48 protein-coding genes and 1 riboswitch (1 of these 49 cut by a window edge) are annotated in these 57,671 nt (G+C 59.9%); of the genes, 29 read left to right on the top strand and 19 right to left on the bottom strand.

Features of this window, described 5'->3' with window-relative positions; all coding sequences use genetic code 11:
- Positions 1-24 precede the first annotated feature (24 nt).
- Positions 25-100: riboswitch (Fluoride riboswitch) on the bottom strand.
- Positions 101-280: 180 nt separating this feature from the next.
- Both ACSBQS_RS08150 and ACSBQS_RS08155 read left to right on the top strand, forming a co-directional pair.
- A complete protein-coding gene (locus tag ACSBQS_RS08150; protein WP_342164682.1) occupies positions 281-2,161 on the top strand; it encodes a diguanylate cyclase domain-containing protein in 1,881 nt (626 codons plus the stop codon).
- A 4-nt stretch (positions 2,162-2,165) separates the two neighbouring features.
- Positions 2,166-3,944 (top strand): bifunctional diguanylate cyclase/phosphodiesterase, encoded by a 1,779-nt coding sequence (locus ACSBQS_RS08155; RefSeq protein WP_047026111.1) that lies wholly within the window; start codon positions 2,166-2,168, stop codon positions 3,942-3,944.
- Positions 3,945-4,034: 90 nt separating this feature from the next.
- Here the strand turns inward: ACSBQS_RS08155 and ACSBQS_RS08160 are convergent, their stop codons facing one another.
- Positions 4,035-4,904 (bottom strand): LysR substrate-binding domain-containing protein, encoded by an 870-nt coding sequence (locus ACSBQS_RS08160; RefSeq protein WP_434990209.1) that lies wholly within the window; start codon positions 4,902-4,904, stop codon positions 4,035-4,037.
- Between the two features lie 181 nt (positions 4,905-5,085).
- Between ACSBQS_RS08160 and ACSBQS_RS08165 the strand changes: the two genes are divergently transcribed.
- The 5 genes from ACSBQS_RS08165 to ACSBQS_RS08185 all read left to right on the top strand — a co-directional run bounded on the left by ACSBQS_RS08165 (position 5,086) and on the right by ACSBQS_RS08185 (position 11,568).
- The gene (locus ACSBQS_RS08165) at positions 5,086-6,258 is read left to right on the top strand and encodes an MFS transporter (RefSeq protein WP_232093913.1); all 1,173 of its coding nucleotides are present in this window, start codon (positions 5,086-5,088) and stop codon (positions 6,256-6,258) included.
- A gap of 17 nt (positions 6,259-6,275) precedes the next feature.
- Positions 6,276-8,246: an FAD-dependent oxidoreductase gene (locus tag ACSBQS_RS08170; RefSeq protein ID WP_197749829.1), complete on the top strand. Its 1,971-nt coding sequence runs from the start codon at positions 6,276-6,278 to the stop codon at positions 8,244-8,246.
- 233 nt (positions 8,247-8,479) lie between these two features.
- Positions 8,480-8,797: a cupin domain-containing protein gene (locus ACSBQS_RS08175; RefSeq protein ID WP_033643078.1), complete on the top strand. Its 318-nt coding sequence runs from the start codon at positions 8,480-8,482 to the stop codon at positions 8,795-8,797.
- Positions 8,798-9,154: 357 nt separating this feature from the next.
- A complete protein-coding gene (locus tag ACSBQS_RS08180; protein ID WP_033650400.1) occupies positions 9,155-9,946 on the top strand; it encodes an AraC family transcriptional regulator in 792 nt (263 codons plus the stop codon).
- A gap of 86 nt (positions 9,947-10,032) precedes the next feature.
- The gene (locus ACSBQS_RS08185) at positions 10,033-11,568 is read left to right on the top strand and encodes a phospholipase D family protein (protein ID WP_197749830.1); all 1,536 of its coding nucleotides are present in this window, start codon (positions 10,033-10,035) and stop codon (positions 11,566-11,568) included.
- Here ACSBQS_RS08185 and ACSBQS_RS08190 read toward each other — a convergent pair.
- Positions 11,549-11,905 (bottom strand): thioredoxin family protein, encoded by a 357-nt coding sequence (locus ACSBQS_RS08190; RefSeq protein WP_049866680.1) that lies wholly within the window; start codon positions 11,903-11,905, stop codon positions 11,549-11,551. The genes ACSBQS_RS08185 and ACSBQS_RS08190 overlap by 20 nt on opposite strands.
- Positions 11,902-12,324, bottom strand: a complete 423-nt coding sequence (locus ACSBQS_RS08195) for an MAPEG family protein (RefSeq protein ID WP_089191758.1) — start codon at positions 12,322-12,324, stop codon at positions 11,902-11,904. The genes ACSBQS_RS08190 and ACSBQS_RS08195 overlap by 4 nt, the downstream gene beginning before the upstream one ends.
- Positions 12,325-12,510: 186 nt before the next feature.
- Between ACSBQS_RS08195 and ACSBQS_RS08200 the strand changes: the two genes are divergently transcribed.
- Positions 12,511-12,825, top strand: coding sequence for an ArsR/SmtB family transcription factor (locus tag ACSBQS_RS08200; protein WP_033643082.1), 315 nt, complete (start codon positions 12,511-12,513; stop codon positions 12,823-12,825).
- Between the two features lie 45 nt (positions 12,826-12,870).
- Here the strand turns inward: ACSBQS_RS08200 and ACSBQS_RS08205 are convergent, their stop codons facing one another.
- Both ACSBQS_RS08205 and ACSBQS_RS08210 read right to left on the bottom strand, forming a co-directional pair.
- A complete protein-coding gene (locus ACSBQS_RS08205; RefSeq protein ID WP_047026107.1) occupies positions 12,871-14,256 on the bottom strand; it encodes an MmgE/PrpD family protein in 1,386 nt (461 codons plus the stop codon).
- Between the two features lie 2 nt (positions 14,257-14,258).
- Complete coding sequence (locus ACSBQS_RS08210) at positions 14,259-15,857, bottom strand: MFS transporter (RefSeq protein WP_332107997.1); 1,599 nt, start codon at positions 15,855-15,857, stop codon at positions 14,259-14,261.
- Positions 15,858-15,978: 121 nt separating this feature from the next.
- On the opposite strand from ACSBQS_RS08210, the gene ACSBQS_RS08215 reads away from it, so the two are divergent.
- Complete coding sequence (locus ACSBQS_RS08215; protein WP_033643085.1) at positions 15,979-16,587, top strand: TetR/AcrR family transcriptional regulator; 609 nt, start codon at positions 15,979-15,981, stop codon at positions 16,585-16,587.
- A 4-nt stretch (positions 16,588-16,591) separates the two neighbouring features.
- Here ACSBQS_RS08215 and ACSBQS_RS08220 read toward each other — a convergent pair whose 3' ends face one another.
- Positions 16,592-17,731, bottom strand: a complete 1,140-nt coding sequence (locus ACSBQS_RS08220; RefSeq protein ID WP_033643086.1) for an ABC transporter substrate-binding protein — start codon at positions 17,729-17,731, stop codon at positions 16,592-16,594.
- Positions 17,731-19,872, bottom strand: coding sequence for a TonB-dependent siderophore receptor (locus ACSBQS_RS08225; protein ID WP_434990219.1), 2,142 nt, complete (start codon positions 19,870-19,872; stop codon positions 17,731-17,733). Before ACSBQS_RS08225 ends, ACSBQS_RS08220 begins: the two co-directional genes overlap by 1 nt.
- A 137-nt stretch (positions 19,873-20,009) precedes the next feature.
- Here ACSBQS_RS08225 and ACSBQS_RS08230 point away from each other — a divergent pair, with 137 nt between their 5' ends.
- The 9 genes from ACSBQS_RS08230 (at position 20,010) to ACSBQS_RS08270 (ending at position 30,837) form a co-directional block, all read left to right on the top strand.
- The gene (locus ACSBQS_RS08230; protein WP_033643087.1) at positions 20,010-20,234 is read left to right on the top strand and encodes a hypothetical protein; all 225 of its coding nucleotides are present in this window, start codon (positions 20,010-20,012) and stop codon (positions 20,232-20,234) included.
- 300 nt (positions 20,235-20,534) lie between these two features.
- On the top strand, positions 20,535-22,139 hold the full coding sequence (locus ACSBQS_RS08235; protein ID WP_197776313.1) for an AMP-binding protein: 1,605 nt from the start codon (positions 20,535-20,537) through the stop codon (positions 22,137-22,139).
- Positions 22,136-22,864, top strand: a complete 729-nt coding sequence (locus tag ACSBQS_RS08240; RefSeq protein ID WP_033643089.1) for a thioesterase II family protein — start codon at positions 22,136-22,138, stop codon at positions 22,862-22,864. Before ACSBQS_RS08235 ends, ACSBQS_RS08240 begins: the two co-directional genes overlap by 4 nt.
- A 42-nt stretch (positions 22,865-22,906) precedes the next feature.
- Entirely contained in the window at positions 22,907-23,935 is a 1,029-nt protein-coding gene (locus ACSBQS_RS08245) for a PLP-dependent cysteine synthase family protein (RefSeq protein WP_033643090.1), read from the top strand.
- Between the two features lie 22 nt (positions 23,936-23,957).
- Positions 23,958-24,515, top strand: a complete 558-nt coding sequence (locus ACSBQS_RS08250) for an allene oxide cyclase barrel-like domain-containing protein (RefSeq protein ID WP_050440105.1) — start codon at positions 23,958-23,960, stop codon at positions 24,513-24,515.
- Positions 24,516-24,555: 40 nt separating this feature from the next.
- Complete coding sequence (locus ACSBQS_RS08255; protein WP_033643091.1) at positions 24,556-25,731, top strand: NAD(P)/FAD-dependent oxidoreductase; 1,176 nt, start codon at positions 24,556-24,558, stop codon at positions 25,729-25,731.
- 13 nt (positions 25,732-25,744) lie between these two features.
- Positions 25,745-28,624 carry a type I polyketide synthase gene (locus ACSBQS_RS08260; RefSeq protein WP_342164668.1) on the top strand — a complete coding sequence of 960 codons (2,880 nt, stop codon included), beginning with the start codon at positions 25,745-25,747 and terminating at the stop codon, positions 28,622-28,624.
- 16 nt (positions 28,625-28,640) lie between these two features.
- Positions 28,641-29,678, top strand: coding sequence for a Glu/Leu/Phe/Val dehydrogenase dimerization domain-containing protein (locus tag ACSBQS_RS08265; RefSeq protein ID WP_342164666.1), 1,038 nt, complete (start codon positions 28,641-28,643; stop codon positions 29,676-29,678).
- Positions 29,679-29,739: 61 nt separating this feature from the next.
- Positions 29,740-30,837, top strand: coding sequence for a hypothetical protein (locus ACSBQS_RS08270; protein WP_197666486.1), 1,098 nt, complete (start codon positions 29,740-29,742; stop codon positions 30,835-30,837).
- Positions 30,838-30,890: 53 nt separating this feature from the next.
- On the opposite strand, the gene ACSBQS_RS08275 is transcribed toward ACSBQS_RS08270, so the two are convergent.
- The 3 genes from ACSBQS_RS08275 to ACSBQS_RS08285 form a co-directional block, all read right to left on the bottom strand.
- The gene (locus tag ACSBQS_RS08275) at positions 30,891-31,832 is read right to left on the bottom strand and encodes a sugar phosphate isomerase/epimerase family protein (protein WP_197666485.1); all 942 of its coding nucleotides are present in this window, start codon (positions 31,830-31,832) and stop codon (positions 30,891-30,893) included.
- Between the two features lie 10 nt (positions 31,833-31,842).
- A complete protein-coding gene (locus ACSBQS_RS08280; protein WP_089197060.1) occupies positions 31,843-33,018 on the bottom strand; it encodes a Gfo/Idh/MocA family protein in 1,176 nt (391 codons plus the stop codon).
- Between the two features lie 67 nt (positions 33,019-33,085).
- Positions 33,086-34,009, bottom strand: coding sequence for a substrate-binding domain-containing protein (locus ACSBQS_RS08285; RefSeq protein WP_033650386.1), 924 nt, complete (start codon positions 34,007-34,009; stop codon positions 33,086-33,088).
- 317 nt (positions 34,010-34,326) lie between these two features.
- Here ACSBQS_RS08285 and ACSBQS_RS08290 point away from each other — a divergent pair, with 317 nt between their 5' ends.
- The 3 genes from ACSBQS_RS08290 to ACSBQS_RS08300 all read left to right on the top strand — a co-directional run bounded on the left by ACSBQS_RS08290 (position 34,327) and on the right by ACSBQS_RS08300 (position 36,343).
- Positions 34,327-35,337: a LacI family DNA-binding transcriptional regulator gene (locus ACSBQS_RS08290; protein WP_069100158.1), complete on the top strand. Its 1,011-nt coding sequence runs from the start codon at positions 34,327-34,329 to the stop codon at positions 35,335-35,337.
- A 229-nt stretch (positions 35,338-35,566) separates the two neighbouring features.
- The gene (locus tag ACSBQS_RS08295) at positions 35,567-35,947 is read left to right on the top strand and encodes a DUF4440 domain-containing protein (protein WP_033643099.1); all 381 of its coding nucleotides are present in this window, start codon (positions 35,567-35,569) and stop codon (positions 35,945-35,947) included.
- A gap of 6 nt (positions 35,948-35,953) precedes the next feature.
- Complete coding sequence (locus tag ACSBQS_RS08300; RefSeq protein ID WP_197776309.1) at positions 35,954-36,343, top strand: hypothetical protein; 390 nt, start codon at positions 35,954-35,956, stop codon at positions 36,341-36,343.
- Between the two features lie 240 nt (positions 36,344-36,583).
- On the opposite strand, the gene ACSBQS_RS08305 is transcribed toward ACSBQS_RS08300, so the two are convergent.
- On the bottom strand, positions 36,584-36,799 hold the full coding sequence (locus ACSBQS_RS08305; RefSeq protein WP_197754678.1) for a hypothetical protein: 216 nt from the start codon (positions 36,797-36,799) through the stop codon (positions 36,584-36,586).
- Positions 36,800-36,823: 24 nt separating this feature from the next.
- On the opposite strand from ACSBQS_RS08305, the gene ACSBQS_RS08310 reads away from it, so the two are divergent.
- Positions 36,824-37,201 carry a VOC family protein gene (locus ACSBQS_RS08310; protein ID WP_033643102.1) on the top strand — a complete coding sequence of 126 codons (378 nt, stop codon included), beginning with the start codon at positions 36,824-36,826 and terminating at the stop codon, positions 37,199-37,201.
- 80 nt (positions 37,202-37,281) lie between these two features.
- Here ACSBQS_RS08310 and ACSBQS_RS08315 read toward each other — a convergent pair whose 3' ends face one another.
- Positions 37,282-37,740, bottom strand: coding sequence for a YbaK/EbsC family protein (locus ACSBQS_RS08315; protein WP_047026100.1), 459 nt, complete (start codon positions 37,738-37,740; stop codon positions 37,282-37,284).
- A 168-nt stretch (positions 37,741-37,908) separates the two neighbouring features.
- On the opposite strand from ACSBQS_RS08315, the gene ACSBQS_RS08320 reads away from it, so the two are divergent.
- The 5 genes from ACSBQS_RS08320 to ACSBQS_RS08340 all read left to right on the top strand — a co-directional run bounded on the left by ACSBQS_RS08320 (position 37,909) and on the right by ACSBQS_RS08340 (position 42,984).
- Positions 37,909-38,334 (top strand): DUF2231 domain-containing protein, encoded by a 426-nt coding sequence (locus ACSBQS_RS08320; protein WP_342164655.1) that lies wholly within the window; start codon positions 37,909-37,911, stop codon positions 38,332-38,334.
- Between the two features lie 10 nt (positions 38,335-38,344).
- Complete coding sequence (locus ACSBQS_RS08325) at positions 38,345-39,646, top strand: PQQ-dependent sugar dehydrogenase (RefSeq protein WP_047026099.1); 1,302 nt, start codon at positions 38,345-38,347, stop codon at positions 39,644-39,646.
- 337 nt (positions 39,647-39,983) lie between these two features.
- Positions 39,984-40,391 (top strand): DUF2946 domain-containing protein, encoded by a 408-nt coding sequence (locus ACSBQS_RS08330; protein WP_072055803.1) that lies wholly within the window; start codon positions 39,984-39,986, stop codon positions 40,389-40,391.
- A gap of 223 nt (positions 40,392-40,614) precedes the next feature.
- Positions 40,615-42,681: a TonB-dependent copper receptor gene (locus ACSBQS_RS08335; protein ID WP_108680744.1), complete on the top strand. Its 2,067-nt coding sequence runs from the start codon at positions 40,615-40,617 to the stop codon at positions 42,679-42,681.
- 141 nt (positions 42,682-42,822) lie between these two features.
- Positions 42,823-42,984: a hypothetical protein gene (locus tag ACSBQS_RS08340; protein WP_182074138.1), complete on the top strand. Its 162-nt coding sequence runs from the start codon at positions 42,823-42,825 to the stop codon at positions 42,982-42,984.
- Between the two features lie 22 nt (positions 42,985-43,006).
- Here the strand turns inward: ACSBQS_RS08340 and ACSBQS_RS08345 are convergent, their stop codons facing one another.
- On the bottom strand, positions 43,007-43,900 hold the full coding sequence (locus tag ACSBQS_RS08345) for a LysR family transcriptional regulator (protein WP_049207586.1): 894 nt from the start codon (positions 43,898-43,900) through the stop codon (positions 43,007-43,009).
- 84 nt (positions 43,901-43,984) lie between these two features.
- On the opposite strand from ACSBQS_RS08345, the gene ACSBQS_RS08350 reads away from it, so the two are divergent.
- Positions 43,985-44,761: an NAD(P)H-dependent oxidoreductase gene (locus ACSBQS_RS08350; RefSeq protein WP_197749837.1), complete on the top strand. Its 777-nt coding sequence runs from the start codon at positions 43,985-43,987 to the stop codon at positions 44,759-44,761.
- Positions 44,762-44,776: 15 nt separating this feature from the next.
- On the opposite strand, the gene ACSBQS_RS08355 is transcribed toward ACSBQS_RS08350, so the two are convergent.
- Both ACSBQS_RS08355 and ACSBQS_RS08360 read right to left on the bottom strand, forming a co-directional pair.
- Entirely contained in the window at positions 44,777-45,427 is a 651-nt protein-coding gene (locus ACSBQS_RS08355; RefSeq protein ID WP_197666482.1) for a LysE family translocator, read from the bottom strand.
- 91 nt (positions 45,428-45,518) lie between these two features.
- Complete coding sequence (locus ACSBQS_RS08360) at positions 45,519-46,073, bottom strand: NAD(P)H-dependent oxidoreductase (protein WP_033643110.1); 555 nt, start codon at positions 46,071-46,073, stop codon at positions 45,519-45,521.
- Between the two features lie 101 nt (positions 46,074-46,174).
- Here ACSBQS_RS08360 and ACSBQS_RS08365 point away from each other — a divergent pair, with 101 nt between their 5' ends.
- On the top strand, positions 46,175-46,534 hold the full coding sequence (locus tag ACSBQS_RS08365) for a winged helix-turn-helix transcriptional regulator (RefSeq protein WP_033643111.1): 360 nt from the start codon (positions 46,175-46,177) through the stop codon (positions 46,532-46,534).
- 4 nt (positions 46,535-46,538) lie between these two features.
- Here ACSBQS_RS08365 and entS read toward each other — a convergent pair whose 3' ends face one another.
- The 4 genes in view from entS to fes are tightly spaced (at most 58 nt apart) and all read right to left on the bottom strand, a layout consistent with a single transcriptional unit that may run on beyond the window.
- Entirely contained in the window at positions 46,539-47,822 is a 1,284-nt protein-coding gene (gene entS / locus ACSBQS_RS08370) for an enterobactin transporter EntS (protein ID WP_434990237.1), read from the bottom strand.
- A 58-nt stretch (positions 47,823-47,880) separates the two neighbouring features.
- Positions 47,881-56,391 carry an amino acid adenylation domain-containing protein gene (locus ACSBQS_RS08375; protein WP_434990240.1) on the bottom strand — a complete coding sequence of 2,837 codons (8,511 nt, stop codon included), beginning with the start codon at positions 56,389-56,391 and terminating at the stop codon, positions 47,881-47,883.
- A 51-nt stretch (positions 56,392-56,442) separates the two neighbouring features.
- Positions 56,443-56,667, bottom strand: a complete 225-nt coding sequence (locus ACSBQS_RS08380) for an MbtH family protein (protein WP_033643114.1) — start codon at positions 56,665-56,667, stop codon at positions 56,443-56,445.
- A 29-nt stretch (positions 56,668-56,696) separates the two neighbouring features.
- A protein-coding gene (gene fes / locus ACSBQS_RS08385; protein WP_223524935.1) for an enterochelin esterase crosses the window boundary here: on the bottom strand, positions 56,697-57,671 show its 3' portion. 333 nt of this gene lie beyond the right edge of the window; only the last 975 of its 1,308 coding nucleotides appear in the window; its start codon lies beyond the right edge, outside the window; it ends in the stop codon at positions 56,697-56,699.

Genomic DNA, 57,671 nt, shown 5'->3' on the forward strand with positions numbered 1-57,671 from the left:
CCTGCCTAAAAAATAAAGCGAAGTTGTATATCAGGCGTCATCATCCGGTTCGAGCGAACGCGGCGGTTGGGAAAGGTGGAACACCATCACCTTGTGAACGACTGTAGCGCAGCGCGGTGGCAAACGCAACGCCCGGCAAAGCTGGCGAGAATGCATAATCGGATTGATACTGAGTGAGTCTATGATGGACAAGGATATTTGCCGCTAACCGACGGATAGGCTGAACGGAATCACGCCGGCCGGCTGCACCGGATCCGTGGGTGTCACAATGGGAGTCAACATGCTCGAGCCATGCTTCCCCGAAAACGAAGCCGAACGCCTGTCGGTATTGGATTCGCTGAACGTGCTGGATTCGAACTCAGTAGAAAAGCTGGATCGCATCACGCGGCTGGCTGCGAAATATTTCGGCGTCACCATTGCGCTGGTGTCACTGATCGACCGCGATCGTCAATGGTTTTTATCACGCTATGGCCTGGATGTCCGGGAAACGCCGCGCAACATCTCGTTCTGCGGCCATGCCATCCTGCAACGCGAAGCGCTGGTGGTGCCCGATACCGCGCAGGATCCGCGCTTTTTCGATAACCCACTGGTGGTCGGTGGCCCGCGCATCGGCTTCTACGTCGGGCAACAGCTGCTGTCCCTCGACGGGTTGCCGCTCGGCACGCTATGCATTATCGACAGTCACCCGCAGTCGTTTCCTCAAGATAAACTGGCCGACCTGCGTGACTTCGCCGCGGTGGTGGAAGAGTATCTGCAGAGCATCGAACGCAACGTCTATACCGAAAACCTGAAATCCGATCTGCAGCGCACGGAGGCGTTATTCGAACAGACTTTCTCTCAGGCGGCGGTGGGCATGGCGCTGGTTTCGCTGCAGGGGTATTGGCTGCGGGTCAATCCGCGCATCTGTGAAATGCTGCAATACTCCGAGCGCGAGCTGATGGATCGCACCTTTCAGGACATTACCTATCCGCTCGATCTCAACACCGATCTGGAAAAACTGCAGCAGTTGCTGAGAAACGAGATCGACACCTACTCGCTGGAGAAACGCTATTTCCGCGCCGATGGCACGATCGTATGGGTGGAACTGACGGTGGCGCTCAATCGGCTGCCGAACGGCAAGCCGGATCATTTCATCTCGGTCATCGTCGACATCAGCGAGCGCAAGGCGGCGGAGGCCGACCTGTATGCCTTGCAGCATGAGCTGGAAGAACGCGTCGAAATTCGTACGCATGAGCTTAACGTGGTGGTCAAACAGCTTAACGAAGAGATAGAAACCCGGGTGCTCGCCGAATCTCAGCTCAGTGCGGAAAAAGAACGCCTGCGCGCCATTACCGACAATATGCCGGCGTTAATCAGCCAAATCGACGCCAATGAACGCTACCTGTTCGCCAATAGCGCCTATAAGACCTGGTTTGGTCTGGAAGAGGCCAGCCTGCAGGGCATGACGGTGCGCGAGTTCATGGGGGAAAGCGTGTATCAGATGGCCCGGCCGATGATCGCGCGGGCTTTGGCGGGCGAAATGGTCAGCTTCGAAAACGAATTGCAGACCCAGCAGGGGCTGCTGATGATCCATACCACGCTGGTGCCGTGCGAGGCTCAGGGCTTTTACATTCTCTCCATGGATATCACCGAGTTGAAGCGACTGCAGCAACGATTGGAATATGACGCCACGCACGACATGCTGACCGGGTTGACCAACCGACGCGCATTTCTGCGCCGGTTGTCGGGCACGTTGCAAGCCTGCTGTCATCAGCGGCAGATGGCCCTGTTGTTCATCGATCTCGATGGTTTTAAGGGCATGAACGACAGTTACGGCCATGACTTCGGCGATCTGATCCTGAAGACGTTCGCCAAATTGCTCAGCGCTTGCGCCGACGAACGGCACAGCGTCTCGCGCCTGGCCGGCGACGAGTTCACGGTGATCCTGTGGCCGCTGACAGCGCCGCGGCCTGAGGTCAGCGCGTTTTGCGAAAAGGTGTTGGCGGAGCTGGCCGGTATTTCGCAGATCGGTCAGCAGAAGGTCTGCCTGTCCGCCAGCATTGGCGCCGCTATCTCTGCGAGTGGGGACGTGACGCCGGAAATGCTGCTGGCCAGCGCCGACGGCGCGATGTATCAGGCGAAATCCGCCGGCAAAGGCACTTACGCCATCTGTGAGCTATGAGCCAATGTTACGACATCTCAGTAAGAACGAAGACGAGCGCCTGGCGGCCATCGATGCGCTGGCGGGGTTGGGCGCCGGCCATGACGACGCGATCCATCAGGTGCTGACGATCACCCGCAAGCTGTTACAGGCCGAGGGTTGCCTCATTTACCTGCACGGAACGCGCAAGATTTGGATCCGCGAGCACATTGACGTCGGGTTCGAGGAGATCGATTTCGTCAGCCCCTTGTTCAATTTCGTTCGTCTGAGCGGCGAGGCGTTGATTTGTCCGGACACCCATGCGGATGAACGCTTTGCCTCGGATCCCATGGTCAACGGCGCCGCGGCGATCCGCCACTGCGCCGCCATCCCGCTGTGCACCCGCGAAGGCTATACGATCGGCGCGTTCTGCCTCGTGGGTTCGCAGCCAAAGCATCTGACTCGCCGTCAGGTCGAACTGCTGCGCAGCATGGCCACCATCGTCGGCGAGCTGATTGAAGCGCAGAGTGAGGTCGGCCTGGTCGATGCCATCACTCGCTTGCCCAATCGACAGCGGCTGATGGGTGAACTCGGCAATTTACCGGACACGGGCAAATACGCGTTATTGCTGTTCGATACGATAGATATCCAATACGCCTACGAGATGGCGCGTTCCTTCGGCCTGTCTACGGTAGAGTTACTGCTGGGGGATATCAGCCATTTCCTGAAAGAGACGTTTCTCAGTGAGCGCATGCTGTACAGCATCGCGCCCGGACGTTTCGCCGTCATTATCGAGGCGCAGCACATGCTGCAGGCGAAGCGCGATCTGTTGCGTTGCGCCGACCGTTTGCATCACGAAGTGAGAGGCGCCGTGCCGCTGCGCCTGGAGCTTAATGCCGGTTATGCGTTGTTTTCCGCGCCGCATGCCGATCCTCCCGAGATTTTGCGCCAGGCGACCAGCGCGCTGCATGATTCGATCGACGAGGGGCGAGCCGTCTCCCTCTATAGCGAGCCGAAGGATGCGGCGCGCAAGCATAATTTCAATATTTTTAATGAGTTGGCGCAGAGCCTGAAGGAAGATAATCGCGGGCTATTTTTGGAATACCAACCGCAGATTGATTTGGCGAGCGGCAGGATCGTCGGCGCGGAAGCATTGCTGCGTTGGCGGCATGAACGTTGGGGGGCGATCCCGACGGGGGAGTTCATTCCGCTGGTGGAAAATACCTCGCTGATCAAACCGTTGACCGAGTTTGTCATCGCGCAGTCGATTGAACAGTTGTTGTTGATGCGTGAAGCGGGGATCGCGTTTCCCATCTCGATCAACGTGACGGCCGGCAATCTGGCTGAGCGGCACTTTGCGGCGCGGTTGAATGAAGCCATCACCCGGCGCGGGCTGCAGGCGGGGGACATTGAGATAGAGTGCCTGGAGTCGCAACGCATTCAGGAAAGCAGCGCGGCGTTGGCCTGTCTGCATGCGCTCAAGGCCAACGGGCATCGCATCGCACTGGATGATTTCGGCGCCGGCTACAGCAATTTAAACTATCTGCGCCATATCCCCGCCGACGTCGTCAAACTGGACGCCTCCCTGATAAGACTGCTGAAGAGCGATGCGGACAGCCGCATCATCGTGCAAAGCATCATCGATATGCTGCATAAACTCAACTATGAAGTCTTGGCGGAAGGGGTGGAAGACCTGGAGTCGCTCCACTACCTGACCGAGTATCGGTGCGATGTCGTACAGGGCTTCTATTTTTCACCGGCGGTGACGTTGGAAAAGCTGTGCGCGCTCGTCGACATTCACGGGCAGCAGCGGCGAAATGCCTGAGGCAACGCCGCTCATGGCGCGCCAACCGGAAATCGCCGGCGATTCTCACCCAGGCGCAGGCCATGACTGTCCGTCAATGTCGTCACCCGGTCAGGCCTGGTAAGTGCGCAGCCAGGCGGCGAATGTTCTCACGACGTCATCGTCCCGGTCGCGCAGCAGCAGAGAATAGACGCCGGTTCGGATGGTCAGCGTCGGGAAAGGCGACACCAGTCGGCCGGACGACAGGGGTTTGGCGCAGAACAAATAAGGCACGACGGCCAGCCCCAGGCCGTCTTCGGCCGCCTGAATGGCGGCGAAGGTATGATCGAGCGTGAGCGGCGGCGGCGAAGCGTCCAGCGCCGTCGGATAAGCATTCAGCCAGCTGCGCCACAAATCTTCCCGGGCGCGGATGCGGATGGCGGTATGCTCGCCAAGCGTGTCCGGCGCAATGACCGGTCTGGCGTGCAGATAGCTCTGGCTGCAGACCAGCAGGCTGTCTTCCTGCAGGAAAGGGATCGCTTTCAGCCCGGAGAAGTGCGCGGGATCGCGTCGGATCGCCACGTCAAACGGCGTATTGCGATCGACGGCGCCGATGCCGGTGGTGATATCAATCGCGACGCCCGGATGACGCTCATTGAATGCCGCCAGCTTCGGCATCAGCCAGTGCATGGTGAACGTCGGCAGGCTGTGCACCACCAGCCGCTGCTGGCCGGCGCTCGCTTTCAGCGCGCTCTCTGCAGCAAACAGTTCGCCGATGACCCGGGACGCGGTGCGGGAAAAGTTCTCACCGGCCTGCGTCAGCCGCACGGATTTGTGTCCGCGATAAAACAGCGTGATCCTCAGCTGTGCTTCGAGACTGCGAATATGGCGGCTGACCGCGCCGGTGGTGAGAAACAGCTCATCCGCAGCGGCGCTGAAGCTGCCGAGACGGGCGGCGGCTTCGAAAGCGGACAGGTGCGGCAGGGAGTGGATTTTTTTCATAGGTTGAGTCTAGCTCAACCAAATGGGGGAAGAAAGATCGTTTGTCAGCCTTTGATTTTGCTCACTATGATGAGGCATCTCCTTCTGATTGCTGAGTTTATGATGCGGATCTTTTGGCTATCGGTCATGCGTGTTAATGGCGTTATTCTCCCCCTGCGGTTGGCAGGGAGGCGGCGCTGAAATGCGGGCTTTTTATCTGCTTTGCGTGAGCCGGGCGGGTCTGTGTCTGGGCACCATGATGTTCGCCGGCGCGCTGCCGACCATCAGGAGCGAGTGGCAGCTCGACGCCGCTTCGGCCGGCACGGTGCAGGCGGTGTTCAGCCTGACCAACGCCCTGGCGTTGCTGGTGGCCTCCTGGTGGTGTGATTCGTTGGGCGCCCGCCGGGTTTATCTGCTGTTCTCCTGGCTGGGCGCCGCTGCGTTGATGCTGTTCGCCGTATTTGCCCATTCTTATCTCAGCGCGTTGGTGTTGATGGCCTTCGTCGGTTTGACGCAGGGCGGGGCTTATACGCCGGCGCTGCTGTTGGCGATGGGGATGAACGGTCCGGCGCGGCGCGGTTATGCCATCGGCATGGTGCTGGCGGCCAGTTCGTTGGGGTATTTTCTGTCGGTTTTCATCGCCGGTTGGAGCGCCATGCGCTGGGGCGCCGGCGTGGCGTTTTCTCTGTGCGCCGCCGGTGCGTTACTGGGAGCGTTGGCGGGATCGTTGGCCCTGGTCGGTTATCGGGAACCGCAGCCGCGCACGCTGGGGAGGAAGACGAAGCGTGAGAGCTATGCTATCACCTATGCGACCCTGCTGTTGCTGATCGGGTATATCGCCCACAGCTGGGAACTGCTCGGCAACTGGGCCTGGGCGCCCAGCCTGGTCAGCGAGGCGTTGAGCGGTTTCTCTCTGGATCCGCTCAGCGCCGGATTGATCGTCGCGGCGGTGATCCACCTGGCCGGCATGATCGCCACGCTGATTGTCGGCACCGTTTCCGACTATTTCAATCGCGCGTCGGTGCTGATGTTTATGGGCGCCGCCGGCGCATTGGGTTCGCTGCTGATGGGAGGGTCGGCGAACTGGGGGCCGGGCTGGACGCTGCTGCTCGTCAGCATCGGCAGTTTCTTTATTCTCGGCGACTCCGGCGTGCTGTCGGCCGCGATGGCGGACAACGTACCGCCGCAACAGCTCGGCAGCGTGATGGGCTGGCGATCGTTGCTGGGGTTCGGCATCGGTTCGTTCGCCCCTTTCTCCTTTGGCGTGGTGATGGATACCACCCACAGTTGGGGCGCGTCTTATGCCGTATTGGCCTGCGGCGGCGGGGTAGCCTGTCTGGCGGCCTGCTTGCTTTGGCGACAACATTTGAAATGAGGTACGGACATCATTAAATGAATGGAACATCATCACGCATTGTTATCGTGGGCGCCGGGATTGTCGGGGCATCGATCGCCTATCATCTCGCGCGTCAGGGGCAGCGCGTTATCGTCGTTGAGCAGGCGCATCCCGCGGCGGGGGCCACAGGCAGCTCGTTCGGCTGGATCAGCGAAGGCGTGCCAGAGGGCGCTCCCGACGCGTTTCTGCGGCGCGAGATCGTGGCTGACTGGGTGCGGCTGACGCAGGAGATCCCGGAATTGTGGGTGAATTGGTCCGGCGCGCTCAGCTATGGTCAGGCGCCGGCGACGCAAAACCCCGACAATCGGCGTCTGTCCTCCGCCGAGGTGATGGCGCTGGAGCCGGCGCTCGGGCTGCTCGATAGCCAGGCCTATTTTGCGGCGCGCGATGGCGCGGTCGATCCGCAAGAAGTGACACAGCGGCTGCTCGAACGGGTAGGCGCGTTGGGCGGCGAGTTGCTTCTGGGACGTGCGGTCAGCGGATTTCTGCGCGAGGCCGGTGGTCAGATAACCGGCATCGTTACCGAGGAGGGCGCGATCGCCGCCGAACGGGTAGTGCTCGCCTGCGGTACGGGGATCTCGGCGCTGCTGGACGGCAGCGAATTCTCGTTGCCGATCGAGGCGTCGCCGGCAATTTTGTTGCGCTATCACGCGGCGGCGCAGGCGGTGAACACGCTGATTGCGGGCGACGACATCGAAGTGCGTCATGCGCAAAATGGCGATCTGCTCGCGGCGGAGGATTATCCCGCGGGCGGCGATGTCAAACGCGTGGAAGAGGACGCGCGATCGGCGATTCAAAACCGCCTGCACGGCTCGGCGCCATTGCAACTGCAGGCGTGTTCGGTGAGGCTGCGCCCCAGGCCGCGCGACGGTTATCCCATCCTCGGGCCGCTGGGCGTCACCTGTCTCTATGTGGCGGTGATGCATCCGGCCGTGATGTGCGCTCCGACGTTGGGTCGGCTGGTCAGCGACGAGCTGTTGCACGGCGTTAATCCCGCCATTCCTCACGGTTACCGCCCGGCGCGATTTATTGATGATGGGGGTGAAGGGGGGGATATCATCGCGATTGCCGGTCGGTTCGCGCTGGATACCGCGCAGCCGCCGCTCAGTCTTTATCCCTATGCGCCGGTTTATAAGATAGGGGAGCACGTCCTGAAGCGCACCCGTCCGACGTCGGGCGAAGCCCAGGCGCTGGCGGCGTATCTCACCGCGTTGCGTCGTCAGGGCGTTGACGTCGTGGCGCCGACGGCCTGTCCGCAAGAGATAGCGGGCAGTATGTGGGTGGTTTATCCCTTTGTGGCGGGAGAAAAATATGCGGGCCGCGATGAGCAGATTATCGCGGCGGGCAGGCTGTTGGGAAGGATCCACGCGTTATCTTCGGCAGACAATAACGCCGGGCTGGCGGTTTATGACGAGTATGCACTGACTGAAGACGATATCTCAGCGGATCTGGCCGAGATCGCCAGTCATGCGGCAAGCCAGGGGCTGACGCTCGACATCGAGGCGCTAAAAACGCGTATGCTGCAGATTGCCGGGCGGCAGACGGCGCTTAGCGCACAGGATCTCCCTTGCGTGGAAACGCCCTATGACTTTAAAGCCGATAATCTGATTTATGTCGCGCAGGATAGGCCAGTGCTGATCGACCCCGATAACGCGCTGTTTTTGCCGCGCGTGTTCGATCTGGCGCTGGTCCTGCTGCTGTTCCACAACGCACTGGACTCGGCGCCCGACCGCGTGTTCACCGTACAGGAATGGCGGCTGTTTTTGACGGGGTACGGTGAGTCTGTCGCGTTGACGGCCGGCGAAGTGCAAAGCTGGCATCAGGCGGTAGAGCATCTGTTTCTCGACGAAGTCCTGTGGCTGATGGCGGACTTTGCCGATGGCTGGCGCGATCCTCGGCAAACGGCGCTGTTCTTCTCTCTGATCGGGCTGCTGGATAATCTTTCCGACTACGGATTAACACCGTAATGCGCTCAACGTTGCAGTGGTTTTTTGCGCCGTTGGCGAGGCTCTTATATATTTATTAGCATGCCTGGGGCAGGTTAGGCATGAAGCGGTGGCCGTACAGGCCGCTGCAAGCACGACAGTTAATCCGTTCGCCAAGAGGCTGCGAGACGGTGCTTTCGGTAGGGACAGCCGCCAAACGTTTTTACGGCGACCGAAGGCGGAGCAGCTACTCACAGGTCACGAGGACACTTACCATGCATAAGAGAACACTGGCGTCACTGCATTACGAAAACATGCCTTACGATGGGGTGCGCTTTCATATTTTGAAACGGGAGACGCCGGGCCATACGGCGTTGCTGAAGCTGGATGCGGGCAGCCGACAACCGGCGCGTTTTCATCCGGGATGGGTGAAACTGATGGTGCTGAGCGGTGAACTGAAGGTTGACGATCAGACGCTGCAACCTCATGAGATGTTAATCATTCCTGCCAATACCGCCTATACGGTAGAGGCCATAACGGAAGTGATTTGTCTGGCGATTTCCGAGCTGGACGGCGCCGAACTGGCCCGTTGACGTATTGACAAGAAGGGATAGCGGAGAGCCTAGGCGCTCTCCCTATCCCTTCAGCATTGAGCCGCCCCCCAGGCTAAGCTACCTGCTGACTAGGCATAAACCTCCTGATTCAATCCACCGCGCTTTCCCTTTCCATCACTTTCGGCCTCCGTCGCCCCCGCAACGTTGCCGCCATTGTGCAGCGCATGCACAATGTCATCGCCCCGTTACCACGCAGAACGATGAAATGTGGGTGTCATAGTGAGTTTATTCGCATAAGGCCCCTGGTGTGGCTTGCGAGAACGTCACTATATGGAGGATCATGCGGCCTCTCTATCAAATAAAAGACATTCGCGTTATCAAAAGGGACAAACGACCATGGGATTCGAAGTCGACAACGCCGAAACGAAACGCATCAACCTGAGCAGCCACGAGAATTCCTCGTTCGAGGTGACAGGGCTGGTGAAACACTATCCGGCAGGCTTTGTCGTTCCTTTCCACTCGCATAAACGTTGCCATTTGCTCTATTCGCAACAGGGAGTGATGGCGGTCGAGGCGGGCAGCGGGCGTTGGATCGTGCCGCCAACCACCGCAGTCTGGCTGCGGCCGGGGGTGGAGCATCAGCTGGTCATGCAGAGCAATATCTGCGTTTACGGGATTTTTGTCGATGAATTCACCGCCGCGCGGTTGCCGTTGCGCGACGGCGTTTTGCAGGTGTCACCGCTGCTGCGGGAGCTGATCGCCCAACTGGCGACGCTGGCACCCGAGGGCGAGGAAACCAAACGCCACGCGCTGCTCAGAGCGCTGTTCCTCGAGGAACTGAGCCTGCAGCCGCAGCTGGCGCTGCATCTCCCCTGGCCGATGGAAGCGAGAATGGCCGACATTTGCCGGCAGTTGGTCATCACGCCGGCCGACGATCGCGGCATTGAGATCTGGGCAGATTCACTGTCGATCAGCGCGAAAACCTTCCAGCGTCACTTTACTCAACAAACCGGCATCACCTTTGGCCAGTGGAAACAGCGTCTGCGGCTGCTGTCGTCCATTCCGCTGCTGTTGGCCGGCCACTCAATCATACACGCCGCTTTCGAAAGCGGTTATGAGAGCCACAGCGCCTATTCGGTGGCGTTTAAAAAACTGTTTGGCGTTTCGCCTTCGCGCTTTACGCTATAGCCGTATTGCAGAGCGCGCTTCTCCTATAGATTGAAGCAACCTAATGACGTATAAAGCAAAGCAGTCAACCTCCGAGGCCGCTTCCCGTGATAAAAATTGTCGTGTATCTGATTATCGCCGTGACGATCGCCATTATTGCGGCAAGAGTCATCTTTCGTTTGCCGGATATTTCGCAGCGTTTGCCGCAGGCGGCATTGCCGGCGGATCCTGCCGCGCTATTGCCGGCGCGGGCCGCCGAACAGATGGCGGCACACCCCGGCCTGAGCGGCGTGGTGCCGCTGGTCAGCGGCCACGATGCGTTCGCCAGCCGCCTGGCGTTGGCGCGGATGGCGGAAAGGTCGATCGATGCCCAGTACTATATCTGGCATAACGACACCTCCGGGCAGATCCTGCTGAAAACCCTGTATGACGCGGCCCAACGCGGCGTGCGTGTGCGGCTGCTGCTGGACGATAACGGCGTCGCCATGGATGAGACGCTGGCGGCGCTGAACGCGCAGAAAAACGTCGAGATCCGTCTGTTCAACCCGTCTACCGTGCGTACGCCGAAGCTGGCCGGTTACGCCTTCGACTTTATGCGCATGAACCGGCGCATGCATAACAAGTCCTACATCGTCGACGGCGCCGTGGCGATCATCGGCGGCCGCAACATTGGCGATGAGTATTTCCAGGTCGGCGACGAGAACTATTTCCTCGATCTCGACGTGTTGAGCGTCGGCAGCGTGGTGGCGGAGACCGCCGATGTCTTCGATCGCTACTGGAACAGCGCCTCGGTATTCGGCGTTGAGCAAATTATCCGGGGCCAGGGCAACCTCTCGGCATTCCTGACGCAGGCCGCCGCAACCGAAACCAGCGAGCGCGCCCGTAAATTGGCGGTGCAGCTGGAAACCAGTGCGGTGCGCTTTCGTGATGGCGCCGTGCAGCCGGAATTCACCCAGGTAGAGCTGGTGGCCGACGATCCGGCGAAAGGATTGGGCAAAGCGTCGCGCGATCGCTTGATGGTGACGCAGCTGGGCAAGATCATCGGCGGCGTCAGCCGGCAATTGGATCTGGTCTCCGCCTATTTCGTGCCGGGGCGGGAAGGGGCAACCTTCTTTGAATCGCTTGCCAAACAGGGAAAATCCATCCGCGTGCTGACCAACGCAATGAACACCACCGACGTGCTGGTGGTCCACGCCGGCTACGCCAAATACCGGCGTGATCTGCTGCAGGCGGGCGTCGAGCTGTTCGAGCTGAAGCTGCGCGCCGGGCAACCGACGGGGCGCAAGGAACTCAAGCCGCTGGGGCTGTCCGGTGCGGCGCTGCATGCTAAAACCTTCGCCATCGATGACAAACGGGTGTTTATCGGCTCGTTCAATTTCGATCCGCGCTCGGCGCACCTGAACTGCGAAATGGGATTCTTGATCGATAGCCCGTCGCTGGCGGCCGACACCCGCCAACTGTTTGATGGCCCGCTCGAATACGCCGCCTATCGGCCGGTATTGACGCTCGAAGGCAAAATGGTGTGGAAAGAAGCCTTCGAAGACGGCCACACCGAGGTGCACCTGCAAGAACCCGGTGCCGGCTGGATAAAACGCATCGTTCTTACCGTGGCCGGCTGGCTGCCTATCGAGTGGATGCTGTAACGCCGGCGAAGGCCGTCGCCACCCGGTGTAACAGCCGTTGCAAGGGAATCTCGCCCGCGATGATTGCGATGAGGCGCGCATCCTCAAACAGGGCGAGGGAGGGCGCGGATTTGATGCCGAACGCAGGGGCGACCGTCGGCGCCTGCGCGACGTCAATGCGGCCGAAGGCGATCTCGTTGGCGTGACGGTGCAGCTGTTCGACGATCCCCTGCATATTCTGACAAGGGCGGCACCAGGAGGCGGAAAAGTAGAGGATGGCCCGCTGCCCCTCGGGTTTGTCAGCGTCATAGAGGAAACGGGTCACCTCATGGGGCTCTGCCAGGTTCGTGATCGTCATGGCAGGCTCCTGACGATCTCTATCCCCATCCAAATCATCGTGACGATTTGCGTGAAAAAGAAAGCGAAGCGCCAGGTGGCGACTTTCTCCGTCTGCTCGAAACCGATGTGAACCAGACTCTGCGCCATACGCGCGCCGAGCAGGACCAGAGACAAGACATTCAGCGTCGTGCTTTCCACCTGAAATACGGCTGTCGCCACAACGAGGGCGGTATAAACCGGCAAATTTTCAATGCAGTTGCGATGCGCCGCAATGGCGCGCTGGTAGCCATCGCTGCCCTGCGGTTTGTTCGCTTGCCATTCGCTGACCGTGGCGCGGCCGGTTAAAATTCGGGACCAGCGATAAACGCCGACGGTGCCGAATAGAATCAATAATGTCCAGCCGGCAAACGCCAGCAACACCAGGGTTGGCATATTCATAACGCATTCTCACTTGTCTTGGGAAAGAGCCTGCGGCCTCAGGGAGAGCCGCTCGGCTTGAATATAAGGTTATATTAGAATTATATAAATTAGCAATATCTAATTTAATGGATGCTAATGTAATGCTGTGCCGGCGCCTGAAAGCCGCTATAATGCGGCTGAATGATGACGGGGCCGTGATTGACCATGAATGCAAAAGCTAAGCAGGATCCCTTTTTGAATGAAGGGGCGATTGAGGCCGCCAGGCTGTTGAAAGCGATAGGCAACGAACACCGTTTGCTGGTGCTTTGCCTGCTATTGAAACACGATGAGATCGCCGTGGGGGAGCTACAACAGTTGGTGCCGCTCAGCCAATCGGCGCTGTCGCAGCACCTGGCGAAAATGCGCAATGAAGGTCTGGTAACGTACCGACGCGAAGCGCAAACCCTGTTTTACCGCATCGATGACCCAAACGTGGCGAAAGTGATCGCCACGCTCAGAGAGATTTACGCGCCGAAGTGAGGGGGCCGGCGATCGCCGCTTTGACGCCGGCGAAGTGCGTCGGGACTAGCGCACTTCTCGCGTTGCGGCCAACAAGGCTTGTAACGACGGCGCTTCGACCAGATTCTCGATGCAGGCCATCAGTTTTCGCGCATTGAGGCGTAATCCCTCACTGGGTGATTGCGCACAGCAGTGAAGAAATTTCTCACGAATATCCTGCATGTCGGCCGGATTCTCCGGCCAGCCGCGGCCGAACTCGGCCTCGAGCCGCAGCGTATCACCCTGCTCCGGCGTGATGTGTAGTTCGAAGCGGTCAAACCTATCGAAGGCATGTTGTTCATGAACTTCGATACGCTGCGCCAGAGCAACGACCGTAGGTTCTGTCGCTGAAGCCGCGCTGAATTCACGTGCGCTGGCCTGGCCGCGCAGCAGCGCGTTGGCGATGATGTAACGCGCGCTGAATTGCGCATCGATTTCGGCCGTTTTCTGCGGCTCGTATGGCGCGCCGCAGACCATGCGCATGGTCGGCGAGGCATGCAGAGTGATCTTCGCCCGTGCGGGATCGGACAACTGCCGATGCGGGCCGTCGTTCAACAGCGCTTCGGTCAGCGCCAGCAGAATGCTGCAGTGCGGGTAGAGTTTGAAACAGGTCGCTTCTTCACCCAGAAAGGCGGAGCCCAATTGGTGGGTCAGCAATCCCAGATCGGGTTCGCCCGGGGCATAGAGATTGAAAAATCCGTTCTCGCCGCTCAGGACGCGTTTAGGACCACTTATTCCAGCCTGCGCCATTAAAACCGCTTCCAGCGCATGGCGAGCCACCAATCCCTGGCTGATACGTACAGCCAGCGTCTTGTCCTGATAGTGTTGGAAGGTGCCGATGCCAAAATCGAACGCCAGGCCGATAGCGTCGGTAAAGGCGTGCGGGTCCAGGCGCAACAGGCGGGCGGCGATCGCTGCGCCGGAAAACAGGCCGAGGATGTTCGAGTCGAATCCGCGGTAGAAAAAGCCGTTCGCCTGCGCGGCGAGGTTGATGCGTTGAGCGAAGTCTTGCCCAACGGCCAACGCAGCCAAGGTGTCGAGGCCGGAAGCGCCCGACAGTTCCGCCGCCGCCAAGGCCACAGGAATATCCGAGGAGCTGGGGTGCCAGCCAGGAGAAAGCACGTCGCAATAATCGAGCGCGCGAGCGCGTACGGCGTTGACAAACGCCGCCTGCGGCGCGGCGAGCCGCTCTTCGCTGCCGATAATGCTGGCTTCGGCGTTGCCGCTCCAGCGTCTGGCCAGCGACAGCGCCGCGTCAACGCCGCTTTGATCGTAGCCGGCGGCGAGACAGCCAAGATTATCCATGAGCCGTTTACACTGGAATGCCAGGACGGCGGGGGGAATCATGCACGCATCTACCTGCGAAGCGAAAGCGATCAATTCTTCGATCGGGTCGACCGATAATTTTGTCATGTTCATTCCTCGTTCAGTCGTTCAGGTGACTTGTTCAGCACGGCGTTTCCGGCCTGAGGATGCAGACGGAAACGCGGATGCAGCATGATCAGCAGCCACACGGTCATCACGATGCTGAGTAATCCGGCACACAGCATGGCGATCCCGAAACCATTGGCGAAGGCGCTGTGCGTCAGCGCTTGCATGCGGCTCGTGCTCAATGCATCAACGGCCGTTTGCTGTTGTTCGATGACCGCCGTCCGGGCGATTGCGGCGGCCTGTTCCACGCCTTGCGTTTGCAAAGCCGCAGTCAAGGTGGTCACCGCTTTCATGCTCATCAGCGTGCCCAGCAAGGCGATGCCCAGCGTCATGCCGGTTTGTCGCAGCGCGTTCATCGTTGCCGACGCCATCCCGGAACGTTGCGGCGCGACGGTGCGCATCACCAAGGCGCTTGTCGCCGGCATGGACAGCCCCATGCCGAAACCGAGCAGGGCCAAATAGAGCGCCACCAGAGCGTAAGGCGAATCGGCGTGCAGCTGCGTCAGCAACAGCAGGGCAACGCCCATCAGGCCATAACCGACGATCATCAGCGAGTTCACGCTCAGTTTGGCGGACAGGCGGCCAAAACCGGAAGCGGCCAGCGCCATGGCGAGAAATTCCGGCGCCATGCGCCAACCGGTGTCGGCGGGGCTCCAGCCCTGGGCTTGTTGCAGGAATAGCGAGACGAAGAAGACGCTGCTGTAAGCGGAAAAACCGAGTACAAAAGAGGCGAGGTTATAGCCGCTAAAATCGGCGTTGCGAAACAGGCTCAGCTGCAGCAAGGGGCGTTTGACCCGCGTTTCCACCCAGAGAAACAGCGCAAACAGCGCCAGGGCGGCGTACAACGGAAAACGCGATTGCACACTGTGCCAACCGAATTCTCCGGCGGCAATCAGCCCGTAGGTCAGCGCGCCAAGCCACAAGATGCTCAACCCTTGCCCCAGCGGGTCAAGCGCCGCGTGCTCAGGATGCGAGCTTTCTCGCAGCCCCCAACCGCCCAATATCAACGCGACGATCCCGACCGGAATGTTGATCCAGAATATGCCTGGCCAACCGGTGGTATGCACCAGCAAGCCGCCCAAAACCGGGCCAATCACCAGCGAAAGGGCATTGACCGAAGACCAGATCCCGATCGCGCGGGTGCGCAACTGTTCCTCCGGAAAAGCATGAGTCAATAACGACAATGCCCCAGGGATAACGGCTGCGCCGGCGATACCTTGTATCACCCGGCCCGTCAGCAGCATGCCGAGAGAGGAGGCGAATGCGCAAACGATCGAACCGACGGTAAACAATGCAACGCCGTACAGCCAAATACGCTTGCGGCCAAATCTGTCGCCCAGCGGACCGGAGGAAAGGATTAACGCGGAAAGGCAAAGGGCATAGGCGTCAACGACCCACTGCAGGCCCGACATGTCGGTTTGCAGCGATTCCAGCATCGTGGGCAGCGCCACATTGACAATGCTGATATCAAGCGACGCCATAAATGTACCCAGACAGATGGCGGCAACGAGCGAAATCCTGCGCATACCGGACATAGTGGGGCTCCTTATTGAGATGGGGGTGATAGTGAAAACTATTCTCATCCTATATTATGACTGACCGTCGGTCAATGGAGCGTAAATATTGATTTCACTGAGATAGGCCGGCTGGTCAATGGCAACAACATTGGTTACGATGGCCGCTGGACTCCTAGTGGATGTTGATATGAAGACAAAAGAGAAGATGAAAGAAACACAGCCTCGAACCAAACCGGCGGAAGTGCGCTTGGATGAATTGATGGATGCGGCGCAGAAGCTGTTTATCGAAAAAGGGTTTGAAGCGACCACCATCAGCGATATCGTCCGCGACGCCAACGTCGCCAAAGGGACCTTCTACCACTATTTCCCGTCCAAAAATGAAATGTTGTCCGCTTTACGTATACGTTTCACCAATCACTTTATCGAGAAAATTCAGCTGGCTATCGATGAATGCGCGCCGGATGACTGGTTGGCGCGTCTGAGAGCCTGGTGTGATGCCGGCGTGGCGACCTATTTTGAAGGCATGGAACTGCACGATGCGTTGTATCACGATCATCATTATCATACCCGAGGCAATCAGGATCGTGATGCCGTGCTGGAGCAGATCCTGACGATTTTAAACGATGGCGCAGCGGCGGGCGCCTGGCGTCTGGAGAATCCGCATCTGACCGCCATCTTGATGTATCACGGCATGCATGGTGCCGTGGATGACGTCATGGTCAACCCCGACGCCGACCGCCAAGGGCTGGGGCCTGCGCTGGCGCAGGAATTCATGCGTTTGCTGGGATGTCGCTGATCGTTTACGGCGCCGCCTTGAGCGACACCCAGTAACCGGGCTGATACGGAATGGGAAGAAAGCGGGCGAAGAGTTCAGCAAAAGTCGCTTCGGGATCAACGCCGGCGAACAGCGACGGATGGAACCAAGTGGCCAGACGTTCGATCGCGACGAAATTAAAAGGGTGATCGTAAAACGGGTGCCAGATGGCGTACGCCTGTCCGTTCTTTGCCGCGGCCAGGGTGCGATAAGCCGGGCGTCGCATCAATTTTTCCAGCCGCGTTTTTGCCAGCGTCAAATCTGCGCCTGGCCCAAGGTTGATCCAGTCACCGTGGGGCGAGTAATGACTCCAGTTACTGCCGGTCACGACGATTTTATCGGGCCGGGAAGCGATCACCGTTTCCTGACTCAATGCGCCGTAAACGCCGTGAATATGCGTCTGAGCCAAATTGAATCCTCCTGCGCTATCCACCATCTCGCCGTAGTTGCCATTGCCCCAAGACAGGCAGCAATCCTCGTATAATCCGGCGGCGCGCTCCATCATTATGCGTGGGCGCGGCGGAGCCCGTTTCATCAGCGTGTCGCGGATCGTATCGAGATGACGCTGGCGGAAGCGAATCAGGCTATGTGCACTTTGCGGATTATCAAACAGCTGCCCCATGATGGCGATGCTTCTGGCGCTGTTGTTCATCAGGCCGATGCTCATATCGACAAACACCACGGGGATGTTCGCCGCCGTAAGCTTAGCCATCAGGCCGCTCGTTTCCAGCACAGAACGCGTATTCGCGTTGAGCAACATGGCTTCGGGCCGCAAGGCGATCAACCTTTCCAGATCGAATTGCATTTGCTGCACGCCGGCGAAGGCCGGCAGCTTGGCCAGTTCGGGAAAATAACGCAGATACAGCCGGTAGCTGTCCAGGTCGGCGGTGCGGAAATTGTCTCGCCAACCCACCAGTTTTTCCATCGGCGCGCGTGGGTTGAGCGCCGCAACGGTATAAAACAGGTTGCCTTCCGCCAGGAAAATACGCCGCAGAGGATAGCGTAAAGTCACCGTACGCCCGACGATATCGGTCACGATCTGTGTATCAGCCTGGGCGCGCAGAGAGCGTGAAGGCGAAGAAAGTGCCAGCAAAGCGGCCGCCTGAAGAAAACGTCGTCTGTGCATCAGAAATACCAGCTTATCGAACCGATGATGCGGCGTTCGATGCCGATGCTGCAGTAAGGCGCACTGGTGCAACTGGCGATGTAAGATTTGTTGGTCAGGTTGTTGACCGTCAATCCCAGCTCCAGATTATACAGACGAGGATCCCAGGCACCCGGCGTATAGCGGACGGTCATATCGCCGAGCCAAACGGCGGGCACTTTGAAGGTGTTGGCGCCATCTCCCCAACTGGCCCCCAGGTAGCGGGTACCGCCACCGATCAGCAGCCCCTGCAGCGGCCCTTTAGTAAAGCGATAGTCCAGCCACATCGAGCCGGTCTGCGCCGGAACCCCCACCGGATGTTTCCCCTGCGTGCTATCGTTAGCCTCCGTCACGACGTTGTTGACCCAGGCATAGGACAGCATCAGATTAAGGTTATCGGTCACCGCCGCCCGTGATTCCAGCTCCACGCCGCGAGAACGCACTTCACCCGTTTGGGTGTAATAACTGGGATTAAGGGGATCGATGGTGTTCACATCGCGCTGCGTCAGTTGGTAGACCGCCAGGCTGGTCATCGTTGCGCTGCCGGGTGGCTGCAGTTTCATCCCCATCTCATACTGAGTGGAATGGGTTGGCTTGAACGGCGTGCCTTGAGCGTTTGTGCCGGTCAACGGATCGAAGGCGGTAGAGACGCTGGCCCACGGTGCCAGGCCATTGTCGAACGGGTAGCTCAACCCGGCGCGATAGCTCCAGGCTGCGTCATTGGTTTGCGTTTGAGTATGGGCCAGATTGTCACTGGTACGCATGCGTGACCAGTCATGACGGCCGCCCAACAACAAATGCCATCCGCGCCAGCTGGCTTCGTCCTGTCCGTATAAGCCCGTGCGCTGGAAGCGTTGCGTTGTCGACGTGCGTGAAACCGGGATAGGTTCGAATGAAGGGCGGTACTGTTCGGACCAGGGATCAAACGTCACGGTTTGCGATCCCCACCAGTCTTTATCCAATTTACCGGCCTGAAAGTCGATCCCGGCCAATCCCTGATGGACGATGGCGCCGGTAACGAATGTCGTCTCGGCCTGGTTATCCATCACGATGCTGTCCGCCTGACTCGGTGCGTCCTGATAAACCGCCGTCAAAAGTCCCTCGTCCGGCGTGATGGCGCGCGTAAAATCGCGCCGCACCGTCGAGTCTACGTGGGAATAGCGCAGGTTTTGCTTTAGGCGCCAGCGATCGTTCAATTCGAATTCAAGCAGCGAGGTCATATCGTATTGCGTACGGCTCGAGTGTTCGTGCGCGGGATCGCTGTAATTTCTATCGGTATCTATCTTGCCGTGCGGATTGGGCAACAGCCCCAAAACCTGGGCGGGAAGGGTGTTGTAATAGCCTGATTGGGGCTCGCGAAGATAGTGAGCCAACACGGTCCAGCGCGTGCGGTCATTGGGTTGCCAGGTGATTGCGGGCGCCAGAAAGAGGCGCTTTTGCCTGGTGTCTTCGATCTGCGAACCGCGCGTGGCCGCCAGGCCATCGAAGCGGTACACCCACTGTTCGTCATCGGTCAGCGCGCCGGTGGAATCGAGGCTGAGGGAGTGCGAGCGGTCATTGCCGACCTCCCATTTAAGCTGATTCGACTCGGCGGTGGAAGGGCGTCGGGAAATCATATTAATAACGCCGCCGGCGCCCCCCTGGCCGTATAACGAGGATGAAGGGCCATGCAAGACTTCAACGCTTTGCACTCCCCAGGTTTCAATTTGCGGTCCCCAAATGCCGCTATTGCCGATGACGCGCAATCCATCCAGGTAGTAGTCGGCCTCAAAACCGCGCACTTTGGCGAAGTCCACGCCGCTGGAAAAGGCGCCGAAACGTTCCACGGCAACGCCGGCGCTGTAGCGCAACGCCTGGCTAACCGTGTCGGCCGACTGCACGTCCATTTGCTGGCGATTGACCACCGAGACAAATTGCGGCACGTCGACCAACGGTGACCGGGTTTTGGTCGCCACCGTCGCTTGCTGTGCGGCATAACCTTGTGGGGCATTGTCTGAGGATGAACCCTCTGCGACCACCCAGATCGACTCTTCATCGGCCGCCAGGGTCAGGCAGGGCATCATGCCCAGCAACAACGGGCAAAGATAAGCCTTCCGCAGGCGAAATCCGTTGAATTTATTCAAAAAAAATCCCTCTTTAAGTAAGAGTCTCGCTGCGAGGGCGGGAGTCTGGTCATCTCAGGCAAGCGTTAAAATACTCATTGACCGACTGACGGTCAATATGAATAATTATCAATACCATTTAACGATTGGATAACATTATGAAGACTCTGGATGATTTGTTGGCGCTGTTGGCTGAGGTGGGGGTACCTGAGGATGTGCTGCAAGAGGCGGATGGCAGCTGGCAGTTGCGTCAAGATTTAGCACTCAGTTCGGCGGAAACGGTGGCATTGCAAGCCCTGCTGAAAGCCCGCTGTGTTAACGCGCCATCGCTGTGGGGAGGGCGAGACTATTCATTAGAACAGCTTATTTCTGAAATGTCATAAGCAAGCATAAAAAAAGTATTATTTATAATCTGTTGTTTATAAAAGAGATTAAAACGACATGATAGGGGTGAAACATAAGATCTACAAATAATTAACGCCAAGGTAATTGACTGACGGTCGGTCATGGTGTTTGATGTCGGCCAGAAAATGAAGTGTTTTTGAGTCCGTTTTGCTTTTCATTCTGAGCCAATACAGAAGTGATGGCGCCGCCTGACCGAGGTGCCGAAAGCTGTTTGTTTAACGAATTGTGATTGAGAAAGATAACAGTCAAACAGTGAGTTAACTCATTATGGAGTCGCTATGGTTAGTGTTGAGGATTCGATCAACCAACGTTTATTGCTGGCCCTTCAACAACATGGACAGCGCCCGGCGCTTTTTGAACACGGGGAGGTTTACACTTACGACTGGCTGAACGGTGCGGTGGCTTCAGCCGCTTTGAAGCTGTGTCAATTGGGCGTGGTGAAGGGCGATCGGATCGCCTATCAATTGCGCAACACCCGTGAAGCGGTTGTCATCATGCTCTCTTCGTTGATGCTCGGTGCGATCCCTGTGCCGATATTACCCTCTTATCGTGAAAAAGAGCTGAGGCACATTCTGCATCTGACGGCGCCAAAAGTATTTGCCCTGCAGCGAGGTTCCCGTCGCTATAACCCACTTGCCGCTTTGCAGACGCTGTTGGCCGAAGGTCTCAATATCGATGTGATATTGGTCGAAGACTACGATGACGCCGGGCACGACACTCGTTACCTAAACCTGCAACATTTCTGTTCGCCTTTGACGCCCGCGCCGCCACTTCACGCCGCCACCATGACGCCCTCGGATACCGCCGTCATGTTGCTCTCGAGCGGCACCACCGGTTTACCTAAAGCGATTGCCCGTAAAAATGGCGGCTACAGCTATATGATCGAGTGCGGCTGTGACGTGTTTGCTTTAGACAGCCATTCGGTCTATTTCGCCGCGATGCCGGTTTCGCATGGGTTTGTCATCAATTGCCCCGGTATACTCGGTACGCTTTCTCGCGGCGGCGCCGTTGCGCTCGCCGACGCCCCGTCGGCGGAAACGGCGTTGGACGTGATCGAGCAATGCGGCGTGACGCACACCACGCTGGTGCCTGCGTTGCTGTCTCAATGGAGCGAACTGCAGCGGCAAACGCCGCGCGACCTGACGTCTTTGTGGCATGTTCAGGTGGGTGGCGCCAGGGTGACGCCTGAGCTAGCGGCCTCCGCCTCCCGCAACCTCGGCATTACCCTGCAGCAGTGCTATGGCATGAGCGAAGGGCTGCTGTGTTTTAACTCGATTGACGATGATGACACTCTGCGATTCAGCTCTCAGGGCCGGCCGTTGAGCCCGCATGATGAAGTGCTGATCGTCGACGAGAATGGCCGTCCTTTGCCCGTGGGCAAATCAGGCGAACTGATCACCCGCGGCCCTTATACGCTCACCGAGTATTACCAAAATCCCCAGGCTAACCGTAGCGCGTTTACGGCGGACGGTTTCTACCGTACCGGCGACCTGGCGCACGTCGATAGCGCGGGCAACATTTTCATCGACGGCCGCGTAAACGATTCGATCAACCGCGGGGGAGAGAAATTCAGTCCCAATGAGATAGAGGAGTTGGCTGAACAGCATCCTGCAGTGGTGCGAGCCGCCTGCGTTGGTATGCCGGACGATCTCTACGGTGAGGTGCCTTGTCTGTTTGTCACCAGCACGGATGCCACTCTGACTCTCAGCGCATTGCGCCGCTTCTTTGAGAAAGAAGGGCTGGCGGCGTTCAAGGCGCCGGAGCGGCTGATTGTCATCGATACCATTCCGATGAAAGGGATCGGCAAGATAGATCGCGTGACGTTGCGCGACATGCTGCGCCAGGAACAGACGGTCAAAAATACGGCGGGGTTGAACTCATGACGCCATTGCGCACGTCTCTCGGTTGCGTGGTGAGGCTCAGCCGCCCATGCAGTTCACCGGTCAGCAAACAATTGGTCGTATTTCCACATGCCGGCGGCGGCGTTGCGTTCTACCAGCACTGGCGTGATCTGCTGCCGGACGAGGTGGATCTGTTCATCGTGCAGTACCCCGGCCGAGAAGACGCGCAAGACGCGCCGGCTTGGGAAACGGCGCAGCGAGCCATTACGCGCTGCGTTGATGCGCTGCATTCTTCGCTGGGCATCGCGCCGGTGGTGATTTTCGGTCATAGCATGGGCGCGCTGTTTGCCCTGCAGGTTGCCGCGGCATTACAAGCGTCGCGTTTTAACATCGACGCCGTGTTGTCGGCCCAGCGCGCCCCCTCTGAACTGAAAATACTTCAACAGGAAAGCCTGCGGCAAGAGGTGTTGGGCGACATCCTGACATTCAGTGAAAGCAGCGGCGCACTGTCGCTGGATGAGATCACTCGCCCGCTTGTCACCCGCTTGATACAGCAAGATCTACAGCTGTTGGGCGCGCTCAGCGCAGAACCTTTGCCCGACATGCAGCCACGCATTTTGGGCGGCGATAACGATCCGTTGGTTAGCCGCGCCGCGCTGTCGCTGTGGGAAAAAGAACTCCCCGGCAGCCGGGTGCAATTCCTCGCGGGCGATCACTTTTATTTCGCGCAGGACACCGCTGCGTTTCTCCGCCAGCTGCTCCGGTAACGCTGGCTTATTTGTCAACGTATGGCTTTAAAGGAACCTCTGATGAATTTTGAGCTGTTTAACCCACAGGATTGCGCACCGGATACGGAGAAAGCCTTCGCTCTGTTCCCCCAGTTGAAAAAATTCTATGCGACGTTAGGCAATACCCCGCTGGTTGAAGTGCCGTCGCCAAAGGGAAAGGCGTCGATTTACGCCAAGTTTGAGTTTGAGAATCCGTTTGGCTCGGTGAAAGACCGCACCGCGTTCGGTCTGTTTTGCGATGCCATCAATCAACACGACTTCGCCGCCGGTGAATTGAAGTTGCTCGATTCCTCGGGGGGCAATATGGCGAAAGCCCTGGCCAAACTCGGCAATATGTGCGGGATAGCGGTGCAAGTGGTGATCCCGGATTCGTCTCCGCAACCGCTTATCGACACGTTAAAAGCCGATAAAGCCATCGTTACTCTGGTCGATCGCAATCAGTTCCTGCTCGGCGTCATTGCACGCAGCCAGCAGATTGCGCATGAAGATGGCAGTTGGACGCTGCTTTCTCAGCATCTTAACCTGGTCAACACCGCCGTACATCAGCATGCGACGGGCGCAGAGATTCGCCGGCAGCTGGAGGGTGAGCGCATCGACGGTTGGGTATCGGCGGTAGGGACCGGCGGGACTTTGTCGGGGGTGGCCGCCGCGTTGCGTCAGGATAACCCACAGCTGATCGTATGGGGCAGCACGCCGCGCGAATTGCCTTACGGTACGCTGTCTGCGCCGAACGGTGAACCTAAATTTGCCGGAGCCGGCGGGCTGGGCTTCGGTTTCCGTCAGCCTTTCATCAGTAAGTTGATGCCGCAGGAACCGCCTTTCAATCCGGTTTCCTATCGGGAAGCGCTCAGCGCGATGCACGAATTCCATCAGTTGACCGGCGTTAAAATCGGCGCATCTTCCGCCGCCAACTGGAAAACGGCCTGTAAGCTGGCAGAAACGCTGAGTGCGGATCAACGGGTTGTCACACTCTTTGCCGACGCCGGTTCCGATATCGATCGAGAAAAAGGGCGCGAGTGGTTCAAACAATCTGAAGCCTTGACCGTTTAACAACGTCTAAAAGGAATATTTCATGGAAATTATACAGGGCAATAATAATGTATTGTCTGAGCTGATCGCGCTTGGCGATTATGTTCGCCAGTTAATAAGTTCAGGTAAAGAGGCCAACGATATTGAGCATATTTTGGCGACGAAAGACGGCTATAACAATGCCACCGTGCTTTCCGTTATCGAAATGGCAAATATTACCTTTAAAGCAAAAGCGGATAATGTCCCTAACGTTGGCGATGCCAATTCACATATCGATCGGTTGGTGGATAAGCAGGGGCATGATATCGGCACGATGAAGGGCCAGGGGTGGAAAATCGCCTCACTGCCGGACGACAGCGTGGTTTCCTGGTACCACGAGACGGCCGAGACGCCGCTGGGGCGAATCGAAACCGCCGGCATTTGGAATTCCAGTGCGATTTGGGCGGGGCAATGGCAATCGTTGTTCGCCGCCGGCGTTAGCGGGGATGTGATGGGGAAGATCGGCGTTCGTCAGCTCTATCAGGATATTCCGCGAGAAAAATATCTGACGCTGATCGTCCTGTTGCCGCTGGATCAGATTAAAAGCTTAATTAAAAAATAATTTTATCAAACACACACAATATCCATTACGAGGGATAGGTATGCACACGTCGGTACACTGGGATGTCATTATTATCGGCGCTGGCCCCATCGGGCTGGCCGCCGCATGGAATTATGCGCGAGAGCATCGCGACCATAAGGTTTTGGTCCTGGAACAACATGCGCTATTTACGCAACTGGCCGGCACCAGCGGGGAGGAGCGCCATTGGCGTTTGCAATATTCGGAGCTGGAAATATTCCGCCTTACCCTGGAGGCCGACAAATTGTGGCGGCAGCTGGAACAACAGGCGGACAGAAAACTGATCCACCGCATTGGCAGCCTATGGTTCGGCGATGCGGATGTCTGGACCAATGAGGGGCAAATCCGCCAAACCATGCTTTCAATGGATGAAATGAGGTTGCCTTATGAACGTCTGACGATGCGTGAAATCGAACGGCGCTATGGTTTCACCGGCTTGGACAGCAACTATGAAGGTTTCTTGCAGCAAGACGGCGGCGTGATCGACGTTAAAGGCACCCTGGCGTCGCTTTACTCGCTGGCCAGCGAAGCCGGCGTGGAGTTCCAGTTCCAGCAATGCGTGAAGGCCGTGGAGCCCGATGCTCGGGGCGCAACGGTGCTGACGACGCAAAACCGTTATCGCGCCCGTAAAGTCCTGGTTGCCAGTGGGCCGGGCAGCAAGAAACTGCTGCGCCAGTTGGATATTGAACTTGCGCTTTCTACCTATGAGATGGCCTGCATCAGCATGCTGCGCAGCCAGCGCCTGGGAGCCAACGATCCCTTCTGGTTTGCTTTCCAACCGCCGGTGGAGAGCGACAGCAACCTGTTTTATGGCTTCCCGCCCAACCCTTGGTCCGTCAATGGGTTTGATCGGCTGGGGACCGACTTCGAAGTGGATCCGATCACCGAAGCCAATGCGCCTGGCTATAGGGCAAACCCGCAGCACGTGGAGCGCGCGTTGGAGTTTGCCCGCCGGCATATGCCGTTCCTCGAACCGGATAAACAGCATTCCGCTGCAAGCTGTCTGGCCGTGTTGCCCACCGATCCGGCGCGCCAATTCTATCTCGACAGCGCCAAAGGCCGCTGCCACGGCGGCGAACATCTGGTGGTCTCGGCAGGGGGATGGGCGTTCAAATTTACGCCTCTGATGGGGCAAATTTGCGCCGATCTGCTGGCGGAACGAGAGCCCCGTTGGGACATCAGCGCATTGCGTTTCTGAGCGGAGAACCTTCATGCAGCAGGTGAACAGCAATGAACGGGATATCGCCCTGGTTGGCATGGCCTGCCGTTTCCCGGGTGCCGAGGACATCGAAAGCTGGTGGCATAATTTGATCAACGGTGTCGAATCCCTGGTTCGCATCGATAACGATCGGGATGATGCCGTCGACAAGGGATATATTCCCGTCGCCGCGCCTGTGGCCGGCGACATATCTCGCTTTGATGCAGGATTCTTCGGTATTAGCGCGCGCGATGCGCTGCTGATGGATCCCCAGCAGCGGCTCTTTTTGGAATGCGCCTGGCACGCGCTGGAAAGCGCCGGTGTGACACCGGGGGAACTTGAGGATACCGGGCTGTTCGCCGGCTGTAGCAGCTCTGACTATTTACGTCAGGCGCAAGGATCCGAGCTACTCGATAAACTCAATCCTTCGCCGTTCGAGCGGCAAATAATGAGCGATAAAGATTACCTCACCAGCAGGGTGGCCTGGCATCTGGGCATCGGGGGGCCGGTGTGCAACGTGCAAGCCGCCTGCGCCACTTCGCTGGTGGCGGTATACGAAGCGGTCCACGCCTTGCGCAGCGGCCGTTGCAACCTGGCGTTAGCAGGCGCTTGTACCCTAAGGATCCCGCAAAACGACGGCTATTTTGCGCAGCAAGGCATGGTGTTTTCCACCGATGGGCACTGCCGGCCATTTTCCGCAGATGCCAGCGGTACGGTATTCGGCAGCGGCGTCGGTGTGGTGGTGTTGAAGCGCCTGAGTGATGCGCTGGCGGCCGGCGATAACGTCGTCGCGGTGATCAAAGGCGTGGCGATGAATAATGACGGCGCGCGCAAAGTCAGTTTTACCACCACCAGTTTGCATGGCCAGCAACGCCTGCTGCGCCAGGCGATGGACGATGCCCGGTTGACGCCTGAGGATTTTCGCGCCATCGAAGCCCACGGTACGGGCACTCTGGCCGGCGATCCCATCGAATTCGAGGCGCTGAACGGCGTTTTCCGAGAGCATACGACACGACGGGGGTTCTGCGCCATCGGCGCAGTCAAGGCTAACGTCGGGCACCTGGAAACCTGCGCCGGCATGGCGGGATTGATTAAGGCCGCCCTGCAAGTTCAGCATGGCTGGCTCACGCCGCAGATCAACGTTGGCTCACCGAATCCGGAAATGGCATTGGCGGAGAGTCCGTTTGAGTTTATCTGTTCCGCTCAACGGTGGGATCGCGAGGATCCGCGCCAGGCCATCGGCGTCAGCGCATTCGGTATTGGCGGTACGAATGCGCATGTCGTACTGGCGAGGCCGCCTGTCATGCCGCCGGCGCGAACAACGGCCTCATTGTCCTCCACCGTCGTACCGATCAGCGCACAGTCAGAACAGGCCTGGCATCGGCTGGTAAAACGCTATCTGCAGCGACCGCACGGCGAAAACGACGAACGCTTGGCCTGGAGCGCGCAAAGCGGAAGAAAGTCGCTGCGCTATCGCGGCACCTTGCAGATAGACGATCGGGGCGCGTTGAGCGTGAAAGAAAACATGATGGATACGGGGAAAGGGCGCTTGTCGATAGTTTTCCAATTCCCTGGCCAGGGAAGCCAGTTTATCGGTATGGCCAGCGATTTGATGGCGCAGGACGCGACCTTCAGAAAACTGATGAACGACAAACTACAGATAGTACAAACGCAAGCCGCACTGGATCTCTCGGCGTTATTTACCGGAGAGGCCGCGCCCGAGTCGATTAACGATACCGCGTTGACGCAGCCCGCGCTGATCGCCGTCGAAATCTCCGTGGCCGAACTGCTGATGCATTACGGGGTCGAGCCGGATTGGGTCATTGGGCACAGCCTCGGCGAAATTGCGGCGGCCTGGGCCGCAGGGGTGTTCTCGGTGCAAGAGGCGCTGGTTTTCGCCGCTCATCGTGGGCGTCTGATGGCCGGGTTGCCGTCCGGGATGATGTTGGCGGTAGAGCTGAGCGTTCAACAGGTTCAGCCCTGGTTGAGTCATCAGCTATCGCTGGCGGCAGAAAACAGTGATGACGGCTGCGTGCTGTCCGGCACCGCTGAAGCCATTCGCGCTTGCGAACGCCAGATGCGAGACCGAGGCGTGCGATGCAAAGCCTTGAATGTTTCACATGCGTTTCATTCGACCCTGATGGATCCCATTCTTGACGAGCTGGCCGATGTTGCGCCGCCGCCGCGTGAATCGGCGACGGGGGTACGTTACGTCTCCGCCTTGCTGGCGACCGAAGTCGAATGTTCGGCGCTTGACGGCCGCTATTGGGCGCGTCATGCCCGTGAACCCGTAAATTACCACCGCGCCTTGCAGCAGCTACCGCAGCGCGGCAAGACGTTGTTTATCGAAGTTGGGCCGGGTTCGACGCTCACGGCGTTGGTTGCACAGCTGAAATCCGCCGGATCTGTGACCGCGGTGCGAACCTTGCCGCGTCGCGACGAAGCGCAGAATGAAGGCGCCGTATGGATCCAGGCGCTGCAAAAAATCTGGCGCGCCAGCGTCAACGTTAACTGGCGCCGCCTGTGGCAACTACCGCCTTCGCGCATCGCATTGCCGATGTATCCCTTCGATCCGGCGCACTGGTGGTTGGGCGAACGGGACAGGCAGGGGCCGCAAGCCGAGCGAACGCCGGCGGCAACAAGTCAGTCAGATCCTCAGATGGCGCGTATCTGGCGCGTTTGGGGGGATGTGACCGGCGTGAACCCCGATTCTAACCACTGTGACTTTTTTGACGCCGGCGGACAGTCGCTGATGGCGCTGCGCCTGCTGGCGATGTTGGAGCAAGAGTTTGGCAAGGCAATAGGGATGGCCGATTTTCTTAAGCGGCCTACGCCGTGGGGCATTAAACAACAGTTGGACCAGGCTGGAGCATTCGAGCAAGATTCTCATTAAAACAGGATGGCAAATTATGTCAGTTAACAATGAATTGCTGAATACACATAACCAATACCAGATAGAAACGGTCGTAATCGATGACGAAACGTCATTCACCCTGGCTTACTCGTCGCAGATCAAGCTGCTACCGGCCAATGGAGGTATCCGTTGGCGAAACTATGCGTCCCGGCAGCAGCAGGAAGAGGAGGCGATCATGCTGGCGCAGCGCATGTCGCTGAAGCACGGGCTGTACAATACTGGCTTCAGCGGCGGCAAAATCGTGGTGAACAGCAAACGTTCTCCCCAAGAGCAACCGGCAGTGCTTGAAGCGATAGGCGCTCTGCTCAATCGCTATGGCGGCACCATGTTTACGGGATGCGATATCAATACCGGCAATCGAGAGATGGACTATCTGCGGCAGTTTACGCCGTGGATCCTGAATGCCATGGACAGCCCACAAGTCGATACATCGGTGGCAACCGGCTACGGCGTCTGGAGTTCGATGAAAAAAGTGTTGACGCTGAGGCTCAATCATTTGCCTCGCGCGCGCATTGCCATTCACGGTATGGGCAAGGTCGGCACTGAAGTGGCGAAACAAAGCCTGCTGTTCGGTTGTGAGGTGACGGCCTATGACATCAACCCCGCAGCGCAATTTCCTGCGGGGGTGCGCCGCGTGAGCGAAGAGGAACTTTGGGCGCAACCCAGCGAGGTGCTGTGCATCGCGTCAATGTCCAACGTATTGAATACACAGAATATTGAACAGCTGAATACCCGCTGGGTGGTGAGCAGCGCCAACTCACCGTTTAATACGTCACAGGCTGAACAGCGGCTGTTGGCGCGCGGTATTCACTATCTGCCGGACTACGTCAGCAACGCCGGTGCAGTGATCTGCGACAGCATCGAAATGGCGTTTACCGACCGTTATAACCAAATGAACCAGGAGCAGGTCAACGCCTATGTTCACTCCGTGATTGGCGCCAAGACGGAGGAGTTGTTGCAGCGCGCTCAACTGCTCAATTGCGATATTGGACAATTGTTGCAACCGATCAAATCCGCCGCCATGGTGGCGTAAGAAATGGGCCGGGGAGCCTGCGTTTTCCCGGCCTCGGCTTTTTTAACGGGCACATAACTCCATGATTATTGTAAAAGACGCTTTGCGTTGCAAAGTAGAGGCCGAATCGCAAGGGCGTCGCACCGTGCTTTACACCGCAAGTGGGCAGCCCAGCTATATGCATGTGATACCTCGTTTTACGCTGCAAGAGGTCACATCAGGGTTAGGCGAGGCGGTTCATCCTGCGTTTATCGTTAACGGTCAGCGAAAAGAGGCTTTCTTCTACGGCTGTTACCCCGGCACGCTGATCCATGGCGAACTGGTCAGCCAACCTGAGACGGCCCCGGCCAGCTGGCATGACCTGACCGCATTTCGACAGGCTGCGGCTCGCAATGGACGCGGCTGGCACATTGGCACCAACGCCGAATGGGCCGCGTTGATGTTCTGGTGCCGTCATCATGGATGGCCGGAGTTAGGCAATACCGAGAGTGGGCGATCGCATCGCGATCGACGCCAGTATGGCAAGCGATGTGACGGCGGTGCCGTGGGCGATGAGCAGGGCGATCCGACAACGTTTACCGCATCCGGCCCGGCCGCCTGGTATCATGACGGTACGCCGCACGGTATTGGCGATCTCTGCGGCAACCTTTGGGAATGGCAACACGGGCTGAAATTGGTCGCGGGGGAAATCCTGCTTTTACCGGACAATGACGCCGCGATGCCGATGACCGATAATGAAGACGAACGCTGGCGCGCGGTCGAGCTGGCAACAGGCGAGTGGCTACCTCCCGGCAGCCCGGGAACCGCAAAATTCGATGCTTCATCGCCGAGTCTTACCGGCAATGCCGGCACGCCGCGCATTTCGGACCGTATCCGGCATTTCAACGGCGATCCGCATGACAATGGGTATCCGCCAGGTTTGATGGATGATGAGTTCGGGCGTATTGGTGCGGCAAGTGGAGAGTCGGTGCCGGATATATTGAAAATCCTCGGCGTTGTACCGCATCACCGGTGTGCGGACGGCGATCAGGTTTATCTGCGCAACTACGGCGAACGCATGCTGATGCGAGGCGGCGCCTGGTATTCCGGTGCGGGTGCCGGGCTGAGAACGCTGTGCCTGAGCCATGGCGCTGGGCATGCCAGTGCGACGGTGGGCGCCCGGCCGGTATGGTGTTTGTAAGCGGTTGGCAATTCACTGGGTGGCGCAGCGGCCGTGGCCGCCGCGCAGGATATTTATTGGCTGAGGGTTTGCTGCAGCGCCTGAACGGAAGAGGCGATGCCGGCATCGACCGACATGGTCAAGTCTTCCATTTCCAGTGACACCCAGTCGTTGTAACCCATCATGCGCACCACCGAGAAGAATTCCTTCCACCACTGCAGATCCCGGCCGCAGCCGACGGCGACATAATTCCAGGCCCGGTCAGCTACCTCGTCTATCGGTTTGGTCTCCAGCAGCCCGTTAACCTCGACGACGCCGCGCTCAAGGCGTACGTCTTTGCCGTGCACATGGTGAATGGCGGGCCCAAGGGCGCGGGCCACCGCGATGGGATCTGCGCCCATCCAGATCAAGTGGCTGGGATCGAGGTTCAGACCCACCATCGGGCCAACGGCCTCTCGCAGCCGGAACAGCGTTTCCGGGTTCCACACCAGCATGGCGCTGAAGTTTTCCAGCGCAAAGCGCTCGACGCCGCACGCTTTGGCTCGGGCGACCAGCGCCTGCCAATAGGGGATCGCCACCTCATTCCATTGATAGTCCAGACAGTTTTTCACCGTAGGGGGCCAGCTGACGGTATAGGTAATCCAGTTGGGGATGGTGTCATGCGGGCTGGCCGGGGGCAGGCCGCTCATCATGACGATCTTCTTCACCCCCAGCAGGCCGGCCAGCTCCAGCGTATTGTCGGTTTGGCGCAGATGGCGCTGCCCCAGCTCGCCCGGATCGAGCGGATTGCCGGAGACATTGAGCGCGGCGATCTCCATGCCGCGGCTGGCCAGGGCCTGCTGCAGCTGCCGGCGTTTGGCCGGGTTGGCCAGCAGATCGTCGGTATCCAGATGGGGCGCCGGAGACCAGCCGCCGGTGGTCATTTCCACGCCGCGCACCTCCAGCTCCAGCAACCGATCCAGCATCGGCTCGAAGGGCAAATGGCCCAGGCTGTCGGTACAGAATGAAAGTTTCATGATGCTTTCCTTATCGGTAATTGACCCAGGTGGCGCCGTTGTCGGCGGAACGAACGCAGTTTTCAATCCAGCGCACGCCTTCTAACCCGGCATCGATATCCGGATAGATCAGCGTGGCCAGCGTTTGCCGATCGCCGTGCTGGCTGGCGCTGATGGCGATGGCGAACTTGAGGTAAATATTGGCCCAGGATTCGGCCAGCCCTTCGGTATGCAGCGCGCCGAGCCGCTCTTCGGCCAGCGCGCTGTCGTCCAGATAGGGCATGCCGTGGTGCAGCGTTTGGTTGGGCCGCCCCTGGATCTCATAGCGCAATTCGCCGGGCGTGGAATCGCTCCATTGCAGGCTGGCGCGTGCGCCCACCACGCGAATGCTTTGGCTGTCCATCGCGCCCGCGTTGATGGCGGAGGCCCACATGCGGCCGACGGCGCCGTTTTCGTAGTGCATCAGCACCATGGCATTGTCTTCCAGCGGGGCGCGGGAAGGGATAAAGCTCTGGCGATCGCACAGCAGGGAGGCAATTTTCATGTCGGGCATCACCAGCTGTGAGATGTAGAAGGTGTGGGTAGAAATATCGCCCAGAACAAAGGAGGGGCCGGCGATTTTCGGATCGACGCGCCACTTTTGCGCCTCGAACGTGTCCGCGCTTTCGTTGGCGTTGAAGCCATGGGTGTACTGCAATTCGACCATGCGTATTTCGCCGATGTCGCCGTTCGCGATCATGGCGCGCATCTGCATCAGCAGCGGATGCCCGGAGAAGCCGTAGGTTACGCCGACGATCAGGCCTTTCTCCGCCGCCAGCGCCTTGATTTCTCTCGCCTCCGCCGTAGTGAAGAACAGCGGTTTTTCGCAGATGACATGCAGGCCGGCATTCAGCGCGGCGCGCGTGATTTCATAGTGGGTGCCGTTAGGGGTGGCGATGGTCACCACCTCAACACCATCTTCGCGGTTGGCCTCTTGTTTCAGCAACTGCTGATAGTCGTCATAGCAGCGTTCAGCGGGCACGCCGAGATTGACGCCAAACTCACGCCCGCGCGCCGCGTCGATATCAAAAGCGCCGGCAACCAGCCGATAGGCGGTATTGTCGCGCAGTGCGCCGGAACGGTGCTTGTAGCCCACCTGACTGAGGCGGCCGCCGCCGATCATCGCCCAACGCAGCGGGCGAGGGATGCTTCTTTCACCATTTAACATGCTGACTCCTGATACTGTGGTTTTGCACTCGGGTGCAAAATGGGTTGAAAAAGAGAGTGGCAACGGTTTATTTCTGGTTCATTTGCGCAAATTGCGGGTAGTTTTCTCGCGTCACGGTGGCATAAGGCACCCAGTTGTAAGACTCGGTTTTGGCGTGATCCAACATCGCTCGGGTCACTTGCACCGCGCCGATCGCCTGGGCTTTGGCATCCTGGAAAATGGTCACCGCCAGGTCGCCGTTTTTGATAAATTGCAGGCCGTCGGGCGTGCCATCGATACCGGCAACCAGTACGCCGTTCTTTTTGGCCTGCTTCAGCGCCATGATCGCGCCGATGGCCATCTCATCGTTGTTGGCGGCGATCGCATCGATCGGTACGCCGTTCAGCAACCAGCCGGAGACCACGTCGACCGCTTCATTGCGTTGCCATTTCGCAGTCTGTTTCTCTACCACTTTCAGCTCTTTGTGTTTGGCGATCACCGCCTCCACCGCGCGGGTGCGCTCGCGGGTTTCTTCGTTGGAGAGGGCGCCCATCAGGATCGCCACGTTGCCGCGGTAATTCATTTTTTTCGCCAGAGCCTCCATCTGCAGGCGACCGCTGAGCGCCGAATCGGAGCCGACGTAGGCCGTCGCGCCGCTCAGCGGCACTTCGGGTTTGCGGTTGACGAAGATAAGGGGGATAGCGGCGCGTTGGGCGGCCGCTATCATCGGCTGAACGCCTTGCGTATCGACCGGGTTGAGGATAATGGCGTCCACGCCCTGATTAATCAGATCGTCTACCTGCTGCACCTGCAGGGCGACATCGCCTTTGGCATCAACGAACTGGCCTTGCAGCTGCTGCGCAACCAGTTCCCGCGCCATTTGGCTGCGCAGGATAGAGACGAAGTTGAGATCGAAGTTGGCCAGCGCCACGCCGACCTGGTAGGTCTTGGCCTGGGCGGTCACGACAAACAGCGAGCAGGCTAACATCAACAACAGTCTGGTTTTTTTCATTACGGTATCCTGTTGAGAAGAGAGGTGTTATGTAAAAACAGCGTTTTGCAACCGGGTGCAAAACAGGAGACAAAACGGCGATGAGTCTCTGAATGCCACCGTGAATGTCGGCCATGGATAAAATTTGGTCAACAGGGGAAAGGTGAAAACAGCGCGGAAGATCACAAACTCTTTATGTTTTGCACCCGGTTGCATAACAAATTGCAATCGGGTGCAAAAACGGGACATAATCGCAGCAGGTATGCCGGCAGGCGCTTAGGGGATCTGAGCGAGCAGGGTTATAGTGTGACTTCACCGAAGCAGGGATCGACGCAACCATGACGAAACACCACAAAGCCACCGCCAGCGACGTCGCCGAAAAGGCCGGCGTCTCTAAATGGACGGTATCGCGCGCCTTTACGCCCGGTGCGTCGATCTCAGACAGCGCGCGTGAAAGCGTACTGGCGGCGGCGGCCGAGCTGGGCTATCGACCCAATCTGCTGGCGCGCAGCCTGTCGCAAAAACGCACGCACATCATCGGCGTGGCCATCGACGAGATGAAGAACCCGCATTCGATGATGATGCTCGATATGGTCACCAAACAACTGCAAACCCGCGGCTATATGGCGCTGCTGTTGAACATCACCGCCGGGGAAAACTACCGGGCGGTGATGGCGATGGCCGATCAGCTGCAGGTCGATGGCATTTTGTTCCTGGCGACGGTGTTAACCCAAGAGTGGGCGGCGATCGCGCAAGATCTGCATCAGATCCCGCTGGTGCAGGTGTGCCGCAATACGGAAAGCGAACACATTGATGTGGTCAATATCGACGGTTACCGCGCCGGCGAAGAGATCGCTGGGTTGCTGATAGAACAAGGGCATCGGCGATTTGGCTACATGAAGGGGCCAGACACGCAAAGTAGCCATTTGCTGCGCATGGAAGGCTACCGCGATAGGCTGATAACCTCTGGCTTTCAGCTGGATCGGGTGCTCACGGCTGGCCACTACGATCGCCAACGCGGTTTCCAGCTGATGAGCGAATACCTGCAGGCAACGCCGGAAAGTGAGCGGGTTGAGGCGCTGTTCTGCGAGAACGACGTGTTGGCGCTGGGGGCGCTCGAAGCGCTCAGGCAAGTGGCACCGTCGTCTGCAATGGCCGTGGTAGGTTTCGACGATATCGACGAGGCCGGATCAGCCAACTGGGCGCTGACCAGCTACAGCCAACGCATCGACCGGCTGGTCGAAGAAGCCTTGAATCGCCTGCTCGATAATCGCACCACGGCAGACGGCGCCTGGCGGCATGGGGAATTGCGGGTTCGGCGGTCGCACCTGGGAGAGAAACAGGCGTGAGGTTTTTCCTTTTGGTGACGGCGTCACTTTGGAGGTTTAATGAGAACTCGTCGCGATAAAAAAAACTCTATAGAAGAGAAAGTGTTACCTTCAGATGCCCCATAGCCAGCGGTGGCGAGTACCGCTGGGGGCGCCATGGCAAAGTCAGGTTTCACGAGTGTCATTCTGTTGTAGATTGACTGCCGAAGTTTGCCAGATTTCACGTAGCGCGATCAAAAAGGAGGGCATTTTGACGCATTCTGCAAAGTTGTTTAGCCAAATCCAGACGCTTGAGGTTGAACTGCATCAGCCATCGGTGCGCCGCGATCCGCAGCGCGTCGCGGCATTGCTGCATGAAGACTTTGAAGAGATTGCTCGCTCAGGTCTGCGTTATGACAAACGCCAGACCGTTGCGGCGCTGGAAATGGAAACTGAGCATCCGCAGATTGTTGCCGAAGGTTTTACGCTGGCGAAAATCAGTGAAGGCGCCGTGTTGCTGACGTATAAGAGTTTTCAACGCAACGCGCAGGGCAACGCCATTCGTTGCACAGAACGGTCGTCGATTTGGATGCTGACGGAAAAGGCCGGTTGGCAAATGCGGTTTCATCAGGGCACACCGACCGAGGATTAAACTGAGGTGCTGAAACTGAACGGGCTGATGATGGGCTTAAACATAAAAAAGGTTAGCAGCCTGATAAGGCTTGAAGGTGAGGTGAGAAAGGACGGCCAGGCTAACGGCGGTGCGTACCCAACAATGCAATTTAACATAATATACATTATGCGCACCCATGTGGTTATACGTGGATTCTGGCGTCCTGGCTTGATCATGGGTTTTCTCCTGTGGCCAACCATTTCAACGCCCGTTGCTCATGCCGTTGAACGAATTCGTTTTTCAGCTGGTCTTAAGCCGTCGAGTTTTCGCTGCAGGCTTCATTGCCATTGCCGCTTATTGCTGAGCGACACCATGATGTTTGCGCAAAAATCTCTGAACACACAATGCCTGTCGCCTGTTCACTTCCTGCAGTAAATGCATGCATGTGGGGCGTGCGTTTGCCGCTTCCCAGGATTTCGCCACTTGGCGTTCCAACGCCGCTTAACCTCCCAGCAAAATTATCAATCGTTGGTTTGGCCGCCAGCCAACTCTGCCGATGTGATGGACTGCCGTTAACACGCCAGCCAATATCTCGCGAAGTTTCAGCTTTATCACGTTCCACCCACTGAGGAGCATAGATAAATGCGTTCTGCCATTAATGATGACCGGGCATGCTTATAGCGACACATCTCTGCGGATATTGAGGCGAAATCCCCCCGCTTTTTTGATCGCGCTACGTGAAATCTGATAAAACATGGCTACTGCGATACTGCAGATTTCACCAAAACGCGCCATAAAAATGAACAACTTCTGCCTGCCAAATGCGTACTGGCGTTCGTCTTCACCGTTTCCGGTGGCCTTCATGGCGTTGGCTATACTGAATGGGAACATTCTTCCACACTCCAGGACATCCCCATGTTTGACCATGTGAAATTTGGCGTCAGCGACTTTGCTCTGAGCAAAGCGTTTTTCCTTAATGCGCTGGCGCCGCTGGGCGTAAAGATCGTTGCCGAAGGTGAACCCGATTATGGCGTTGAGCTGTGTCCCGATCGGGGTAACGTGTCATTATGCCTGTTTCAGACCGATGAAAAACCGGCGCATCTGCACCTGGCATTTACCGCAAGCAGCCGTGAACAGGTCGATGCGTTCTATCACGCCGCGTTAAGCGCCGGCGGCAAAGACAATGGCGCGCCCGGTTTACGCCCCAATTATCATGCCCACTACTATGCGGCGTTTGTCATTGGTCCGGATGGGCATAATATCGAGGCGGTTTGCCACAATGCGATAGCCTAGTTTTCCATTTAAAAACAAATAATTATACAGAGAAAAGACTCTGTATTTAACATAACGTATTGTGACGATGTCACTATTAGTTACCCCGTCACGTCAATCCACTCCGCTCCCGTGACGCCGGCCAGCCGCTGTGGCGCAATTCTCACGCCAGAGTTATCGCTGCCGCCTGCCGGAAGCACTTCATCGAAAGCGCGCAGGCTATGATCGCAGTAGATCCTCACCGCCTCCGGTGCGGCAAAGGGACAAACGCCGCCGGGCGGATAGCCGGTTAATGCTTCAACCTCTTCCGCCGGCAGCATACGCGCCTTCACGCCGAAGAATTGCTTGTACTTCTTGTTGTCGATTCTGGCAGTTCCCGCCATCACCAGCAGCACCACATCGCCGTTAACGCGAAACGAAAGCGTCTTGGCGATCTGCCCGCTCTCCACGCCAAAGGCTTCTGCCGCCAGCGCCACCGTTGCGGTGTTCTTTGCCAGCACCGTCACCGTCGTCTCCGGTGCGTGCTCGGCCAGAAAACGCTGAACGCGTTCTATGCTCATGCCCTGCCTCCTGATATTGCTAAACCATTGATAATGCCGAAGTGATGGTTTCGGTTTTAACATCGCATGCTAAAAATGAGAATCAAAATTGTTCAAATCGCTGGATCTGAACAAAGCTTTAAGGGGCCAATGGCCTTTTTACCCATCATTTTTCATGGAGATGCCTGCATGACCACGCAAACGACAGCAAGGCCCTCAGCGGCCGCAGTGGCCGTCTATGAATGGCTCAACCCGATACCTTACGGATTTTTCACCGCGGCGCTGATTTTCGACATCATTTATGCCTGTACCGCTAATATTCAGTGGGTCAATGGCGCAAGTTGGCTAATTGCCATCGGCCTGATTTTTGCCATCATTCCCCGCCTGATTAACCTGGTACAGGTATGGTTCGGCAGCGCTCGGCTGCGGGGAGCGTCGGTCAAACTCCATTTCTGGCTGAATTTGCTGGTCATCGTTCTCGCCATTATCAACGCTTTCGTGCATAGCCGGGATGCGTATGCCGTGGTGCCCCAAGGCCTGGTGCTGTCTGCGATCGTGGTCGCGCTGCTCAGCCTGGCGAATATTCTGCTGGCCCTTGGCGCCCGCGCAAAATAAGGAGGTTTTCATGAAGCTCTCATCTCTGGCGCTCACCCTTTCCGCCGTTTTGGCCTTGGCCGGCTGCGATAACAGCGCCGTCATTTCGCCAGAGCAACAAATGGGCCCGGACCCGACGTTGCCGGCGGCGCAAGACTTTCTGATGCCGCCGATGCAGGTGCCTAAGGGCGTTGGCTGGCAACAAGATCAGACGCCGAAAGTGGCGGAAGGCTTGAAAATCGATAAGGTGGCAGACGATTTGCTTCATCCGCGTCAGTTGCTCACGCTGCCCAATGGCGATGTGTTGGTCGTGGAGGCCAACGGGCCGGGCACGGAAGCGGTGAGCACGCCCAAGCAGCTGATCGCCGGCCTGGTGAAAGGCCAATCCGGTAAAGGCGGCAAAGGGGGCAATCGCATCACCCTGCTGCGCCCGACCGCCGGCGGCAACTGGGAAAAGCACGTCTTCCTCGAGGGGCTCGATTCCCCGTTCGGCGTCCAGTTGATTGGCAATACGCTGTACGTGGCCAATACCGGCAATATCATGCAGTACGCCTATCAGCCAGGCGAAACGCGCATCAGCGATCCGGGCAAAGAACTGGCCGACCTGCCGGACACCATCAACCATCACTGGACCAAGGCCCTGCTGGCCAGCCCTGACGGGAAAAAGCTGTATGTCGGCGTCGGTTCCAACAGCAACATCACCGAAAACGGCCTGGCCGTAGAGTACCGGCGCGCCGCCGTGCTGGAAGTGGACACCGCCTCCGGCGCCAGCCGCATCTTCGCCAGCGGCCTGCGCAACCCGACCGGGCTGCAGTGGGAGCCGCAAAGCGGTAAGCTGTGGGCGATTGTCAACGAGCGTGACGAAATCGGCGCCGATCTGGTGCCGGATTACCTGACCTCGGTGCAAGACGGCGGTTTCTACGGCTGGCCTTACAGCTATTTCGGTCAGCACGTCGATCGACGGGTACAGCCGCCGCGGCCGGATCGGGTGGCGAAAGCCATCAAGCCGGATTACGCGCTCAGCTCGCACGTCGCGCCGCTGGGGCTGCTGTTCTACACCGCGAGCGCTCTGCCGGCCGACTATCGTGGCGGCGCTTTTATCAGCGAGCACGGCAGTTGGGATCGCTCGCCGCTGAACGGCTATCGGGTCAGCTATGTGGCGTTTGAGCAAGGCAAACCGGTCGGCAAGCTCAAGGCCGTGGTGACAGGTTTTGTCTCCGATAATGAGAAGGAACTCTATGGCGCCCCTGTGGGGCTGGCTGTCGATAAGACCGGCGCTTTGCTGGTTGCGGATGACGTCGGCAACACTGTCTGGCGCGTCAGCGCGAAGTAAGGTTACGGGCGGGTTCCGGTGAACTCGCCCGTGACATTGTCACTCACTCCTCAGCGCCAGCCAGATCGTCATAAAGCGGAATAATCGTGCTCGCCAGTTTTTCCGTCATTAATATTGTCCCCGTCACGTTATTGGCGTAAGAAAATAGCCTTTGGTCAGAATTAAAGCGCTTATCCGATAATATATTCATCAACAGATCGTTGATCAGAAATAAAAGGTTTTAACATTTCGACATAAACCAGTACAATTCCCTCCCCTGTGTTAACCCTTTTTTAGGTTGATTGTGTCGTTAATTCAGCCCCCTGCATCACGTAACCGGGCCGCCGCCTGGTTAGGGATGTTCGCCATTCTGATGTTGTTCATTGCGCCGGTGGTCTCGCGATCCCTGGAGCATGCGCGCGCCGGAAGTGCTGAAACGACCGTCATGGCGGACTGCGGCATGGCGATGCCGAAGCCGATGCATCATGATATGCATTCGCCGCCGGCCGCGCCGGAAAAGGCCGCATCGCCGATGATGCAGCACGGCGGCGGCCACCACAACATGGCGATGATGATGGACGACAGCGCCTGCGGCTACTGCGTGCTGTTGCTGCACGCGCCGCTGCTGGACGTGAGCCACGCCCCGCTGTTCTGGTCTCAATCTCTGGCCTCGCGCCCGCCGCCGACTCATTATCTCGTTCCCCTGTTTGCCCACGTCGTTCATACCGAATTACAGCCGCGCGCGCCGCCCATCCCTTTCCTCTGATTTAACAATACCCCATTGCCGTTTCTGTATTGCCGTTGATCGTTTCAACATGGCGGAATTAATACGCCCAATGGTTATGCATTGAGACGACATTATTAGCCCGGTTATTTCCACGTTGAGGGAATTAACCCCCGTATTTTCCGATGGTGATTTTCACCAGGCATCCCCACGCCTGAATAAATCGCCGGAGAATAATGGAAAAAAGTTAGCTTAAGGAAAGATGATGTTTAAACCCGCTTATAAAAAGAACGCCGTCACCCGCGCAATCACCACCGCCATGCCGCTGTTCCTGCTGGCCGGGCACGCGGCGCAGGCGCATCAGCACCCTACCGACGCACAGGTTAATGATGGCGACGTGATCACCGTCACCGCACCGCTCTACTCTCCGCTGACCATCGTGACGTCACCAAAAACCCCGCGTCAGCCGGTACCCGCCAGCGACGGTTCGGACTATCTGAAAACCATTCCCGGTTTTTCGCAGATCCGCAACGGCGGCACCAACGGCGATCCGGTATTTCGCGGCATGTTCGGTTCGCGGCTGAAAATTCTCACTGACGGTTCGGAGATGCTCGGCGCCTGCCCATCGAGAATGGATGCGCCCACCTCTTACATCTCGCCGGAAAGCTTCGATCTGCTGACCATCACCAAAGGGCCGCAGACGGTGCTGTGGGGGCCGGGTTCGTCGGCGGGCACGGTGCGTTTCGAACGTGAACGTCCGCGCTTCGACAAGCCGGGCATCAAGGGCAACGCCAGCGTGCTGACCGGCTCCAATGGCCGCTGGGACGAGAATATCGACGCCAGCCTCGGCGCCGAGCAAGGTTACCTGCGGGTGATGGCCAACAAGTCGCGCGCCAACGATTACCAGGACGGAACGAATACGCGCGTGCCATCGCGCTGGGACAAATGGAACGGCGATCTGGCGCTCGGCTGGACGCCGGATGCCGACACGCTGCTGGAAGTGACGATGGGGCGCGGCAACGGCGAAGCGCGCTATGCCGGCCGCAGCATGGACGGTTCGCAGTTCAAACGCGAAAGCCTGGGCATGCGGGTGGAGAAATCCAACATCGGCGAGGTGCTGGATAAGTTGGAAGCGCAAGTCTACTACAACTACGCCAACCACGTGATGGACAACGTGACCCTGCGCTCGCCGGGCAGCGGCGGCATGGGCGGCCACGGTGGGCATGGCGGCATGAGCATGGGGGGCCACGGCGGGCACATGATGTCTTCCGGCATGACGATGCAGCTCGATCGCCGCACCGTCGGCGGCCGTGTGATGGGCACCTGGCAGTGGCAGGACGTGAAGCTTGAAAGCGGCCTGGACACGCAGACCAATACCCACCGCAGCATGAGCCGCGGCAGCTGGGAAAAAGACGCCCAGTTCAACAGCTACGGCGCCTTCGGCGAGCTGACATGGTCCACCAGCGAGCAGGATAAGCTGATCGGCGGCGCGCGTCTCGATCGCACCCTGGTGGAGAACTTCCGCAGCGGCAGCGATGTGGAACGTTCAGACACCCTGCCGAGCGGCTTTATGCGCCTGGAGCATACGCTGGCCGAGCTGCCGCTGATGCTGTATGCCGGCGTCGGCTATACCGAGCGCTTCCCGGATTACTGGGAGCTGTTCTCGCCGAAGCTGGGTCCGAACGGCAGCAAGGATCCGTTCTCCAGCGTCAAGAGCGAGAAAACCACGCAGCTCGACATCGGCGCGCAGTACAACGGCAAGCGCTTCAACGGCTGGGTCTCCGCGTATGTGGGCCGCGTCGATGATTTCATCCTGTTCAAATACGATCCGCACAATGCGCGTCTCAGCCAGGCCGATAACGTCAACGCCAACATTATGGGCGGCGAAATGGGCATGGGTTATCAACTGAGCGAGCACTGGAAAACCGACGCCAGCCTGGCCTACTCCTGGGGGAAAAACACCAGCGACGGTCGCCCGCTGCCGCAGATCCCGCCGCTGGAGGCACGCTTGGGGCTGACCTATGAGTACGGCGACTGGAGCGGCACCGGCCTGTGGCGTCTGGTCAGCAGCCAGCACCGCGTGGCGATCAACGAAGGCAACGTAGTAGGCAAAGACTTTGCCGAAAGCGCCGGCTTCGGCGTGCTCTCCGCCAACGCCGCCTACAAGGTGAATAAAAACGTCAAGCTGAGCGCCGGTCTGGATAATATACTGAACAAGACCTACAGCGAGCACCTCAACCTGGCGGGCAACAGCGCCTTCGGCTATTCGGCCAACAGCGCGGTGAATGAACCGGGCCGCACCCTGTGGGCCAAGGTTAACGTCACCTTCTAAGCCGTTCACCGGGCGATGGGTAACCGTCGCCCGGTTACGCGATATGCGATCCGGTTCTTAGGATATGAGTTTTAAGTTTTTCCCATTCGGTTTAGCGGCGATTACTATCACTCTCAACGTAATCAACGATCCGGAGGGAATATGCAAAAGCTCACTCGTTTTCTGGCCCTGCTCGGCGAGCTGATGATTGAAAAAGCCGAAGACGCCGCGCCGCAGGCTGCTCAGCCTGACGATCGCGACGACGCGCTGCCACCGCGCCTCGAGCGTGGCGTTGCGCTGGCCGACCGCTTCCTGTTCATGTAATTTCCCGCGCAGTTTAACCCGCTCACACTGACCGCACGATATGTTCGCGCAGCCACCGGTGCGCGGGATCCCGATGCGATCGTTCGTGCCACAGCATGGTCATTTCAAAACCCGGCACCGCCAGCGGCGGCTCGAGCTGTTGCAATAAAGGCTGGTTGCGCACCAGCCGCTCCGGCAGCATCGCCACCAAATCGGACTGCGTCAGCACCGAGATAACGAAGAGAAAATGCGGCACGGAAAGCACCACGCGCCGCGTCAGCCCCACGTCCGCCAGCGCCCGATCGGTGATGCCGTAGAACCCGCCGCCGTCCGGTGAGACCATCACCTGCTCCAATCGGCAAAATTGCGCCAGCGTCAGGTTTTCATGCAGCTTGGGATGGCCGATTCTGCCCACCAGCACATAGCGTTCACTGAACAGCGTGCGCTGACGCAGACCGGGCGGCGCCCCTTCGCGGGTGTGAAACGCCAGATCGATCTCCCCCTGTTCCGCCAGTTTGGCGATGCGTGACGGCGCGGTCTCCAGCACCGCCAGCCGGGTGCCGGGCGCCGCCGTGCGCAAACCGTTCAGCGCTGGCAGGACGATGGTGGATTCGCCGTAGTCGAAGGCGGCCGCACGCCAGGTATCGGTCGCCACGGCGGGATCGAACGGCGTCGCCGGCGTCACCGCCAACTCAAGCGCCGCCAACGCCTGACGCAGCGGTTCCCGCAGTTGCTCCGCTCTGGCAGTCGGACGCATGCCGCGCGGGCCGGGCAACAGCAGAGGATCGTCAAAGATCGCCCGCAGTTTGGCGAGATGCACGCTGACCGCCGGCTGAGAGAAATTGAGTCGCTGCGCCGCGCGCGTGACGTTGTGCTCCGCCAGCAGCGCGTCGAGCGTCACCAGCAGGTTGAGATCCAGCCGCCTTAAATTATTCATGGTTATACCTGTGATAACGGCAATTCATTTCTAATATACCTTGTGATGCCCTAACCTGCAGCTCTCACCCCAAGGAGCGTTGTTATGAATGTGCTGATTGTTTACGCCCACCCGGAGCCACAGTCGCTGACCGGCTCACTGAAAAACTTCGCCGTTGAGCGTCTGACGCAGTCCGGCCATCAGGTACAGGTGTCCGATCTGTACGCCATGAAGTGGAAAGCGGCGATCGACGCCGACGACAGCCTGGAAGGCGCATCAGGGCCCCGTTTCGTTCCTTCGCTGGATTCCCAGCGCGCGTTCGCCAACGGCGTGCAGAGCGCCGATATCGAACGGGAACAGCAAAAGCTGCGCTGGGCGGACGCGGTGCTGCTGCAGTTTCCGCTGTGGTGGTTCTCGATGCCGGCGATTCTGAAAGGCTGGTTCGATCGTGTCTATGCCTATGGTTTTGCCTATGGCGTCGGTGAGCATTCCGATACGCATTGGGGCGACCGTTACGGCGAGGGTATGTTGGCGGGCAAACGGGCGATGCTGCTCGTCAGCGCCGGCGGGTGGGAATCCCATTACGCCCCGCGCGGTGTCAACGGGCCGATCGACGATATTCTGTTTCCTATCCAGCATGGCATGCTGCATTACCCGGGGTTCGAGGTGTTGCCGCCGTTCGTCACCTATCGCGCCGGAAAGACCGACGAGACGCGCTTCGCCGCCCTGTGCGAGCAGCTCGGACAGCGGCTCGATAATCTGTGGCACACCGAGCCGATTCCGTTTCGGTGGCAGAACGCCGGTGACTACCTGATCCCGCAGCTGACGCTGAAAGCGCATCTCGCGCCAGGGCAAGACGGTTTTAGCATTCACCTGAAATAGCGCGAGCCGCTCCCCTTATCGCGGCGCTGACGCAGCGCCGCCCCCGAGGAGGAGTTTGGCGCCCAATCCCATCATGACCAAGCCCGTGAATCTCTGCTGCCACACCAACAACCGGGGATTGCGGGCGAGCCATTGTCCCACGGTGCCGGAGGCCATAGCGACAGAACCCAGCGAAAGGATCCCGGCCAGCTTCTGAATGGAACCTAAAACGAGCAATTGCAGCCAAACCGGCCCGGTTTCAGGGTTAACAAACTGCGGGAGGAAAGCAAACATGAACAGCAGCGACTTAGGGTTGGTCAGGCTGTTAATCGCTCCTTCTTTCACCGCCTGCCACTCGGTCATCATCCGGGGGTTTCGCACGGCATCGGAACGCTGCCGGCTTACCTTCAGCATTTTTATCCCCAGCCAGACCAGATAGGCGGCCCCAACCCAACGCAATACGTCCAACGCCAGCGGATAAGCATGCAGCAGCGTGGCGAGGCCGAGCACCAGCATGGAAACCTGCACCATACCGGCGACAAAAACCATGCCGAAAACATTGAGCAGCGCGATACGGCGGCCTTGGCCGATACCTCGGGCCAACGTGAGCATCATGTCCGGTCCAGGAGACAGTTCCAGAAGGGTAAGTGCAACAAGAAAAGCAATAAACGTTTCGGCTGAAGGCATGGGGTTATCACCGGCGAGTCAAAGGATACGGCAATCATATTCCTCCCCGGACATTCGCAACAGCACTATCAGGCGCATCCGGGGAGTCTCGTTAATTCAGAGCGGCGAGAAATGCCCGATAGCCCTGCGCGCTACTGTCCAACTCGTGCTGCTGAACCTGCTCTGCCGTCCCGTCCGAAGCGGCTTCCTTGCCGTAAAAGGCAAAGAACGAAGCATAGTCGGCCCGCACGTAATCGGCGGTCACTTCAAACGGCCGGAAAATCTCCTCCAGCGAGTAGCGATAACGCCCTTCACGCGCGTAATCTTCTGCGCGTACGCCCGCCGTGACCGCCAGCGCCAGTTTCTTGTTCTGCATCTTATAGCCACTGCGAGAACCGTAGGCCCAGCCGTAGGTGAGCACGTCGTCCAGCCATTTTTTCAGCAGCGGCGGGCTGCTGAACCAGTAAATCGGGAACTGCAGCACGATGTTGTCATGCGCTTCAATCAACTGCTGTTCTTTGGCGACGTCTATCTGCCAGTCCGGATAGGCCTGATGCAGTTCGTGCACGGTATACAGCGCCGGATAGCGCCGCAGTTCCTCCAGCCAACGTTTGTTGACCACCGAGTTCGCCATATCGGGATGTGTCACTACCACCAACGTTTTCATACTGATCTCTCCAGTCAGGTGTTTCGACGCATCTTAGGGTATGCTGACAGAATGTAAAATACGCACACTCACGACACATACTTACCCTGGAGAAAGTGTAAATGACCGCCGAATCCCACTGCAGCCCTACGGGCATCAGCCTTGAAGACACCGGTTATGGCTACACCCTGTCGGTGATCAACGGTAAATACAAAATGATTATTCTCTACTGGCTGGCCTTGTATAAGCCGGTATTGCGGTTCAACGAACTGCAACGCTGCATCGGCACCATTTCGTATAAGACGCTGAGCTCGACGTTGAAAGAGCTGGAAAAAGACCGGCTAGTGGTAAGAAAGGAGTATCCGCAGATCCCGCCCAAGGTGGAGTACAGCCTGTCCGAGCGCGGGCGTTCGCTGATCCCGGTGATCGACATGATGTGCGACTGGGGGGAGCGGCACCGGCCGGAACAGCCGGCGCCGTGAGGGGTTAGTTGTCCGCCGCCGCTGAGGTTGTCGGAGCCGGCTCATCGTGCTCGACCAACGCGTCCGCCGGCCGGCACTGGCGCAGCGTGCGCACGCTGAAGGCCACCAGCACGCCCAGCAAGGCGGCGAATGCGCCAAACGACAGCACGCTCATCAACGGGGTGAACACCCTGCCCAGTACGCCGAGCCCCAGCGCGCCTATCGAATCGCCGGTCACGTCCTGCGCGGTGCCGAGGCTATTCACCCGCCCCAGCAGATGATCCGGCGTATTGCTCTGGATCAGCATGAACTGCAAGAGCGAGGCGATGGCATTGGCGTAGCCGTAGCACACCAGCGCCAGCAGCGCCGGCGCCAGGTGACTGAACAGCCCCAGTGACGCGATGGCAGTAAACGCGACGATAGCGGCGATCAGGATCAGCACCCCAGGGCGAGGGAAACGCCCCACCCAGCCGCTGGTCAGCGCGCCCAGCATCGCACCGAGCGGCACTGCGGAGTACATCAGGCCAATAGAGGACGCGCCGACGTGGTAAGCGTCCTGCGCCAGCGCCGGAAACAGTACCCTGACGGCGCCGACGATGCTCATCAGCATCCCCAGCAGCACCACCGAGCCGACCACCTTATTGCGCCAGACAAACTGGAAGCCGCTGGCGAGCGCGCGCAGCGGGTGTTCCAGCTCCTGCTGCTGCGGCAGCAACGTCGGCAAGCGCACCAGCGGGACCAGGGTGCCCAGCGTCCCTGCCGCCGCGACGGCGAAGGCGAGACCGACGCCGCCGAACACGATGATGATCCCCCCCAGCGCCGGCGCCAGGATCGCGCCGATGCGCACCGTCACCATGCTCAAGGCCCCCGCCGCCGCCAGGTTTTCGCGCCCGACCAGCAGCGGGATCACCGCCATCAGCGCCGTCATGCCGAGCGCGCCGAAGAACCCGTCCCAGGCCGCCAGCAGGTAGAGCGCCCACAGCGACGGGGCCGGCGCGAAGGCATTCAGACTCAGGGCGACAAAGCCCAGCCCGCAGGTGCCGCGCGCGAACAGGATCAGCTTGCGGCGATCGTAGCGATCGGCGAGCACCCCGCCCAACATCAAGCCGATAAACATGCCTACGCCGTCCAGCGCCACCGCCACGCCCACCTGCAACGTGGAGCCGGTCATCGCCTGGATCTGAATCGGCACCCCCACCGCCAGCATGCCGAGTGAAAACACCGACAGCATGCGGGCGCAGAAAATCGCACGAAAATGCGCATTGCTTCTCAGCAAACTGAAATCAAGAAAAAAAGAAGGTCTGGCCATAGTGTCCTGCATATCATGTTTTAGTACGGGCCGTGGCGCACGCCCCGGCCCGGTTGCGTTATACCAATCCGTATTGCCGCGTCAGCAGCGAATGCAATAGCGGCCCGAGCGTCTCCAGCGAGGCCGGCGACAGAATGTCCGCGTGCTCGCAACCTTGGTGATGACAGATCAGCCGATCCAGATACGGCGCCCACACGGCGTTGATGTCCATCAATGGCGGCAGCGTCCGGTCGGCGACAAACAGCGTCGCCGTGCCGTGGAAACGCTGACTGCGCGCCTGAGAAAGAAGGCGCACCGCGTCACGATAGTTGGCGACGATGCTGTCGAACATCGCCGCCTTCTCCGCCATCAGCGTTGGATCGCCATGATCTTCCGCCATAAACTCGGCCTGTTCCTGCGCCACCTCCTTCTGCGCCTCTTCCTCGGTGGGGCCGGTCCAGTCCTGGCCTTCCGGCGGATAGGTATCCAGCATGCCGAGGAACGCCACCTCTTCACCCTGCTGCTGCAGACGCGCGGCCATCGAATGCGCCAGCGTGCCGCCGAGCGAATAGCCCAGCAGGTAGTAAGGCCCCTGCGGCTGCAGGCGGCGCAGAGTGGCGAGATGACGATCGACCATCTGCTCAATGTCCTCGCAGGTGGCGATGACGCCGTCCGGTCTTGGCGACTGCAGACCGATGATCGGGTAACTCCCCGGCAGATACCGGCTCAGCCCCGAGTACTGCCAGGCGAAACCGGAAGCCGGATGCAGGCAGAACAGCGCCGGGCCTTGGCCCGCCCGCAGCTGCAGGCACTCGCCGACGCCGCGGCTCTCGGCCGAGCCGGCGGCCTGCGCGTCATCGAGCAGGTGCGCCATTTTCTCCAGACTGCGGGCGAACATGATCTGCCCGACGCTCAACGGCCGGGTGACGCGCCGACGCAGCTCCGCCGCCAGGCGCATCGCCAGCAGCGAGTGGCCGCCCAACGCGAAGAAGTCGTCGTCGGCATACACCGTCTCGCGCCCCAGCAGTTCGCTGAACAGCGCCGCCAGCAGGCGCTCGCTGTCGCTGTGCGGCACGCGGCCGCTCTGCGGGCTCAGCTGCGGCCGAGGCAACGCCTTGCGATCCAGCTTGCCGCTGGCGCTGAGCGGGAAGCTGTCGGTAATGACATAGCTGACCGGCATCATGTGCGCCGGCAAACGCGCCTCCAGCGCCTGATGCAGGACGGCGGTATCCAGCGTCACGCCCGGCTGGGCGATCAGCCAGGCGACCAACTGCCGCATATCGGCGCCGCCCAGCCCCGTCGCGCCCTCACCCAGTTCGATGGCGTGCACCGCCGCCTGCGCTACTCCCGGCTGCGCCAGCAGCGCCTGTTCGATTTCGCCCAGTTCGATGCGCTGGCCGCGGATCTTCAGCTGATCGTCGCTGCGCCCCAAATACTCGACGCTGCCGTCTTCCAGCCAGCGGGCGATATCGCCGGTGCGATACATGCGCGCCCCGTTGCCGGCGGGATCGGCGACAAACCGCTGCGCCGTCAATCCCGGCCGATGCAGATAGCCGTCGGCCAGCTGAATGCCGCGCAGGTAGAGATCGCCGGCGCAGCCGACGGGCACCGGCCGCAGCATGGCGTCGAGAATGCTCAGTTGGGTGTTCCAGACCGGTTTGCCGATCGGCACGCCGGCGCCGCTCACCGCCGCCAATGCCTCGCCGGACGCCGGTTGATAGGTGACATCAACCGCCGCCTCCGTCGGGCCATACAGGTTATGCAGCGGCGCGGCGACCAACGCCTGGTAGCGGGATGCCAGTTCACACGACAACGCCTCACCGCTGCAGAACACGCGTTTCAGGCTGGCGGCGGCGCGCTGCGGCGCACGTTCGTTCAGCGCCTCAACCCAGATAGCCAACATGGACGGAACGAAATGCAGCGTGGTTACGCCATAATCGTCGATCAACGTTGTCAGCGCCTGCGGATCGCGGTGCGCCTCCGGCGGCGCCATCACCAGACGCGCGCCGACCATCAGCGGCCAGAAGAACTCCCAGACGGAAACGTCGAAGCTGCACGGCGTTTTCTGCAATACCACGTCCTGCGCATCGAGCGAATACTCATGCTGCATCCAGAACAGACGGTTGACGATCGCCCGGTGGTTCACCACCACCCCTTTCGGCCGCCCGGTAGAGCCCGAGGTATACAGGACGTAGGCGGGATAATCGCCGTTCCCCGCCGGTGCGCGCTGCATCGGTTCGCGCCCGCTGTCCTCCAGCGCATCGAACCGCAACGTCGGCGCCAGCGCGGCAAAACGGGCATCCAAGGCGCTCTCGGTGATAATCAGCCGTGGCTTGGCGTCTGCCACCATGTAGGCCAGACGCTCATCCGGGTAACCGGTATCCAGCGGCAGCCAGGCGGCGCCGGTTTGCACAATCGCCGTCAGCGCCAGGCTGAGGCGCACGGAACGCGGCAACGCCACCGCGACGATATCGCCCGGCTGAATGCCCGCCGCCGTCAGCCGTTCGGCCAACAGCGCGGCCTGGCGCTGCATGTCACGGTAGCTGAGGGTGTGCCCGGCATCCTGCAACGCGATGCGTTCCGGCGTGCGCCGCGCTTGATCGGCGATCGCCTGATGCAAGGTGGTGTCCGCTACCGCCTGTGCGGTGCGGTTGACCGCCGCGATCAACGCCTGTTCCTGCGGGGTTTGCAATTGCCAGCGCGGCAACGGCAGATCCGGTTGCGCAATCCATTGTTGCAGCAGCGCCATCAGCCGCGCGGCGAAGCGTTCAGGCTGCGGCACCGAGTCACGGTACTCCATCAGCAGACGCAGACGTTCGCCCGGCAGCACCAGCAACGTCAGCGGATAGTGGGTATAGCCTTTGTTGCGGATGGCGTCGCAGCGCAGGGAACCTGTGCCGCCGAGCAAGGCATCGTTGTCCGGGTAGTTCTCTACCACCAACAGCGTATCGAACAGCGTGCCCGCGCCGGCCAGGTGCTGGATCTCACCCAATCCCAAATCGTCGTGCTCCAGCAGTTCAATCTGCCGGTGTTGCAGAGCGGTCAGCTGTTCCGTCAACGGCCGGCCGTTTTCCAGCCGTACGCGTACCGGCAGCGTGTTGCTGAACAGGCCAACGTGCTCTTCCACGCCGTCGATCTGGCCAAACCGCCCGGAAACCGGCGAGCCGAACACCACGTCCTGATGGCCGCAACAGCCGGCCAGCTGCAGCGCCCAGATGCCCTGCATCACGGTATTGAGCGTCAGCCCGCGTTCGCGGCACAGGGTCAGCAAACGCTGTTCCTCCGCCGGCGGCAGCGTCATTTCCAGCTCAAACACGCGGTCGTCCTGCGTCTCGCCAAACAGCAGCGTTGGCCGAACGTCCTGCAGCGTCTCGCGCCAGATGCGGCGCGAGGCGTCGGCATCCCGCGCGGCCAGGCGGCGCACGATATCGGCATAGTTCGAACGCAGCGGCGGCAACGCCGTTATCCCTTCACGCAATGCGAGCATCAGATCGTTGAGCACCACCGGCGTCGACCAGCCATCGACGATCAGGTGGTGGGCATTGAGGAACAGCGTGCAGCGTTCACTGTCGCCGTGTTTGACCCACAGCGCATGCAGCATCGCGCCCGGCTGGTTAAACAGATCGCGCTGCAGCTCTTTCTGCTCCAGCTCATTCAGCGCCTGCATTTCTTGTTCGGCGGACAGCGGCGGCAGCCTGTGGCTGTCCAGCGGCCAATGGCTTTCCTGCGGTATCAGCTGCAGCGGTTCGCCCTCGCGGTTGAACCGCGCGGCCAGCTGCGGATGGCGGCGGATCACCGCATCCAGCGCCTGCTGGAGCCGTGGCGCGTCCAGTTCGCCGCAGAGGCTCAGGCGCGTCAGCGAGTTATAACTGCCGCCCTGCTGCGCCGTCTGGGCATGGAACAGCAAGCCGTGCTGCAAGGGCAACAGCGGCAGCGCATCGGCCAACGGCCCATACTCCCGCTCCCAGGCGCGCAGCGTTTCATCGTCGACGTTCGGTTGGGCGATCTCGGCCGCCGTCAACGTTGCCGCTGCGCGTTCGGGATGCCGTTCAGCAAACTCGCACAGCGCACGCACGGCCTGCTCGATGCCCCTATGCAACGCCTCGATGTCACTCGAGCTGAAGATAGCCTCCAGCCAGCTCCAGTTGATCGCCAGACACGCGCCGTCGCGCCGCTCTTCGACAAAGATGTTCACTTCCAGCCCGTAACACAGCGCCTGCTGCGTATCCTGCGCCACGGCGAAGGCGTCGCGGAAACGGGTCCGGCTGCGCAGCGGCGTCCAGTGTCCCTCATCCTGGCCGAAGCGCCCGAGGTAGTTGAACAAAATCTCCGGCGCATTGCGCTGCGCCAGCGCGGCCAGTTCGTCACGCTGCGGATGCAAATAGCGCAGTTGACCATAGCCGATGCCGCGATCGGCCACCGCGCGCGTCACCCGTTTCACCGCGCGCACGGCCTCGTGGTGTTCGGCGTCATGCAGTTCGATGCACAGCGGGTACTCCGCCGTCAGCCAGCCGACGGTGCGCGCCAGATCGAGGCTATCGTCCAGTTCGGCGCGGCCGTGCGACTCCAGCGAAAAGCGCAGCGAAGCGGCCTGGAAATGACGCCGGCAGGCCAGCGCCAGCGCGCACAGCATGATCTCTTCGACCTGAGCGCGGTATCCCTGCGGCAAGGCGCCCAGCAGCGCGGCGGTCAGCCGGCTGTCGAGCAGCGTGCGCCGTTCGCTCACCGAAGCGAGACGATCGGTCTGCGGATCCAGCGCGCGTCGCCCCAAGCGCGGCACGCCGTCCGCCAGCATCTGCCGCCAGAACGGCAGCTCGGTTTCCCGGCGTTTGGCGTCGGCCCGTAAACGCGCGGACCACTCATAGAGCGAGGTTTCCTCCGGCGGCAGCGCGATCGGCTGCCCCTGCATGGCGCTGTCGGCCGCTTGCCGCAGTTCGTCGAGCAGGATGCGCCAGGAAACGCCGTCAACCACCAGGTGATGGATCGCCAGCACCAGCCCGAGGCTCTGCCCGTCACGCTGCAACAAGATGGCCTGCATCATGCTGCCCTCGGCCGGATTGAGGCGCGCCAGCGCGGCATCAAACGCCTGTTCCGCCGCGGTTTCCAGATCGCCGGATACGGGATGACGCTGCATCAATTCACCGGCGGCGGCGGTTTCAACCACCAACTGGCCGTCGCGGATCCGCGCGCCCAGCGCCGGGTGTGCCGTACGCAGCTGTTCCAACGCATAACGCAGCTGTGCCGGTTGCAATTCGGCAGGCACGCGCAGGAAAACGCCGTGCGCGAAGAGACGATGCATGTCGCCCGTCTCGGCAAACCAGTGCAGGATCGGCAGCCCGTCGATCGGGCCTTGCTGCACGCTGCGCGCGGCCTGAGATCCAACGGCCAGCGGCTGCATCGCCTGCGCCATGCGCGCGGGGGTGTGCAGCGCGAAGATCTCACGCGGCCGCAGCAGATACCCGTTGCGCCGCAGGGCGGTGCCCAGCCCCATCGCCGAGATGCTGTCGCCGCCGAGCGCGAAGAAATCGTCGTCGGCGCCGACGCGCTCCATCCCCAACAGCTGGGCCATGGCGCGGCAAATCAGCCTTTCCTGCTCGGTGGCCGGCTCGCGCAGGCTTTGCGCCAGCGTCTCCTGCGGTTTGGGCAGCGCCTGACGGTCAATCTTGCCGTTAACGTTAAGCGGCAGCTCCGGCATCACCACCAGGATCGCCGGCACCATGTAATCCGGCAGACGCTGCGCCAACTGCGCCAGCAGCTCGCTCTGCAGCGCGGGTGAGGCGCGCCGCGCGTCATCCTGCACCGAGCAGTAACCGATCAGGCGATAGGTGGCGCCGATCGGCTCGGCGATCACCACCGCCCGCCCCACGTCTGGCAAGGCAGCCAGCGCGCTCTCCACTTCACCCAGTTCGACGCGGAAGCCGCGCACTTTGATTTGGTGATCGGTACGGCCAATGAACACCAGCTGGCCGTCCGCGCTCCAACGCATCAGATCGCCGCTGCGGTACATCACCTCGCCGTCGGCGAACGGATTGGCGACAAAGCGCGCCGCCGTCAGATCCGGGCGGCGCAGGTAACCGCGCGCGATGCCCTTGCCTGAAATGTACAGTTCCCCCGCCGCGCCGATCGGCACCGGCTGCAGGCGACTGTCGAGCAGCCAGATTTCGGTATTGGCCAGGGGGCGCCCGATCACCGGCTGGTCTGCGGCCGTGACCGGCGCGCCGAGGGTATCGACGGTGTATTCGGACGGGCCGTAATAGTTATGGATCTCGACTTCCGGATGCTGCCGCATCAGGTTCCACAGCGTCGGCGTCGCCGCCTCGCCGCCGATCATCACAAACGCCGGCAGCGGGAACTGTCCCTTCAGCAGGCCGCAATCCACCAACTGCGAGAGGAACGACGGCGTGATGTCCAGCAGATCGATCGGGGTCTGTTGGGTCTGTTCGAGCAGCGCCCAGGGGTCGCGGCGCAGCTCTTCATCGAAGATAACCAGTTCGCTGCCCATCATCATGCAGAACAGCGGCTCCCAGGAGGAGTCGAAAGAGAACGAAGCGGTATGCCCGGCGCGCAGACGCCGCCCGCGGCGAGCCTGGAATTTTTCAATCGCCGGGCCGAACAGCGAGGCCTGATGCGACAAGAACAGGTTCAGCAGCCCGCGGTGCGTGGACATCACGCCTTTGGGTTTGCCGGTCGAACCGGAGGTGTAAATCATGTAGGCAAGATGCGCCTCGTTCAGCGGCACGCGCCGCTCTTCGTCCGATATCGGCGCGGCCTCGGCGGCCGCGCAGCGCGCCCGGCATTGCGCCTCATCGAGGCACATGATCTGCGGCAGACCCGGCATGTTGGCCCGCGTGTCGCTGTGGGTCAGCAGCATCACCGGCCGCGCGTCGTCGCACATCAGCGCCAGACGTTCACGCGGATAATCCAGATCGAGCGGCATATAGGCCGCGCCGCTGGCCAACACGCCAAACAGCGCGACCAGCGTGTCCACCGAGCGCGGAATGCCGATGGCGACCACGTCTTCGGCGCCGATACCGCTTTCGATCAGCACGCGCCCCAGTTGCATCACCCGTTCACTGAGTTGACGGTAGCTGAGGCGCACATCGCCGCAGGTCACCGCCAACGCCTCGGGCTGTCGCTCAACCTGACGCTGGAAAGCGTCCATGATCGACACCATGCCCGCCGGCGGCGTCAGCTCAGCGCCGCGCCCCCAGGCCGCGAGTTGGCGCAGCTCCCCTTCGCTGACCAGCGCCAGTTGACCGTTCGGCTGATGCGGCCGCCGCGCCAGTTGCTGCAGCCAATGGCCAATGCGCTCCGCATGGCCTTGCAAGGTGCGCGGCGCGTATTTGGCCGGGTTGGCCACCAACGACAGCGTCAGCACGCCGCTTCGAAAACCGATCTCAAACTCGAGGTCGTCGACCGGCCCCATCGCCAGCGTATGGGTAACGGCCGCTTGACCGTCGAAGGACAAGGCGCTGTGGTAAACCTTGACGTTGACCACCGGGCCGTACAGCTCCTGATGGCCGCCGACCAGGCCGAGATCGCGTTTGATCTGCTCCGCCTCATAGCGTTGATGGCGCCGCACCTGTTTGATTTCCGCCGCGGTGGCCTGGCAGACGTCCGCCAGCGACATCTCAGGCGTCACGTTCAGCAGCAGCGGCAGCACGTTAACCACCGGGCCGATCGCCGCCAGCGCCTGCGAGCCCATGCGGCGCATGAAAGGAAAACCGATGGAGAGCCGGGTTTCGCCGCTCATGCGCGCCAGATACATCGCCAGCGCCGCCGTGACGATATCGGCCGGTTGCAACGACTGCAGCGCCGCATCGCGCAGCGCTTCGTCAAACAGCGACTCCGGCAGCACCAGCGCCTGTTTGAGCGGCCGAGCGCCCGGTTCGACCTCGCGGTTTTCCGTCGCCAATGACAGCGGCGACGGCAGATCGCGCAGATGCTGCCGCCAGAATTCGGCCGCCCGCTGGCGTGCGGGCGACGTTTGCCATTGCTGAAACTCTTCCACCACCTTGCCGAACGGGGTAAACGGCGAGGCCGCCGGCGACAGCCCGTGGCGCAGCGCGCGGTAGATATCGGCGATCCGGCGGGTGATGGCCTCGAAGCTGAAGCCGTCCAGGGTCAGATGATGAAAGCGCTGGTACCAGAACCAGCGATCGGCGCTGATGCGGATCACCGCATGGCGATAGAGCGGGCGCTCGCCGTCCGCGGGCAGATCCTGCGCCAGATCGTCGTGCATCAGCGCCAGCGCCGCCTGCTCGGCGTCTGGCCGCGCGCTGAAGTCAAACCACTCCGGCGCCAGCACCCGCGCGGGATCCGCGTTCAGCGGTAAACGTTGCACCGGCTGGCCGTCCTGCGCCTCAAAGAAGCGCGCCTGAACCGTATCCGCCTCCGCCAGCCCCTGGCGAATCGCGCGCTCCAGCGCCGAACGATCGATATCGCCGTGCAGTTCGGTGTAGTGCGCCACGGCAAAGCTGTTGCGCCGCAGCGCGATTTGGTCGGCAATCCAGATCCCCGGTTGCGCCGCAACCAGCGGATAATCCCGATACTCGACCTGAGTATCCGGCAAAGAAAGCGTTTCTGACATGGTGTCTGTCCTTTTCCTCAAACGGAATGTAGCGATGTGGCTGTGCGGCGATTAACGCGGCGCATCCGCCGCTTTCAACGACGCCGGCCGCATGTCCTGCCAGTGCGCTTCGATATAGTCGATACATTCACCGCGCGACGCCGGCCCCATCAACACGCGCCATCCCGGCGGCGTATCGGCAAACTGCGGCCACAGCGAGTACTGCTGTTGCGCGTTGACCAACACGGAGAAACGGAGACTTTCGTCATCGAACGGGTTTTGTTGTTCCTGAGTCATTTGCCTTACCTGTCTGTCAAAATGTGGAATTACTTCATTGCGGAAAGCAGCCGGCGCACGCCGTCCACCAGACCGCCGCGCCAGCAGAGCGCGTCATGTCCGCCGGAATACACGCGGTAGTCGGCACGATGCCCGGCCGCCGTCAGCGCCTGGTGCATCTGGCGATTGACGAATTCGATGTCCGCCTCCCGATCGCCGGCTTGCTGAATCACGGTGAGCGTCGGCGCGGTCGCGCCGCGCTGCCGAACCTGGCGTATCAACCAGCCTTCCTCCAACTCGTGGCGTTTTTCAAACTGGGTAACGAATTGCACCGTGGGCCACCAGAAGGAGCCGGACTGGCTCAGCACATGGCCGAAGCGCTCGGGCCAGTGCAGGCCGGCGTATAACGCCGCCAGCCCGCCGTAGCTCTGGCCGGCGACCACGGTGCGCGCCCCCTCTTCGCTGAACGGTTCGCGCCGCTGCGCCTGCGGCAGCAGTTCGTCGATCACCGCCTGCCAAAAGGCGGCGTTGCAAGGCAGCTCGTTTTCCCTGTGTTCGCCATCGATCGCATCGATCAGCAGCCAGCACGCGGGCGGCAGATGCCCTTTTGCGGTCTCGTTCTCAATCACCGGCAGCAATGCGTGCCTTTCGATCCAGTTCTGGCCGTCGAGCAGCAGCACCAGCGGGCGGTTGGCGTTGTCCGCCGCCTCGCCGCCGGCATACAGCCACACGCGCCGCCGGGTGCCCAGCCGTTCGCTGTGCCAGTGAAAAAGTTGTAGCCGCGCTTCATCCAACGGCCGATCGGCGGCCTGCCAGGCGCTTTGGTCGTCCGCGTCCGGCCCCTGAGCCAGGGAAACGGCGCGCGGGCGATAAGCCGGCCCCAGCGAGGTGCGATTCAGCGGATCGGCGATCGCCAACGGGAACAGCGATACCCACCAGGCGCGCTGCTGGCGATCGCGCAACGTTTCGTCGTCGCTGAAGACGGGAGGAAGATCTCGCGCCGTAATCGGGATCAGGCTGTAACT

Source organism: Serratia sp. H402Y (assembly GCF_051172415.1).
Lineage (GTDB): Bacteria > Pseudomonadota > Gammaproteobacteria > Enterobacterales > Enterobacteriaceae > Serratia > Serratia ureilytica.

Bases quoted from the DNA above. Each gene is read 5' to 3' on its own strand.
- ACSBQS_RS08250 (WP_050440105.1), top strand. From the start codon at position 23,958: ATGGAAATTATACAGGGCAATAATAATGTATTGTCTGAGCTGATCGCG.
- ACSBQS_RS08365 (WP_033643111.1), top strand. From the start codon at position 46,175: ATGACCGCCGAATCCCACTGCAGCCCTACGGGCATCAGCCTTGAAGAC.
- ACSBQS_RS08205 (WP_047026107.1), bottom strand. From the start codon at position 14,256: ATGACAAAATTATCGGTCGACCCGATCGAAGAATTGATCGCTTTCGCT.
- ACSBQS_RS08345 (WP_049207586.1), bottom strand. From the start codon at position 43,900: ATGAATAATTTAAGGCGGCTGGATCTCAACCTGCTGGTGACGCTCGAC.
- ACSBQS_RS08150 (WP_342164682.1), top strand. From the start codon at position 281: ATGCTCGAGCCATGCTTCCCCGAAAACGAAGCCGAACGCCTGTCGGTA.
- ACSBQS_RS08320 (WP_342164655.1), top strand. From the start codon at position 37,909: ATGACCACGCAAACGACAGCAAGGCCCTCAGCGGCCGCAGTGGCCGTC.
- ACSBQS_RS08160 (WP_434990209.1), bottom strand. From the start codon at position 4,904: ATGAAAAAAATCCACTCCCTGCCGCACCTGTCCGCTTTCGAAGCCGCC.
- ACSBQS_RS08335 (WP_108680744.1), top strand. From the start codon at position 40,615: ATGTTTAAACCCGCTTATAAAAAGAACGCCGTCACCCGCGCAATCACC.
- ACSBQS_RS08330 (WP_072055803.1), top strand. From the start codon at position 39,984: ATGTTCGCCATTCTGATGTTGTTCATTGCGCCGGTGGTCTCGCGATCC.
- ACSBQS_RS08165 (WP_232093913.1), top strand. From the start codon at position 5,086: ATGCGGGCTTTTTATCTGCTTTGCGTGAGCCGGGCGGGTCTGTGTCTG.
- ACSBQS_RS08265 (WP_342164666.1), top strand. From the start codon at position 28,641: ATGTCAGTTAACAATGAATTGCTGAATACACATAACCAATACCAGATA.
- entS (WP_434990237.1), bottom strand. From the start codon at position 47,822: ATGGCCAGACCTTCTTTTTTTCTTGATTTCAGTTTGCTGAGAAGCAAT.
- ACSBQS_RS08200 (WP_033643082.1), top strand. From the start codon at position 12,511: ATGAATGCAAAAGCTAAGCAGGATCCCTTTTTGAATGAAGGGGCGATT.
- ACSBQS_RS08360 (WP_033643110.1), bottom strand. From the start codon at position 46,073: ATGAAAACGTTGGTGGTAGTGACACATCCCGATATGGCGAACTCGGTG.
- ACSBQS_RS08170 (WP_197749829.1), top strand. From the start codon at position 6,276: ATGAATGGAACATCATCACGCATTGTTATCGTGGGCGCCGGGATTGTC.
- ACSBQS_RS08280 (WP_089197060.1), bottom strand. From the start codon at position 33,018: ATGTTAAATGGTGAAAGAAGCATCCCTCGCCCGCTGCGTTGGGCGATG.
- ACSBQS_RS08325 (WP_047026099.1), top strand. From the start codon at position 38,345: ATGAAGCTCTCATCTCTGGCGCTCACCCTTTCCGCCGTTTTGGCCTTG.
- ACSBQS_RS08190 (WP_049866680.1), bottom strand. From the start codon at position 11,905: ATGACGATCACGAACCTGGCAGAGCCCCATGAGGTGACCCGTTTCCTC.
- ACSBQS_RS08375 (WP_434990240.1), bottom strand. From the start codon at position 56,391: ATGTCAGAAACGCTTTCTTTGCCGGATACTCAGGTCGAGTATCGGGAT.
- ACSBQS_RS08350 (WP_197749837.1), top strand. From the start codon at position 43,985: ATGAATGTGCTGATTGTTTACGCCCACCCGGAGCCACAGTCGCTGACC.
- ACSBQS_RS08220 (WP_033643086.1), bottom strand. From the start codon at position 17,731: ATGCACAGACGACGTTTTCTTCAGGCGGCCGCTTTGCTGGCACTTTCT.
- ACSBQS_RS08255 (WP_033643091.1), top strand. From the start codon at position 24,556: ATGCACACGTCGGTACACTGGGATGTCATTATTATCGGCGCTGGCCCC.
- ACSBQS_RS08285 (WP_033650386.1), bottom strand. From the start codon at position 34,009: ATGAAAAAAACCAGACTGTTGTTGATGTTAGCCTGCTCGCTGTTTGTC.
- ACSBQS_RS08175 (WP_033643078.1), top strand. From the start codon at position 8,480: ATGCATAAGAGAACACTGGCGTCACTGCATTACGAAAACATGCCTTAC.
- ACSBQS_RS08270 (WP_197666486.1), top strand. From the start codon at position 29,740: ATGATTATTGTAAAAGACGCTTTGCGTTGCAAAGTAGAGGCCGAATCG.
- ACSBQS_RS08155 (WP_047026111.1), top strand. From the start codon at position 2,166: ATGTTACGACATCTCAGTAAGAACGAAGACGAGCGCCTGGCGGCCATC.
- ACSBQS_RS08240 (WP_033643089.1), top strand. From the start codon at position 22,136: ATGACGCCATTGCGCACGTCTCTCGGTTGCGTGGTGAGGCTCAGCCGC.
- ACSBQS_RS08290 (WP_069100158.1), top strand. From the start codon at position 34,327: ATGACGAAACACCACAAAGCCACCGCCAGCGACGTCGCCGAAAAGGCC.
- ACSBQS_RS08305 (WP_197754678.1), bottom strand. From the start codon at position 36,799: ATGTTCCCATTCAGTATAGCCAACGCCATGAAGGCCACCGGAAACGGT.
- ACSBQS_RS08195 (WP_089191758.1), bottom strand. From the start codon at position 12,324: ATGAATATGCCAACCCTGGTGTTGCTGGCGTTTGCCGGCTGGACATTA.
- ACSBQS_RS08215 (WP_033643085.1), top strand. From the start codon at position 15,979: ATGAAGACAAAAGAGAAGATGAAAGAAACACAGCCTCGAACCAAACCG.
- ACSBQS_RS08210 (WP_332107997.1), bottom strand. From the start codon at position 15,857: ATGAGAATAGTTTTCACTATCACCCCCATCTCAATAAGGAGCCCCACT.
- ACSBQS_RS08380 (WP_033643114.1), bottom strand. From the start codon at position 56,667: ATGACTCAGGAACAACAAAACCCGTTCGATGACGAAAGTCTCCGTTTC.
- ACSBQS_RS08310 (WP_033643102.1), top strand. From the start codon at position 36,824: ATGTTTGACCATGTGAAATTTGGCGTCAGCGACTTTGCTCTGAGCAAA.
- ACSBQS_RS08180 (WP_033650400.1), top strand. From the start codon at position 9,155: ATGGGATTCGAAGTCGACAACGCCGAAACGAAACGCATCAACCTGAGC.
- ACSBQS_RS08275 (WP_197666485.1), bottom strand. From the start codon at position 31,832: ATGAAACTTTCATTCTGTACCGACAGCCTGGGCCATTTGCCCTTCGAG.
- ACSBQS_RS08230 (WP_033643087.1), top strand. From the start codon at position 20,010: ATGAAGACTCTGGATGATTTGTTGGCGCTGTTGGCTGAGGTGGGGGTA.
- ACSBQS_RS08245 (WP_033643090.1), top strand. From the start codon at position 22,907: ATGAATTTTGAGCTGTTTAACCCACAGGATTGCGCACCGGATACGGAG.
- ACSBQS_RS08260 (WP_342164668.1), top strand. From the start codon at position 25,745: ATGCAGCAGGTGAACAGCAATGAACGGGATATCGCCCTGGTTGGCATG.
- ACSBQS_RS08235 (WP_197776313.1), top strand. From the start codon at position 20,535: ATGGTTAGTGTTGAGGATTCGATCAACCAACGTTTATTGCTGGCCCTT.
- ACSBQS_RS08340 (WP_182074138.1), top strand. From the start codon at position 42,823: ATGCAAAAGCTCACTCGTTTTCTGGCCCTGCTCGGCGAGCTGATGATT.
- ACSBQS_RS08315 (WP_047026100.1), bottom strand. From the start codon at position 37,740: ATGAGCATAGAACGCGTTCAGCGTTTTCTGGCCGAGCACGCACCGGAG.
- ACSBQS_RS08355 (WP_197666482.1), bottom strand. From the start codon at position 45,427: ATGCCTTCAGCCGAAACGTTTATTGCTTTTCTTGTTGCACTTACCCTT.